This is a genomic window from Curtobacterium sp. APC 4022 (genome assembly GCF_030407555.1).
GTDB lineage: Bacteria > Actinomycetota > Actinomycetes > Actinomycetales > Microbacteriaceae > Curtobacterium.
Map to the genome: position 1 here is coordinate 1 of NZ_JASDDD010000005.1, position 57,671 is coordinate 57,671.

The 57,671-nt window shown below is 71.8% G+C and carries 44 protein-coding genes and 1 pseudogene (1 of these 45 running past the window's edge); 33 read left to right on the top strand and 12 right to left on the bottom strand.

Going from position 1 to position 57,671, the window contains the following annotated elements; all coding sequences use genetic code 11:
* Positions 1-37 precede the first annotated feature (37 nt).
* The 8 genes from QL987_RS02485 (at position 38) to guaA (ending at position 8,457) form a co-directional block, all read left to right on the top strand.
* Positions 38-268, top strand: coding sequence for a hypothetical protein (locus tag QL987_RS02485; RefSeq protein ID WP_221850149.1), 231 nt, complete (start codon positions 38-40; stop codon positions 266-268).
* 68 nt (positions 269-336) lie between these two features.
* Positions 337-1,455 carry a GuaB3 family IMP dehydrogenase-related protein gene (locus tag QL987_RS02490; RefSeq protein WP_111073891.1) on the top strand — a complete coding sequence of 373 codons (1,119 nt, stop codon included), beginning with the start codon at positions 337-339 and terminating at the stop codon, positions 1,453-1,455.
* A gap of 64 nt (positions 1,456-1,519) precedes the next feature.
* Positions 1,520-3,391, top strand: coding sequence for a glycerol-3-phosphate dehydrogenase/oxidase (locus tag QL987_RS02495; RefSeq protein ID WP_290156120.1), 1,872 nt, complete (start codon positions 1,520-1,522; stop codon positions 3,389-3,391).
* 222 nt (positions 3,392-3,613) lie between these two features.
* Positions 3,614-4,144, top strand: a complete 531-nt coding sequence (locus tag QL987_RS02500) for a TrkA C-terminal domain-containing protein (protein ID WP_110903510.1) — start codon at positions 3,614-3,616, stop codon at positions 4,142-4,144.
* Positions 4,145-4,147: 3 nt separating this feature from the next.
* Entirely contained in the window at positions 4,148-5,575 is a 1,428-nt protein-coding gene (locus tag QL987_RS02505) for a cation:proton antiporter (protein WP_253465111.1), read from the top strand.
* A 5-nt stretch (positions 5,576-5,580) separates the two neighbouring features.
* Positions 5,581-6,423, top strand: a complete 843-nt coding sequence (locus QL987_RS02510; RefSeq protein ID WP_111073887.1) for an SURF1 family cytochrome oxidase biogenesis protein — start codon at positions 5,581-5,583, stop codon at positions 6,421-6,423.
* A gap of 10 nt (positions 6,424-6,433) precedes the next feature.
* Positions 6,434-6,880 carry a DUF3817 domain-containing protein gene (locus QL987_RS02515; protein ID WP_111073886.1) on the top strand — a complete coding sequence of 149 codons (447 nt, stop codon included), beginning with the start codon at positions 6,434-6,436 and terminating at the stop codon, positions 6,878-6,880.
* A complete protein-coding gene (guaA, locus tag QL987_RS02520) occupies positions 6,877-8,457 on the top strand; it encodes a glutamine-hydrolyzing GMP synthase (RefSeq protein WP_290156121.1) in 1,581 nt (526 codons plus the stop codon). Before QL987_RS02515 ends, guaA begins: the two co-directional genes overlap by 4 nt.
* 774 nt (positions 8,458-9,231) lie before the next feature.
* On the opposite strand, the gene QL987_RS02525 is transcribed toward guaA, so the two are convergent.
* Positions 9,232-10,146: a Bax inhibitor-1/YccA family protein gene (locus QL987_RS02525; RefSeq protein WP_290156122.1), complete on the bottom strand. Its 915-nt coding sequence runs from the start codon at positions 10,144-10,146 to the stop codon at positions 9,232-9,234.
* A gap of 299 nt (positions 10,147-10,445) precedes the next feature.
* On the opposite strand from QL987_RS02525, the gene QL987_RS02530 reads away from it, so the two are divergent.
* From QL987_RS02530 to QL987_RS02540, 3 genes are all read left to right on the top strand, one after another.
* Complete coding sequence (locus QL987_RS02530) at positions 10,446-11,468, top strand: glycerophosphodiester phosphodiesterase family protein (RefSeq protein ID WP_290156123.1); 1,023 nt, start codon at positions 10,446-10,448, stop codon at positions 11,466-11,468.
* Positions 11,469-11,504: 36 nt separating this feature from the next.
* Complete coding sequence (locus tag QL987_RS02535) at positions 11,505-13,982, top strand: UvrD-helicase domain-containing protein (RefSeq protein ID WP_290156124.1); 2,478 nt, start codon at positions 11,505-11,507, stop codon at positions 13,980-13,982.
* A 99-nt stretch (positions 13,983-14,081) separates the two neighbouring features.
* On the top strand, positions 14,082-16,028 hold the full coding sequence (locus tag QL987_RS02540) for a LamG-like jellyroll fold domain-containing protein (RefSeq protein WP_290156125.1): 1,947 nt from the start codon (positions 14,082-14,084) through the stop codon (positions 16,026-16,028).
* Between the two features lie 89 nt (positions 16,029-16,117).
* Here the strand turns inward: QL987_RS02540 and QL987_RS02545 are convergent, their stop codons facing one another.
* Positions 16,118-16,612: a GNAT family N-acetyltransferase gene (locus QL987_RS02545; RefSeq protein WP_290156126.1), complete on the bottom strand. Its 495-nt coding sequence runs from the start codon at positions 16,610-16,612 to the stop codon at positions 16,118-16,120.
* Positions 16,613-16,764: 152 nt separating this feature from the next.
* On the opposite strand from QL987_RS02545, the gene QL987_RS02550 reads away from it, so the two are divergent.
* The 3 genes from QL987_RS02550 to QL987_RS02560 are packed head-to-tail and all read left to right on the top strand — an operon-like array spanning position 16,765 to position 21,877.
* Positions 16,765-18,225: a pyridoxal-dependent decarboxylase gene (locus QL987_RS02550; RefSeq protein ID WP_290156218.1), complete on the top strand. Its 1,461-nt coding sequence runs from the start codon at positions 16,765-16,767 to the stop codon at positions 18,223-18,225.
* Positions 18,222-19,556 carry a SidA/IucD/PvdA family monooxygenase gene (locus QL987_RS02555; RefSeq protein ID WP_290156127.1) on the top strand — a complete coding sequence of 445 codons (1,335 nt, stop codon included), beginning with the start codon at positions 18,222-18,224 and terminating at the stop codon, positions 19,554-19,556. The genes QL987_RS02550 and QL987_RS02555 overlap by 4 nt, the downstream gene beginning before the upstream one ends.
* Positions 19,553-21,877 carry a GNAT family N-acetyltransferase gene (locus QL987_RS02560; RefSeq protein WP_290156128.1) on the top strand — a complete coding sequence of 775 codons (2,325 nt, stop codon included), beginning with the start codon at positions 19,553-19,555 and terminating at the stop codon, positions 21,875-21,877. Before QL987_RS02555 ends, QL987_RS02560 begins: the two co-directional genes overlap by 4 nt.
* Positions 21,878-21,937: 60 nt before the next feature.
* Here the strand turns inward: QL987_RS02560 and QL987_RS02565 are convergent, their stop codons facing one another.
* The 7 genes from QL987_RS02565 to QL987_RS02595 form a co-directional block, all read right to left on the bottom strand.
* Entirely contained in the window at positions 21,938-22,573 is a 636-nt protein-coding gene (locus QL987_RS02565; protein WP_290156129.1) for a pyridoxal 5'-phosphate synthase, read from the bottom strand.
* Positions 22,574-22,591: 18 nt separating this feature from the next.
* Positions 22,592-23,296, bottom strand: coding sequence for an NUDIX domain-containing protein (locus tag QL987_RS02570; protein WP_290156130.1), 705 nt, complete (start codon positions 23,294-23,296; stop codon positions 22,592-22,594).
* A complete protein-coding gene (locus QL987_RS02575; RefSeq protein ID WP_290156131.1) occupies positions 23,293-24,894 on the bottom strand; it encodes a nicotinate phosphoribosyltransferase in 1,602 nt (533 codons plus the stop codon). Before QL987_RS02575 ends, QL987_RS02570 begins: the two co-directional genes overlap by 4 nt.
* The gene (locus QL987_RS02580; RefSeq protein WP_290156132.1) at positions 24,891-25,766 is read right to left on the bottom strand and encodes a ribose-phosphate pyrophosphokinase; all 876 of its coding nucleotides are present in this window, start codon (positions 25,764-25,766) and stop codon (positions 24,891-24,893) included. Before QL987_RS02580 ends, QL987_RS02575 begins: the two co-directional genes overlap by 4 nt.
* Positions 25,767-25,821: 55 nt before the next feature.
* The gene (locus QL987_RS02585; protein WP_181439147.1) at positions 25,822-26,667 is read right to left on the bottom strand and encodes an oxygenase MpaB family protein; all 846 of its coding nucleotides are present in this window, start codon (positions 26,665-26,667) and stop codon (positions 25,822-25,824) included.
* A gap of 56 nt (positions 26,668-26,723) precedes the next feature.
* Positions 26,724-27,029, bottom strand: a complete 306-nt coding sequence (locus tag QL987_RS02590) for a hypothetical protein (RefSeq protein ID WP_221850165.1) — start codon at positions 27,027-27,029, stop codon at positions 26,724-26,726.
* 392 nt (positions 27,030-27,421) lie between these two features.
* Entirely contained in the window at positions 27,422-29,053 is a 1,632-nt protein-coding gene (locus QL987_RS02595) for a RecQ family ATP-dependent DNA helicase (RefSeq protein ID WP_290156133.1), read from the bottom strand.
* Positions 29,054-29,308: 255 nt separating this feature from the next.
* Between QL987_RS02595 and sucC the strand changes: the two genes are divergently transcribed.
* From sucC to QL987_RS02640, 9 genes are all read left to right on the top strand, one after another.
* Complete coding sequence (sucC, locus tag QL987_RS02600) at positions 29,309-30,478, top strand: ADP-forming succinate--CoA ligase subunit beta (RefSeq protein WP_111073871.1); 1,170 nt, start codon at positions 29,309-29,311, stop codon at positions 30,476-30,478.
* Positions 30,479-30,489: 11 nt separating this feature from the next.
* Positions 30,490-31,377 (top strand): succinate--CoA ligase subunit alpha, encoded by an 888-nt coding sequence (sucD, locus tag QL987_RS02605; RefSeq protein WP_111073870.1) that lies wholly within the window; start codon positions 30,490-30,492, stop codon positions 31,375-31,377.
* 211 nt (positions 31,378-31,588) lie between these two features.
* Positions 31,589-33,742, top strand: a complete 2,154-nt coding sequence (locus QL987_RS02610) for a DUF6350 family protein (protein WP_290156134.1) — start codon at positions 31,589-31,591, stop codon at positions 33,740-33,742.
* A 100-nt stretch (positions 33,743-33,842) separates the two neighbouring features.
* The gene (locus QL987_RS02615) at positions 33,843-34,526 is read left to right on the top strand and encodes a hypothetical protein (RefSeq protein WP_290156135.1); all 684 of its coding nucleotides are present in this window, start codon (positions 33,843-33,845) and stop codon (positions 34,524-34,526) included.
* A gap of 94 nt (positions 34,527-34,620) precedes the next feature.
* Positions 34,621-35,214 carry a phosphoribosylglycinamide formyltransferase gene (gene purN / locus QL987_RS02620; RefSeq protein WP_166780317.1) on the top strand — a complete coding sequence of 198 codons (594 nt, stop codon included), beginning with the start codon at positions 34,621-34,623 and terminating at the stop codon, positions 35,212-35,214.
* Positions 35,211-36,869, top strand: a complete 1,659-nt coding sequence (gene purH / locus QL987_RS02625; protein WP_290156136.1) for a bifunctional phosphoribosylaminoimidazolecarboxamide formyltransferase/IMP cyclohydrolase — start codon at positions 35,211-35,213, stop codon at positions 36,867-36,869. The genes purN and purH overlap by 4 nt, the downstream gene beginning before the upstream one ends.
* A gap of 466 nt (positions 36,870-37,335) precedes the next feature.
* Positions 37,336-39,162, top strand: a complete 1,827-nt coding sequence (locus QL987_RS02630; protein ID WP_290156137.1) for an ABC transporter ATP-binding protein — start codon at positions 37,336-37,338, stop codon at positions 39,160-39,162.
* A gap of 122 nt (positions 39,163-39,284) precedes the next feature.
* Positions 39,285-41,093 (top strand): ABC transporter ATP-binding protein, encoded by a 1,809-nt coding sequence (locus QL987_RS02635; RefSeq protein WP_111074187.1) that lies wholly within the window; start codon positions 39,285-39,287, stop codon positions 41,091-41,093.
* Positions 41,094-41,173: 80 nt separating this feature from the next.
* Complete coding sequence (locus tag QL987_RS02640) at positions 41,174-41,650, top strand: DUF805 domain-containing protein (RefSeq protein ID WP_290156138.1); 477 nt, start codon at positions 41,174-41,176, stop codon at positions 41,648-41,650.
* On the opposite strand, the gene QL987_RS02645 is transcribed toward QL987_RS02640, so the two are convergent.
* Positions 41,647-41,970, bottom strand: a complete 324-nt coding sequence (locus QL987_RS02645; RefSeq protein ID WP_221850173.1) for an MGMT family protein — start codon at positions 41,968-41,970, stop codon at positions 41,647-41,649. The genes QL987_RS02640 and QL987_RS02645 overlap by 4 nt on opposite strands.
* Positions 41,970-42,422 carry a GNAT family N-acetyltransferase gene (locus QL987_RS02650; protein ID WP_110903587.1) on the bottom strand — a complete coding sequence of 151 codons (453 nt, stop codon included), beginning with the start codon at positions 42,420-42,422 and terminating at the stop codon, positions 41,970-41,972. Before QL987_RS02650 ends, QL987_RS02645 begins: the two co-directional genes overlap by 1 nt.
* A gap of 107 nt (positions 42,423-42,529) precedes the next feature.
* Between QL987_RS02650 and QL987_RS02655 the strand changes: the two genes are divergently transcribed.
* The 9 genes from QL987_RS02655 to QL987_RS02695 all read left to right on the top strand — a co-directional run bounded on the left by QL987_RS02655 (position 42,530) and on the right by QL987_RS02695 (position 56,821).
* Positions 42,530-43,846, top strand: a complete 1,317-nt coding sequence (locus QL987_RS02655) for an ROK family transcriptional regulator (protein WP_290156139.1) — start codon at positions 42,530-42,532, stop codon at positions 43,844-43,846.
* A 200-nt stretch (positions 43,847-44,046) separates the two neighbouring features.
* Positions 44,047-46,440 (top strand): lamin tail domain-containing protein, encoded by a 2,394-nt coding sequence (locus tag QL987_RS02660; RefSeq protein WP_290156140.1) that lies wholly within the window; start codon positions 44,047-44,049, stop codon positions 46,438-46,440.
* A gap of 609 nt (positions 46,441-47,049) precedes the next feature.
* On the top strand, positions 47,050-48,408 hold the full coding sequence (locus tag QL987_RS02665; RefSeq protein ID WP_290156141.1) for an extracellular solute-binding protein: 1,359 nt from the start codon (positions 47,050-47,052) through the stop codon (positions 48,406-48,408).
* Positions 48,409-48,523: 115 nt separating this feature from the next.
* Positions 48,524-49,474 (top strand): sugar ABC transporter permease, encoded by a 951-nt coding sequence (locus QL987_RS02670; RefSeq protein WP_290156142.1) that lies wholly within the window; start codon positions 48,524-48,526, stop codon positions 49,472-49,474.
* A 68-nt stretch (positions 49,475-49,542) separates the two neighbouring features.
* Positions 49,543-50,373, top strand: coding sequence for a carbohydrate ABC transporter permease (locus tag QL987_RS02675; protein WP_166780812.1), 831 nt, complete (start codon positions 49,543-49,545; stop codon positions 50,371-50,373).
* Positions 50,374-50,444: 71 nt separating this feature from the next.
* Positions 50,445-53,498 carry a glycoside hydrolase family 38 C-terminal domain-containing protein gene (locus tag QL987_RS02680; protein ID WP_290156143.1) on the top strand — a complete coding sequence of 1,018 codons (3,054 nt, stop codon included), beginning with the start codon at positions 50,445-50,447 and terminating at the stop codon, positions 53,496-53,498.
* A 292-nt stretch (positions 53,499-53,790) separates the two neighbouring features.
* Positions 53,791-55,059 carry an ice-binding family protein gene (locus tag QL987_RS02685; RefSeq protein WP_290156144.1) on the top strand — a complete coding sequence of 423 codons (1,269 nt, stop codon included), beginning with the start codon at positions 53,791-53,793 and terminating at the stop codon, positions 55,057-55,059.
* A gap of 159 nt (positions 55,060-55,218) precedes the next feature.
* Positions 55,219-55,965, top strand: coding sequence for a histidine phosphatase family protein (locus QL987_RS02690; protein ID WP_290156145.1), 747 nt, complete (start codon positions 55,219-55,221; stop codon positions 55,963-55,965).
* Positions 55,952-56,821, top strand: coding sequence for an NAD(P)H-hydrate dehydratase (locus QL987_RS02695; protein ID WP_290156146.1), 870 nt, complete (start codon positions 55,952-55,954; stop codon positions 56,819-56,821). The genes QL987_RS02690 and QL987_RS02695 overlap by 14 nt, the downstream gene beginning before the upstream one ends.
* Positions 56,822-56,836: 15 nt before the next feature.
* On the opposite strand, the pseudogene QL987_RS02700 reads toward QL987_RS02695, so the two are convergent.
* Positions 56,837-56,920: pseudogene (locus QL987_RS02700) on the bottom strand (YdeI/OmpD-associated family protein); the annotation flags it as partial.
* Positions 56,921-57,176: 256 nt separating this feature from the next.
* Here QL987_RS02700 and QL987_RS02705 point away from each other — a divergent pair.
* A protein-coding gene (locus QL987_RS02705; protein WP_290156147.1) for an ABC transporter substrate-binding protein crosses the window boundary here: on the top strand, positions 57,177-57,671 show its 5' portion. Its footprint extends 648 nt past the window's final position; the window shows 495 of its 1,143 coding nt (coding positions 1-495); it begins with the start codon at positions 57,177-57,179; the stop codon falls past the right edge of the window.

The window sequence follows — 57,671 nt, forward strand, 5'->3', positions numbered from 1 at the left end:
GCCCGCCCCACCCCCGCCGGTCGGGTACCGTTCCAGCGTGCAACGCTTCGCGGACCGCGCGATGGACGCCCTGGTGTGGGTGGTGTTCGTCGTCCTCTTCATCGGTGCGGCCCTGCTCGTGAAGGTCGCGGCCGCGCTGCTCGTCGTGCTCGTGGTGCTGGCACTGCTGCTGGGGCTGACGCTCCGGGTGCTGCGCCGGACCCGGACGACCCGTGGTCCGCGGACGACCCGTGGCCCGCGGACGCCCCGGGGTCGCGGCCCGCGCTGAGCCGCTCCGCCGCACGCACGGACCGTCCGGCCGTGCCACCCGCACAGCCCGCCCGGTAGGGTTGCCGGGTGAGCGAAGTCGAGATCGGTGCAGGCAAGCGCGGACGTCGGGCGTACGCGTTCGACGACATCGCGGTGGTCCCCTCCAGGCGGACGCGTGACCCGCGTGACGTCAGCGTCCAGTGGTCGATCGACGCGTTCACCTTCGAGTCGCCGATCCTGTCGGCGCCGATGGACTCCGTCGCCTCGCCCGCGACCGTCATCGAGATGGGCCGTCTCGGCGTCCTCGGGGTCCTGGACCTCGAAGGCCTCTGGACCCGCTACGAGGACCCGGAGCCCTACCTGGCCGAGATCCGCACGCTGACCGACGGCAACGTCACGAAGCGCATGCAGGAGATCTACGCCGAGCCGGTCAAGGCCGAGCTGATCACCCGCCGCCTGGCCGAGATCCGCGCCGCCGGTGTGCCGGTCGCCGGCTCGCTCAGCCCGCAGCGCACCGCCGAGTTCTCGCAGACCGTCGTCGACGCCGGGGTCGACCTGTTCGTCATCCGCGGCACCACGGTCAGCGCCGAGCACGTGTCGCAGAACCAGGCGCCCCTCAACCTCAAGAAGTTCATCTACGAGCTCGACGTCCCCGTGATCGTCGGCGGTGCCTCCACCTACACGGCGGCGCTGCACCTCATGCGCACCGGTGCCGCGGGCGTGCTCGTCGGCTTCGGCGGCGGCGCGGCCTCGACGACCCGTGCGGCGCTCGGCATCCACGCCCCGATGGCGACCGCCGTCGCGGACGTCGCCGGTGCCCGCCGCGACTACATGGACGAGTCCGGCGGCCGGTACGTGCACGTCATCGCGGACGGCGGCCTGGACACCGCCGGCGACGTCGTCAAGGCGATCGCGATGGGTGCCGACGCGGTCATGCTCGGCACCGCCCTGGCCCGTGCGCAGGAAGCGCCCGGCGGCGGCTTCCACTGGGGTGCCGAGGCGCACCACCCCGAGCTGCCCCGCGGCCGTCGGGTCGAGGTCGGCACCATCGGATCGCTCGAGAGCATCCTGTTCGGTCCGACCCCGTCGTGGGACGGCCGCGCCAACCTCGTCGGTGCCCTGCGTCGATCGATGGCGACCACCGGATACTCCGACGTCAAGGAGTTCCAGCGAGTAGAAGTGGTCGTGGCGCCGTACCACCGCTGACGGCGGTGCGCCCGCGGAGGTCCTGCGGGTGTCGCTCCGGTGCCGATCGGCGACGGAGGCGAGCATGACAACCACGGTCACAGGCCAGAAGGCACCCCGCGGAGCATCGACCACGGCGGGGTTCGACCCCGCCACGAAGCTCGGTCCCGATGAACGCGCCGCGGCGATCGAGACCCTGAAGTCCACCGAGCTCGACGTCCTGGTGGTCGGTGGCGGCATCGTCGGTGGTGGTGCCGCACTCGACGCCGTCACGCGCGGCCTGTCGGTCGGCATCGTGGAGGCCCGCGACTGGGGATCGGGCACGTCCAGCCGGTCGTCGAAGCTCGTCCACGGCGGCATCCGCTACCTCGAGCAGCTCAACTTCACCCTCGTCCGCGAGGCCCTCATCGAACGCGGTCTGCTGCTCCAGCGCATCGCCCCGCACCTGGTGAAGCCCGTGCGCTTCCTCTACCCGCTCAACCACCGGGTCTGGGAGCGGTTCTACATCGGCATCGGCATGGCGATGTACGACGTGTTCAGCTGGTCCGGCGGTCGACCGCCCGGTGTGCCGCACCACCGCCACCTCACCCGCACCCAGGTGCTCCGCTCGATGCCGTCGCTGAAGAAGGACGCGTTCGTCGGCGGGATGACCTACTACGACGCCCAGGTCGACGACGCGCGCTACGTCGCCTCGCTCGTCCGCACCGCCGCCTCGTACGGCGCGCACGCGGCCTCCCGGATCCGGATCGAGGGCTTCATCAAGGTCGGGGAGCGGGTCGTCGGGGCGCACGCGCACGACATCCAGACCGGCGAGCACTTCGACATCCGCGCGAAGCAGGTCGTCAACGCGACGGGGGTCTGGACGGACGACACCCAGGCGATGGTCGGCACGCGTGGGCAGTTCAAGGTCCGCGCGTCGAAGGGCGTGCACCTCGTCGTCCCGCGCGACCGCTTCCAGTCGAACTCGGGCATGATCCTCCGCACCGAGAAGAGCGTCCTGTTCGTGATCCCGTGGGGTCGGCACTGGCTGATCGGCACGACCGACACCGACTGGTACCTCGACAAGGCGCACCCGGCGGCGACCGCGGCGGACATCGACTACATCCTCGAGCACGTCAACAAGGTGCTCGCCGTGCCGCTGACCCGCGAGGACGTCGAGGGTGTCTACGCCGGACTCCGGCCGCTGCTGGCGGGGGAGTCCGAGGCGACCTCGAAGCTCAGCCGCGAGCACGTCGTCGCGCACACCGCACCCGGACTCGTCGTCGTCGCCGGCGGCAAGTGGACCACCTACCGCGTGATGGGCAAGGACGCCATCGACGAGGCGGTCGCGGCGATGGACGGCAAGATCCCGGAGTCGACGACGCAGGACATCCCGCTGCTCGGCGCCGAGGGCTACCCCGCCGCGTGGAACAAGCGCGGCCGGACGGCGAAGTCGTCGGGCGTGCACAAGGTCCGCATCGAGCACCTGCTCAACCGCTACGGCACCCTCGCCACCGAGGTCCTGCAGCTCGTCGAGGACGACCCCTCGCTGGCCGACGCACTGCCCGGGGCCGACGACTACATCGGCGCCGAGGTCGTGTACGCGGCCTCGCACGAGGGCGCCCTGCACCTGGAGGACGTCCTGGCCCGCCGCACCCGCATCTCGATCGAGGCGTGGGACCGCGGGGAGTCGGCAGCGCCCGTCGCCGCCCGGCTGATGGCGGGCGTGCTCGGCTGGGACCAGGAGACGACCGAGAACGAGGTCGCGAACTACCTGAAGCGCGTCGCGGCCGAGCGGGAGTCGCAGATGCAGCCCGACGACGAGTCGGCTGACCGGGTCCGGCTCGAAGCGCCCGACATCGCGTTCGGGTTCGAGGAGGACGACGTCGTCGTCGGCGGTGGCCGCTCGAGCGGCGCCGAGGGCGCCACGGCGGACGACGAGCAGGTCGTCGGCGAGAAGACGACCGAGCCCAGCTGACCCCGCTGCGGACGGGAGGCCCGTCGCACCCCCGCCACGCGCCTCCCGTCCGTCCCCCTCCCGCAGAACGCAACCCGGACGGCGGAACGCAATTCGATCGTGTGGCGTCATGCCGCCGGAGTTGCGTTTCGCGAGCCGTCCACCGGCCGGATGACCTGTGGAGAACGGAATGGCGCGGCCCTCCCGGTGGTTAGCATGGGAGTCCTGGGAAAGGGAGCCATCATGGTCGACGTCCATCGCGTCAAACTCCCCGGCGTCGGCGTGCTGCACAGCTTCTACACCGACGACGGTGGCAAGTGTGGTGTCATCACGCACCGGTCGGGTCACTCCGACCTCATCTCGTTCGCGGACGTCGCCGACGGCGCGGACAAGTCCGAGAAGGTCTCGCTCCGCCTCAGTGAAGACGAAGCGCACACCCTCGCCGAACTCCTCGGCGGCACCCGGATCACCGAGGGCCTCGACAAGCTCGACGAGATCCCCGGGCTCTCCATCGACTGGTTCAGCGTCGACTACGACGACGCCATCGCGGGCAAGCCCCTCGGCGACCTGCACGACTCCGGCTTCATCGGCCTGACCGTCGTCGCAGTGGTCCGTGGCGACAGCGCCAACCCGGCTCCCTCCTCGGACTTCGTCGTGTTCCCCGGGGACACGATCGTCGTCGCGGGTGCGCCGGAGAAGGTCGCGAAGGCGTTCTCCTTCTACCGCAGCGGTCAGTTGGCAGCGGCCGCTGCCGAGGCGCCGCCCCGGAGCTAGGGCATGCACCTGGGTGGTGAGCTGCTGACCATCGGCGGCCTGTTCCTCATCGCCTACGTCCTCGGTCGGCTCGGCAAGACCATCGGTCTGCCGGCGATCCCGGTCTACATGGTGGTCGGGCTCATCGCGAGCCCGCACACCCCGTGGATCGGCCTGAGCGTCGAGTCGCACACGATCGAGCTGATCGCGACGTTCGGCCTCATCCTGCTGCTGTTCAACCTCGGGTTGGAGTTCGACCAGGAGGAGTTCTACGGCAACGCCGGCAAGCTCCTGGTCTCCGGGGGCACCTACGTCGCGATCAACATGGGCGTCGGGTTCGCCTTCGGGTTCTCGCTCGGCTGGGGAACGCGCGAAGCCCTGATCATCGCGGGCATGACGGCGACGTCGTCGAGCGCGATCGTGACGAAGCTGCTCATCGAGCTCCGGCGCCTGGCCAACGACGAGACCCCGATGATCCTCGGCGTCACCGTGATCGAGGACGTCTTCATCGCCGTGTACCTGGCGATCGTCTCCGTCGTGCTCTCCGGCGACACGAACCTGTGGGCCGTGATCGGCAAACTCGGGCTGGCGTTCGGGTTCCTCATCGTCATGTTCAGCCTGGCGCGCTGGGGCGGCAAGCAGGTCTCGAAGATCTTCGCGACCCGCGACGACGAGCTCTTCACGATCCTGTTCTTCGGCCTCGCGGTGATGTTCGGCGGCATCGGCGACCTGCTCGGCGTGACCGACGCGATCGGCGCGTTCGTCATCGGTCTGCTCTGCGGTGCCACCCGCTACCGGGACCGCATCGAGCAGCTGGCCCTGCCGATGCGAGACGTCTTCGCGGCGTTCTTCTTCGTCAACTTCGGGCTCGGCCTCGACGTCTCGACCTTCGGCGAGGTCCTCTGGCCGGTCGCCGGCGCGATCGGCATGACCGTCGTGCTCAACGCCGTCGCCGGACAGCTCGTGGCCCGGATGAACGGGTTCAGCGTCCAGCAGGGCATCAACACCGCCGTGATCCTGGTGAACCGGGGCGAGTTCGCGCTGATCCTCGCGACCCTGTCGGCGGCCGCCGGACTGGAGGCACGGATCACCGCGTTCGCGGGCCTCTACGTCCTGGTGATGGCCGTGTTGGGTCCCCTGCTCGCCGTGAACTCCGACCGCATCGGCAAGCTCGTGCTCCGTCCGGGCCGGGTGCGCAAGCTCCGCGGCCGGGAACTCGCCGCCGCACAGGCCGCCGCGGCGCGCAAGGCCGAGCGGGACGCGAAGTTCGCCGAGGAGATCGCCCTCGTGGAGGCTGCGGGCAGGGAAGAGCGCGACAATGGTGCACCGGAGACGACGCCGTCGCGCGAGGACCCGGCCATCCCGGAACCCGTGAGCGCGAGCACGTCGTCGATCGAGGTCCCCGCCGAGCGTCCCGAGCGCCCGGCCCGCGTACGTGATCCGGAGTACTGATTCAGATGTGGGCCGTTGCCCGACGACCGAAGTGGATCGCCCTGCTGCTGCTGGCGATCCTGCTGGCAGGCGTGTTCGCCGCACTCGGCAAGTGGCAGCTCGAGCGCAGCATCGAGAACGGCAAGCCGCTGCCGGCCTCGACCGAGACGCGGAAGACCCTCGACGACGTCACCACGCCGGAGAAGCCGGTCGGGTCCACCCTGGCCGGGCAGAAGATCACGGTCTCCGGACGCTTCGTCGCCGGTGACACGACGGTCCTCACCGGCCGCAGCGGGGGTGGGAAGTACCAGACCGTCGGGCACCTGGTCGACGACGCGACGGGGGCGAGCCTCCCGGTCGTGATCGGCTGGTCCGACCAGCGTTCCGCCGCGGTCGCCGGTGGTGACCGCCTGGTCGACGACGCGTCGATGACCATCCGCGGCCGGTACTACCCGGCGGAGTCGCCCGACCAGGACACGTTCGAGCAGCACGAGTACTCGGCCGTCGCCCCGGCCCGGTTCGTGAACACGTGGAAGGCGTTCGACGACCGGATGTACGGCGGGTACGTCGTCGCCGACCGGACGACCGCGGACGCCGCCGACCTCGGCACCATCGCCGACCGGGCCCCCACGCGGGAGGTCCAGTTCGACTGGCTGAACCTGTTCTACGCCGTCGAGTGGGTCGTGTTCGCCGGGTTCGCCGTCTTCCTCTGGTACCGCTTCGTCAAGGACGCATGGGAGCGCGAACAGGACGAGGCGCGCGAGGCCGCCGAGGCAGCTGGCGCCGATCCTGTGGACGACGACGCCGAGCCTGTGGACGAGCCCGTGGTCCCGACGGACGACGCCCGGGCCGAGCCGGGTCGCCGGTAGGATCGACCACATGGCTCTGACCGTCCGGACCCGCGACATCCCCAAGATCCCGGGGGCCGTGCGGTTCTACCGCATCTCCGCGTACGTCACCGGCGTGCTCCTGCTCGCCCTGGTCGTCGAGGTCGTCATCAAGTACACCCCGATCCAGCGCGAGATGCAGCTCGGCGGTGGCGCGTTCTTCGTCCCGAACGGAACCGCGGGCGAAGCACCCGGCACGTTCAACCTGTCGATCGCGATCCTCATCGCGCACGGGTGGCTGTACGTCGTCTACCTGTTCGCGGACTTCCGCCTCTGGAGCATCATGCGCTGGCGGCCGTCGCGCTTCCTGCTCATCGCCCTCGGCGGAGTGATCCCGTTCATGTCCTTCGTGGTCGAGCACCGCATGCAGCAGACCGCACTGACCACCTACCACGAGCTGACCGCGCAGCAGTCGCGGGAGAAGGAGAGCGCTCGGTGAGCGAGACCGAACAGCGTCCCGTCCTCGTCGTCGACTTCGGCGCGCAGTACGCGCAGTTGATCGCACGACGTGTCCGCGAGGCAAACGTCTACAGCGAGATCGTCCCCCACTCGGTCACCGCGGCGGAGATCCGAGAGAAGAACCCGGCGGCGATCGTCCTGTCGGGAGGCCCGTCCTCCGTCTACGAGGACGGCGCACCGTCCCTGGACGGCGAGATCCTGGACCTCGGCGTCCCGGTGCTCGGCATCTGCTACGGCTTCCAGGCCATGGCGAAGTCGCTCGGTGGTGAGGTCGCGAACACCGGCCTCCGCGAGTACGGCGCCACCGCGGTCACCGTCAGCGGCACCGACAGCGTCCTGCTCGGCGGCCAGCCGGCAGCGCAGACCACGTGGATGTCGCACGGCGACGCCGTGTCGAAGGCTCCCGAGGGCTTCGAGGTCCTGGCGTCGAGCGAGTCGACCCCGGTCGCGGCCTTCGCCTCCGACGAGCGCAAGCTGTACGGCGTGCAGTGGCACCCCGAGGTCAAGCACTCGGCGTTCGGCCAGGCCGTGCTCGAGAACTTCCTGCACCGTGCCGCCGGGCTGCCGGGTGACTGGAACTCCGCGAACGTGATCGAGGAGCAGGTCGAGCGCATCCGCGCACAGATCGGTTCCTCCCGCGTCATCGCCGGGCTCTCCGGTGGTGTCGACTCCGCCGTCGCCGCAGCCCTCGTGCACAAGGCAGTCGGTGACCAGCTCACCTGCGTCTTCGTCGACCACGGGCTCCTCCGCGCCGACGAGCGCAAGCAGGTCGAAGAGGACTACGTCGCCTCGACCGGTGTGCGCCTGGTCACGGTCGACGCCCGCGAGCAGTTCCTCGACGCCCTCGCCGGTGTCAGCGACCCCGAGCAGAAGCGCAAGATCATCGGGCGCGAGTTCATCCGCACGTTCGAGTCGGCGGCGGAAGCGCTCGTCCTCGAAGCCCGCGCCTCGGACGGTGACGCCGAGGTGAAGTTCCTCGTGCAGGGCACCCTGTACCCGGACGTCGTCGAGTCCGGCGGCGGGTCGGGCACCGCGAACATCAAGTCGCACCACAACGTCGGCGGACTGCCCGACGACATGACGTTCGAACTCGTCGAGCCGCTGCGCACCCTGTTCAAGGACGAGGTCCGTGCGGTCGGTCGCGAGCTCGGGCTGCCCGAGGTCATCGTCGGACGCCAGCCGTTCCCCGGCCCGGGCCTCGGCATCCGCATCGTCGGTGAGGTCACCGCCGAGCGCCTCGAGATCCTGCGTGCCGCCGACGCCATCGCCCGCGCCGAGCTCACCGCAGCCGGCCTCGACGACGAGATCTGGCAGTGCCCGGTCGTCCTGCTCGCCGACGTCCGTTCGGTCGGGGTCCAGGGCGACGGTCGCACCTACGGCCACCCGATCGTGCTCCGACCGGTGTCCTCCGAGGACGCCATGACCGCGGACTGGACGCGCCTGCCGTACGACGTGCTCGCGAAGATCTCGAACCGCATCACGAACGAGGTGCGCGACGTCAACCGGGTCGTGCTCGACGTCACGTCGAAGCCGCCGGGGACGATCGAGTGGGAGTGATCCTCCTCTGACGCCCGAGGGCCCGGTACGCGACTGCGTGCCGGGCCCTCGCTCGTCCTGCGGGGCCGGCCCCGGGCCTCCCGCCCGTCGCCCGTCTGAGCCCGCGCCCGCCCGCCGAGGTCGCACTTTCTGCCGCCGCCCGCCCAGCCCGTCTGCCGAGGTCGCACTTTCTGCCGCCGGGCCGGCTCGCTGACGGCAGTTCGTGCGACCCCGGCGAAACGGCTGCGGCACGTCGTGCGACCTCGGAGGGTGGGCGTGCCGGGGATGCTGCTGGTGCGCTCGAGGTCGCACGTTCTGCCGCTCGGGCGTCCGGCCGGCGGCCGGTTGCGCGACCTCGGCGAAGCGGCTGCGGCAGGTCGTGTGACCTCGGCGGGTGGGCGTGCCGGACCGGAGGCGCGGGTCGAGCCCGTCTGTCGCGCCCGGCCCCGTTCCGCCGACTGGTCACACGTCGTCGTTCTGGCCGGTGTTGAGCGACAGTTCGTGACCGCTCGGGGGAGGCGAGCGGGGTGTCGTGACCGGTCGGGGCCCGCGGGAGGGCCGCGTCGAGCTGGCGCGAGGCCGGCCGCCGCGCCCGGCCCCGTTCCGCCGACTGGTCACATGTCGTCGTTCTGGCCGGTGTTGAGCGACAGCTCGTGACCGTTCGGCGGAGGTGAGCGGGGTGTCGTGACCGTTCGGGCCGCACCGGCCGGGCCGCACCGCTCGGGGCGCGCAGCACCCGGCGGGCACGCACGACGAAGGGCCCCGGCGGAAGCCGGGGCCCTTCGGGTGGGAACGCTAGTTGCGGGAGCTGCTCGCGAGGATCGCCAGGATGCGCAGGATCTCGAGGTAGAGCCAGACCAGCGTGACGATGAGCCCGAAGGCCGCCGTCCACGCGTAGACGCGGGGGGCGCCACGCTCGACGCCGGTCTTGATCTGGTCGAAGTCGAGGATCAGCGAGTACGCCGCCATCAGCACCACGAAGATGCCGATCAGGACGCCCAGCGGGATGCCGAACAGCGTGACGCCGAGCAGACCGAACGCGCTCTGGGTCACACCGGTGAGCATCAGCACGATGTTGACGAGCGAGAACGCCATGTAGCCGACCATCGCGACCAGGAAGAACCGGGTCAGCTTCGGCGTCGCACGGACCTTGCCGGACGAGAAGAGCAGCAGCGTGACGGCGAAGACACCGAGGGTGCCGAACACCGCCTGCGTGACGATGCCGTCCCACATCGTGTTGTACATGTTCGAGATGCCACCGACGAACAGGCCCTCGAAGAAGGCGTACGCCAGCACGAGTGCCGGCGACGGCTTCTTCTTGAAGGTGTTCACCAGGGCGAGGACGAACCCGACGATCGCGCCGACGATCCAGACGACCGGCGGCAGGTTCCAACCGGCGACCGAACCGACGATGAGCACGCCGAACGCCAGGAGCGTCTTGACGATCGTGTCCTCGTACGACATACGGCCGGTGTCGACCTTGTCGGCCGAGGGGCGGTCGTACATGTCACGGAGCTGGTCCGGCGACATGCCGGGCTGCTGCGGCGCCTGACCCCAGCCGGTCTGGCCGGACGGGGCCTGCGGGTACCCCTGCTGCGGGTAGCCCTGCTGCGGGTAGGCGCCCTGCGGTGCGTTCGAGCCGGCGCCCCATGCGTTCCGGCCCGCGTCGTTGAAGGCGGGGGACTGGTCGAAACCGGGCTTGAAGGCCATGGTGTCCTCTGATTTCCTCTGGTGTGGAGTCGTGGATCCGGTACCCGGGTGGCATCGGATCGTGGGCTCGTGACGGAGTGCGGCGGTGCCGTTCCTTCGTGTCCTCACAGCCTACGGGCCGTCAGGGTCCGATGGCTGGGGATCCGCGGGAAGCGGAACCGATGTCCGTGCTCCTGCGCGCGAGCCTATTGACGGTCGCTGTCGGTCCACCGTGGGAACTCCGCACGCTCGCTGAACGTCCGCGACGACGCCGGGGTGCGCGGACACCGTGTTCACCCGCGCTCCGTATCGTCGCCGACATGCAGCCGCTCGTCATCGCCCACCGCGGAGCCTCCGGGTACCGCCCCGAGCACTCCCGCAGCGCCTACGAGCTCGCGATCGAGCTCGGCGCGGACGCCATCGAGCCGGATCTGGTGCCGACGAAGGACGGGGTCCTGGTCCTCCGGCACGAGAACGAGGTCTCCGGCACGACCGACGTCGCCGACCGACCGGAGTTCCGTGACCGCCGCACCACGAAGACGATCGACGGGCACCGGCTCACCGGCTGGTTCACCGAGGACTTCACGTGGGACGAGGTGCGCACGCTGCGGACCCGTGAGCGCCTGCCGGAGCTGCGCCGCGCCTCCCGGCAGCACGACGGCGAGGACACGGTCCTGCGCCTGGAGGACCTGCTCGCGATCCTGGACGCCGCCCCGCGACCGGTGGGCCTGGTCGCCGAGGTGAAGCACGCCAGTGCGTTCGCGGCGGCGGGGTTCCCGATGGCATCGCTGCTCGACGACGTGCTCGGCACGGCCGGGTGGCGCGGCGACGACCGGTTGACGGTCGAGTCGTTCGAGAAGGGCGTCCTCCGCCAGGTCGCCGAACACGGGACCGGTGGTCGCCTGGTGTACCTCCAGGAGGCCCGTGGTGCGGCCGCGGACGAGGTCGCCGCCGACGGTTCCGCCGCCACGACCTACGCCGCCGAGCGGACGGACGCCGCGCTCGCGCGGCTCGCGACCGAGTTCCACGGCATCAGCGTCGACCTGCCGACCCTGATGGCCGGCGTCGACACCCGCGCCGTCGACGACCCCGGTCCGGTGCGGAGTGACGTGGTCGACCGGGCGCACGCGGTCGGCCTGGCGGTCTACACGTGGACGCTGCGGCCGGAGAACCGGTTCCTGCCCGCGGCGCTCCGTCGTGGCGGCGAGCTGGCGGCGCTCGGTGACTGGGAACGGTGGTTCACCTCGGTCCTCCGCACGGGCGTCGACGGGGTGTTTTCGGACCACGCCGACCTCGCGGTGCGGGCCCGATCGCTCGCCGCGGAACGGTCCGACCGGGCCTGATCGGACGTCGGGGGTCGCGCCTAGACTGTCTCGGACATGACGATCGTGCTCGACCCCTCCGACCCCACGCCCGGCCGCACCGACGGCACGGGTGCCGGTGACCGCGCCTACCAGGACCCATTCACCGCGGGCCTGAACCCCCAGCAGAAGGAAGCCGTCGAGTACCGCGGCGAGTCCCTGCTCATCGTCGCCGGTGCCGGCTCGGGCAAGACGAGCGTGCTCACCCGCCGCATCGCGCTGCTCCTGGCGAACCGCGAAGCCTGGCCGTCGCAGATCCTGGCGATCACGTTCACGAACAAGGCCGCGGCCGAGATGCGTGAGCGGGTCCAGGCACTCGTCGGGCAGGCGGCCGAGGGCATGTGGATCTCGACGTTCCACTCGGCGTGCGTGCGGATCCTCCGGCGCGAAGCCGAACGGTTCGGGTTCCCGCAGTCGTTCACCATCTACGACTCGGCGGACTCGCGGGCGCTGCTGAAGCGGATCATCAAGGACCTCGAGGCGGACACCCTCGGGCTGACCGTCGGGGCGGCGGCGTCGAAGATCTCGAAGCTCAAGAACGAGCTGCAGGACATCGACACCTACGCACGCAACATCAACGCGAGCGACCCGCAAGAGGTCATGTTCACCGAGGTGTTCCGTCGGTACACGAACGACCTGCGCCGGGCGAACGCGTTCGACTTCGACGACCTCATCGGTCAGACGGTCTTCCTGTTCCGCGCCTTCCCGGACGTCGCGGCGCTCTACCAGCGGCGATTCCGGTACATCCTGGTCGACGAGTACCAGGACACGAACCACGCGCAGTACTCCCTGATCCGCGAGCTCACGCGCCCGGTGCCGGTCGAGCAGGTCGACAAGCTCGAGGACTCCGGCCAGCACGTCGCCCGGATGCGCGAGACCGACGGCACGATCGCCCCGGCGTCCCTGACCGTCGTCGGCGACTCCGACCAGTCGATCTACGCCTTCCGTGGCGCGGACATCCGCAACATCGTCGAGTTCGAGCGGGACTTCCCGAACTCGAAGGTCATCCTGCTCGAGCAGAACTACCGCTCGACGCAGAACATCCTCGACGCCGCGAACGCCGTCATCGCGAACAACTTCGACCGGCAGGCGAAGAGCCTGTTCACGGACGTCGGTGCCGGCGAGAAGATCGTCGGCTTCACCGGGTACACCGGCCACGACGAAGCCCAGTTCGTCGCGGACGAGATCCAGCGTCTGCACGAGGACGGCATGGACTACCGCGACATGGCGGTGTTCTACCGGACGAACTCCCAGACCCGTGCGCTGGAGGAGATCTTCATCCGCGCCGCGATCCCGTACCGGGTGCTCGGCGGCACGAAGTTCTACGAGCGTGCCGAGATCAAGGACGCCATGGCGTACCTGATCACCGTCGCGAACCCGGCCGACCCGCTGTCGCTCCGGCGCATCCTGAACGTGCCGAAGCGCGGCATCGGCGCCGTGACCGAGACCAGCCTGCAGCGCTACGCCGACGACCACGAGGTCTCGCTGCGGGAAGCCCTGCGGCACGCGGACGAGCTCGGCTTCGGGCCCAAGGTCCGGACGGCGATCACCTCGTTCGCCGCGCTGCTCGACGACGTCTCCGCCAAGGCCGCCGACCAGCCCGTGGTCGACACGCTGACCCAGTTGCTCGACGGGTCCGGGCTGCTCGAACAGCTCCGGAAGTCGCCGGACGCGCAGGACGCCGCCCGTGCGGACAACATCGACGAACTCGTGGCCGTGACGCGGGAGTTCCAGAAGAACAACCCCGAGGGCACGCTGTCCGACTTCCTGACCGAGGTCTCGCTGGTGGCCGCGGCCGACGAGCTCGACGACTCGTCCGGCACGGTGTCCCTGATGACCCTGCACACCGCGAAGGGCCTGGAGTACGACGCCGTGTTCCTGACCGGTGTCGAAGAGGACCTGCTGCCGCACCGGATGTCGGCGAACGAGCCGGGCGGCCCCTCGGAAGAGCGCCGCCTGTTCTACGTCGGGATCACCCGCGCCAAGAAGGTCCTGTTCCTGTCGCTCGCGATGACCCGGGCGCAGTTCGGTGACGTCAACGTGGCGATGCCGTCGCGCTTCCTGCAGGAGATCCCCGAGGGCCTCATCGAGTGGAAGCAGTCGCCCGGCATGGCGAACAGCCGCGGTGGCACGCAGCCCCGGGCGATCAACGCCCGACGTGACGGCGGCAGCGCCGGCGGGTTCGGCGGCGCTGGCGGCAGCAGTGGCGGTGGCTACCGCGGCGGTGGCGGCTGGGGCGGCGGGTCCTACGACCGTGCTGCTGCGGCGGCGAAGACCCGTCCGAAGACCGAGTGGGCGAACCGTGTCTCGGGGCAGGTCCGCGACAACGGGGACATGGAACTCGTCGCGGGCGACCGGATCTCGCACGTCGACTTCGGGCAGGGGACCGTCTCGGCGGTGACCGGCCAGGGCGCGAAGCGGATCGCCGAGATCGCGTTCGACACCGCCGGGCGGAAGAAGCTCCTCATCAAGATCGCCCCGATCGAGAAGCTGTAGGGGTCCTCACCGGTCTCCACCGGACTGGCGGGTCCGGCTCGCCTGGCGTTCACCGGACGGCCCCGAGGTGTTCCCCGCCGGTGGCTACCGTCCGGGACTGTGCAGAACACTCCTCGTGACCCCGATCGCACCCCTGTTTCGCGCCGCGGCTTCCTCGTCGGCTCGGGCCTGGCCGGTGCCGCCGGCCTCGCCGCCGTCAACGGACTCGGCAGCGCGCCGGCCGTCGCGGAGCCCCTGACCGGTACCTCGCTGGCGGCACCCGGTGCGGCAGCGCACGCGGCGCAGTCGGTCGCATCCGTGGCGCACACCGGGCACACCGGGCGCTGGAAGCCGGACACCACGTCGCCCCGCTTCACCGTCGCGGTGATGCCGGACACGCAGTACATGTTCGACGGCGCCGCGGTGGACGAGGCGCCGATGCGCGCGTCGCTCGAGTACGTGGTCCGCGAGCAGTCCCGGCACAACACGGTGTTCCTCGTGCACCTCGGCGACCTGACGCAGAACGGTGCGGCGTCCGAGATGCAGGCGGCCGGCTCGGTCTTCGACGTGCTCGACCGGGCGGGGGCGCCGTACAGCGTGCTCGCCGGCAACCACGACATCGACTCGTCGACGGACGACCAGCGTGGTCGGACGCCGTACCTGGACGTGTTCGGCCCGCAGCGGTTCCGACGCTCGTCCAGCTGGATCGGGTCGAGCCCGGACGGGTACAACAGCGCGCACCGGTTCACGGCGGGCGGCCGCGAGTGGGTCGTGCTGGCGCTCGACTGGCACACCAGCGCCGGCGGCCTCGCCTGGGCCAGCTCGGTGCTCGCTGCCCGACCGCACGCGCCGGTGATCCTCACCACCCACACGCTCGTCGACTCGGACCCGACCGGAGGTGCCGCGTTCGACGCCTACGGGCAGCAGCTCTGGGACGCCTTCATCGCGCAGCACGACCAGGTGTTCCTCACCCTCAACGGGCACTACTGGGGCCCGGGGCGCACCACGAAGCAGAACGCCGCCGGGCACGACGTCGCACTGCACCTGACGAACTACCAGAACCGCTACTACGGCGGCGCGGCGATGATCCGGCTGTACCACGTCGACCTGGAGCGGAACGTCATCGACGTCGAGACGCTCTCGCCGTTCCTCCTCGGCGGCGGACTCGACGACACGAACGAGCTGGCCGCGCAGGAGCTCCGACTCAGCGGCGACGTCGACCGGTTCACCATGGCCGTGGACTTCGACGCACGGTTCGCGGGGTTCGCGCCGGTCGCACCACGGGCCTCCCGTCCGGCGGCACGCATGCTCGTGCCGGGGACGCTCGCGTACTGGCGGTTCGACGGCAACGCCGACGGGACGACGCTGGCGTCGTCCAGCCGGGTGCGCGACCAGAGCGGCCACGGGAACGACCTGGTGGTCGCCGCGCGGCCCGGCGCGGTCGCCGGCGCGCTGCGCTGGTCGACGGCACACCACCCCGACCAGCCGGGCGCCGGCAGCCTGGTGCTGCAGGGTGGCAAGCCCGGCGGTCAGCACCTGCAGACCGTCGACGCCGCACCGCTCAACGCCGAACACTTCGCCCACGGGTACACGGTGGAGGCGTTCTTCTCACTGCCGACCACGTTCGACCCGAGCGCGAACGGGTTCAGCGCGCTGCTGTCCCAGTACTCGAGCGCGGGGCAGGTCGGCAAGGCCCGGTCCGGCGACGGCGACCCGGACGAACCCGCGGTGACGCTCAGCCTGTCCGGCGACCGCGAGCTGCAGTGGTGCGTCTACCCGGCGAGCCAGGACGGGGCGCTCACGAACTGGGGACACGAGCTGCCCCTCGGACAGTGGTGGCACGTCGCCGTGGTGAACGACCGGACCCACACCGTGCTGTACGTCGACGGGTGCCCCGTGGTGCGGAACCCGTCGACGCGGAACCGGGGGCTGAGCACCATCGGCAAGCCCTGGCTGCTCGGCGGGTACCGCTACGGCGGCGTGCTCGACCAGGTGTTCGTCGGCTCGATCGGGGACGTGCGGATCGTCGGTCGGGCGCTGGAGCCGCGGGAGTTCATGATCGCCTGAGACGGCACCCGAGCGGGGTCGTCCCGGGCGGCCCGGACGGCCCGGACGGCCCGGACGGCCCGGGCGGCTGAGCCTGTCTGGCGCCTGCGTCAGCGGACCATGCGCGCCGCGACGAGCGGGGTGTCGCCGAGGTGCTCGGTCTTGGTCGCTCCGTCGCGCCGGAAGCCGTTGCGCGCGTAGAACGCCTGTGCACGGGGGTTGTCGTCCGCGACCCAGAGGTACGCCGGCACGTCGCCGAGCACCGCGTCGAGGAGCATCTGACCGGCTCCGGACCCGTAGGCGGCGGCCAGGACGTAGATGCCCTCGAGCTCACGGCTGCGGACGGGGTGCTCGTCGCGACCGGGACCCGCGGTCGCCCACCCCACGACGGTGCCGTCCTGCTCCGCGACCGCGACCGTGACGTCGGGGTCGGCCAGGACGCGCCGCCACCGGGTGGTCCGTGCGACGGGGTCGAGCGAGGCGAGGAACGCGGCGGGCAGCAGGTGGGCGTAGGCCTCACGCCACGCCTGCACATGCACGTCGGCGATCCCCGGGGCGTCCTGGTCGACGGCGGTGAGGACGGTGGTGCGTGGTGCGGCCGGCATGATCCGACGCTACCGCCGCGCACCACCACCGTCGCACGCTGCTGTGGAGCGCTGCTGTCGAGCGCTCCTCGCGTCCGCCACGCCCGACCCCCTCGGACGGGTGACAAGGAGCAGAGGTAAGGTTAGCCTCACCTAACGTGACACCTCTCGACATGATCAGTACCGACTCTGCCCAGCACTACCGGGAGGCCGTCGGCGCGACGGTCGACCGGCTGGCTGCCCGGATCGCCACCGCCGACCTGCCGACCACGAGCACCCCGGCCGCCGAGCTGCACCGCCGCGTGCGGGCCATCGACCTCGACGCCCCGGCCATCGGCACCGACCGGGCACTCGCCGAACTCGACGAGCTCTTCGTGCAGGAAGCGGTGTGGTTCCACACCCCCGGCTACCTCGCGCACCTGAACTGCCCGGTCGCCCTGCCCGCGGTCGCCGCCGAGGCCGTCCTGGCCGCCGTCAACCCGTCGGTCGACACCTGGGACCAGTCCCGCATCGGCACCGACATCGAGCGGCACGTGGTCGACTGGCTCGCCGGGCGGATCGGCTTCGCGGCCGGGGACGGCGTCTTCACCTCGGGCGGGTCCCAGTCGAACCTGCAGGCACTGCTGCTGGCCCGCGAAGCAGCGACGGACCCGACGGGCACCGCGGCGACCGGCACCTCGGCCACCCTCGACACCCTCGCCCTCTTCGCCACCGCCGAGACCCACTTCAGCGTCAAGAAGTCCGCCCGGCTGCTCGGCCTGCCCGACGCCGCCGTGGTCGACGTCCGCACCGACCCCGCCGGTCGGATGCTCCCCGCAGCACTGGCGCAGGCGATCGCCGACGCCCGTGCCGCCGGCCGCACCCCGATGGCCGTCGTCGCGACCGCCGGCACGACCGACCGCGGCGTCATCGACCCGCTCGCCCCGATCGCCGACGTCTGCGACCTCGAGGGCGTCTGGCTGCACGTCGACGCCGCCTACGGGTGCGGCCTGCTCGTCTCGCCGACTCGGCGGCACCTGCTCGACGGCATCGAGCGTGCCCGGAGCGTCACGGCGGACCTGCACAAGTCCTTCTTCCAGCCGGTGTCGTCGAGCGTGCTCGTCGTGCGGGACCCGGCGGACCTGCGCCGCGCCTCCTGGCATGCCGACTACCTGAACCCGGAGGACGCGGCCGAACCGAACCAGGTCGACAAGTCGCTGCAGACCACCCGGCGGTTCGACGCCCTGAAACTCTGGGCGACGCTGCGGGCCTCCGGCGCCGACGCGATCGGCACCGCGTTCGACGCGGTCATCGACCTGGCCGAGGCGACCCACGCGCTGGTACAGGCGCACCCGGACCTGGAGCTCGTCGCCCCGACGCAGCTGAGCACCGTGCTGTTCCGGTGGCAGCCAGCCGGCGTGACCGACGACGAGGCCGACGCGATGGTGGCGCCGCTCCGGGCCGCGTTGCTGGCGGAGGGACGGGTGCTCATCGCCAAGACCGTGATCGCGGGACGGCCGTGCAACAAGCTCACGCTGCTCAACCCGGCGACCACCCTCGAGCAGGTGCAGGCGTCGCTCGACCACGTCGTCGCGACCGCCGAGGGCCTCCGCCGAGCCACGACACCCACCACGACGACCGGAGCGAACCGATGAGCACCCCGACGACCCCCGACCACGTGCACGACGTCATCGGGATCGGCATCGGCCCGTTCAACCTGGGTCTCGCGTGCCTCACCGACCCGCTCGACGACGTCGACGCGGTGTTCCTCGACGCCGCCGACGGCTTCGCCTGGCACCACGGCATGATGCTCGACGGCGCGACGATCCAGGTGCCGTTCCTCGCCGACCTCGTGACGATGGCGGACCCGACCTCGCCGTTCTCGTTCCTGGCGTGGCTCAAGGAGACCGGGCGCCTCTACCCCTTCTACATCCGCGAGGACTTCCACCCCCTGCGCTCCGAGTACGACGCGTACTGCCGCTGGGCCGCGGACCGGCTCGACACCCTCCGCTGGGGTCGCCGGGTGACCGCGGTGGAGCACGACCCCGCCACGGACCTGTTCACGGTGTCCGCCGAGACCGCCACCGGCACCGAGGTCCGTCGGGCGCGCCACGTCGTCGTCGGCGTCGGCACCGAGCCGTCGGTGCCCCCGGCCCTCCGCGACCTGGCCGGTCCGGTGGTGCACTCCGCCGACTACCTGCCGAACCGCGACGCGCTCCGGCGTGCCGGGTCGATCGCCGTGATCGGCAGCGGGCAGTCGGCGGCCGAGGTGTACCTGGACCTGCTCGAGGGGCTCCGCGAGGGCGGGTACCGGCTCGACTGGGTCACCCGGTCGCCGCGGTTCTTCACGATGGAGGACACCAAGCTCACGCTCGAGATGACGAGCCCCGAGTACACGGACCACTTCCACGCCCTGCCCGAGTCCGTCCGTGACCGCCTGGGTCGCGAGCAGCGGAGCCTGTACAAGGGGATCAGCACGGACCTGGTCAGCGAGGTCTACGACACCCTGTACCGGATCAGCGCCCGCGGCCCGGTTCCGACGACCCTCCGCACCGAGACGAGCGTCACCGACGCGGTCTGGGACGCCGACCGTGGTACGTACCGCCTGACGCTCCGGCACGAGCAGCTCGGCGAGACGTACGAGCACGAGGTCGACCGGGTCGTCCTGGCCACCGGGTACACCCCGCGTCCGCCGCGCTTCCTCGACCCGGTCGAGCACCTGGTGCAGCGCGACTCCCGAGGCCGGCTCGCCGTCGCCCGCGACCACCACGTCGACACCCTCGGCGGCCGCATCTGGGTGCAGAACGCCGAGGAGCACACGCACGGCCTGACCGCGCCGGACCTCGGCATGGGCGCGTGGCGGAACGCCTCGATCATCCGGTCCGTCACGGGGCGCGAGGTCTACGGCCTGGAGGCCCGGATCGCCTTCCAGGAGTTCGGTCTGCCCGCCTCGGTGCGGGCCGGGCACGAGGCGGCGTCCGCATGAGCGCGGACGCGACCCCGGGCCTCCTGTCCGTCGAACCGGTGGACCCGGATCGGGACGCCGCCCTGGTGCAGTCCTGGCTGGCGCACCCGGCGTCGTCGTGGTGGGGCATGCAGCGGGCCGACGTGGCGGCGGTGCGCCGGTACCTCCGGGCGGTGCGTGCGGACCCGGCGCAGGACGGTTGGCTGGTCGTCCGCGACGGACACGCCTGCGCGTACGCCGAGACGTACGACCCGGCGCTCGTGCTGCTCACCGACGTCTGGCCGGCACGGTCCGGCGACGTCGGCATGCACCTGCTCGTCGCACCGCCGCCCGCGGACGGCCGGGTGCACGGCCTCACCAGCGCGGTGATGCGGACCGTCGTCGAGCACTGCCGGGACGCCCTCGGTGCCCGTCGGGTCGTCGTCGAACCCGACGTCCGGAACACGGCCGTGCAGGCGAAGAACGCCGAGGTGGGGTTCCGTGTGCTGCGGGAGGTCGACGTCGACGGCAAGCGGGCGCTGCTCTCGGTCCTGGACACCGAGCGGATCGGGCAGCCGGACGACGACGGTCCCGCCGCACACCTGCGACCCGAGCACCTGGCGGTCGCCGAACGGCACCTCGTCGCCAAGGCCATCGCTGAGTTCACCCACGAACGGCTCGTCACGCCCCGGCCGGACGGGGACGGCTGGCTGCTCGACACCGGTGCCTCGCGGTACCGGTTCCGCGCCCGACGGCACGCGCTCGAGCACTGGTCGATCGACGAGGCATCGCTCACCCGCACGGCCGGACCGGACGGGCCGCCGGTCCCGCTCGACGCGCAGGACCTGGTCCTGGAGCTCCGGGACGTCCTCGGGATCCCGGACGCCCTGGTCGGCACCTACCTGGAGGAGGTCGCGTCCACCCTCGCCAGCGCCGCCGCGAAGCACCGCCGCGGGGGTCCGTCCGCCGGGCAGCTCGCCCGCGGACGGACCGACGGGGACGTCGTCGCGGGCTTCCAGGACGTCGAGGCCGCGATGACCGAGGGACACCCCGCGTTCGTCGCCGCGAACGGCCGCATCGGGTTCGGCCTGGACGAGTACCGCGCCTACGCCCCGGAGTCCGGCGGACGCCTGCGCTACCGGTGGCTCGCCGCCCGTCGCGAGCACACGCACCTGGCGCTCGCCGTGGACCGCACCGAGGCCGAGCACTGGGCGGCCGAGCTCGACCCGGAGACCGTCGAGCGCTTCCGGCAGACGCTCCGCCGGCGCGGCCTCGACCCGGACCAGTACGTCTGGTTGCCCGTGCACCCGTGGCAGTGGCAGCACCGGATCGCGGTGACGTTCGCGCCGGACCTCGGGAGGCAGGACCTGGTCGACCTCGGCGAGGGGCCGGACACGTACCAGCCGCAGCAGTCGATCCGGACGGCGTTCAACCGGTCCCGGCCCGAGCGCTCGTACGTGAAGACGGCGTTGGCGGTGCAGAACATGGGGTTCCTCCGCGGGATGTCGCCGGCGTACATGCGCTCGACCCCGGCCGTGAACGACTGGGTCGCCGAGCTCGTCGCCGACGACCCCACCCTGCGCGCGGCCGACTTCCGGGTGCTCCGGGAGCACGCGGCCATCGGGTACACCGGTGACGCGTACCACCGGGTCGACGTCGGCTCACCGCAGCGGAAGATGCTCGCCGCGCTCTGGCGGGAGAGCCCGGTACCGCAGACCGAGCCGGGGGAACGCCTGCTCACGATGGCGGCGCTGCTGCACCGGGACGCCGACGGGCACGCGGTGGCGTCGGAGCTCGTCCGTGCCTCCGGCCTCGACCCAGCCGAGTGGGTCCGCCGCTACCTCGACGCGTACCTCCGGCCGGTGGTGCACTGCCTGACCGTGCACGACCTGGCGTTCATGCCGCACGGCGAGAACCTGGTGCTCGTCGTCCGCGACGCGGTGGTGACGGGCGCGTTCATGAAGGACATCGGGGAGGAGGTCGCGGTCCTCGGCGTGCACGACGACCGCCCGGTGCCCGAGTCGATCGGGCGGATCGTGCACCCGGTGGACGACGACGAGGCGGCGCTCGCCGTCCACACCGACGTGTTCGACGGGGTGCTGCGGTTCCTCGCCGCGGTGCTCGACGACGACGGGGTGCTGCCGGAGTCGGCGTTCTGGGAGCTCGTCAGTGCGTGCATCGACCGGCACGCGGCGGAGCACCCGGACCGACGGCGACCGCTGGACCTCCGCGCGCCGTCGTTCGCGCACTCGTGCCTGAACCGGCTGCAGCTACGGAACACCCTGACGATGGTCGACCTGGCGGACCAGTCGTCGTCGTTGATCCGGGCGGGGGAGATGCCGAACCCGATCGGGCGCGGCTGACGCGGCCAGGCTGGGCCCGGTGACCCCGCCCGGCCGGGCGGGGTCACCGGGCTCGGGTCGTCACGGCTGGAGCCGCGTCGACGTCCAGGTGCCGTCGGCGTGCACGTACTGCAGGCGGCGGTGCATCCGGTCGCGGCTGCCGTGCCAGAACTCGACCGTGTCGGGCTCCAGGCGCCAGGCGTCCCACAGCGGCGGCCGGGGCACGTCGTCGTCGGACTCCGCGAGCAGCTCGTTGGCGTCGTCGATGAGGTCCTGCAGCGTCCGCGGTTCGAGCACGGCGGACTGGTCGGCGATCGCGGTGGCGGCGCGGGACTTCGGCGAGCGGTCGGCGAACAGGGCGTCGGACTCCTCGTCGGAGAGCTGCACGACCCGACCCTCGAACCGCAGCTGCTGCATCGTCTCGCGCCAGTAGACCTGCAGTGCGGCGTGCGGGTTCTCGGCGAGCTGGCGACCCTTGGGGCTCTCGGCCGAGGTGCCGAACACCAGCCCGCGGTCCTCGATCCGCTTGACGTCGACGGTCCGGGCGCTGACCCGGCCGTCGGCGCCGGCGGTCGCGAGGGTCATCGACATCGGCTCGGACACCTCGTGGTCACCGGCCTGGTCGAGCCAGAGCCGCGCGAGGTCGAGCGGCGAGGCCGGAGGCGCGTCGAACTCGGGCAGGTGCAGGGACTCGTCCCCGGACAGCGAAGCAGACATGTCCCCACTCAACCGCGCTCAGTCCGTCCACGTCCAGGCTGCCGGGGGACGACCCGCCCGCGCGGTGCCGGTCCGCGTCACCGGCACGGCCGCGGGGTCGAGCCGGGTCAGTGCCGGGTTCGTGCGGAGCGCCCGGTTGAGGTTGCCCGCGTCCGGCGTCACACCGGTCAGGGCGACGACGAGCCGTGCGGCGTCCGGTGTGGTGAACCGCTCGCCGAGCAGCGCCCGGGTCAGCAGTGTGTCCGACCAGAGCCGGGTCCGGGCGTGGTCGAGCGCCGCGGCGATGATCCGGTCGTGGTCGAACGGCAGCCCGAGCGGCAGGTCCGTCGCGTCGTGCCAGCGCACGGCGTCGTCCACCCGGGTCGCCCCGGCGGTCACGGCCAGGAACGCGATGCTGATCGCGGCGCTCCGCGGGTCGCGCTCGGGGCCGTCGAACGCCCCGACCTGGGCGAGGTGCCGGACCGCCGCCGCGTCCACCCCGGTCTTGGTCCGCAGGGCGCGTCGCGCACCGTCGGCGAGGAGTTCCGGACCGTCCAGCAGGACGCCGGGCAGTGCCTCCCGTCCGACGAACGGTTCGTACAGCCGGCGGGCGGTGGCGACCCGGAGACCGCCCGGCCCCGCCGTGTCGCCCGCACCAGTACCGGCGCCGTCGAACGCGACGAGGACGACGTCCACGGCGATCAGCGGCTGGTCGCGGACCGCCGCGGGGGCGGCCCCGGTCACGCGGTCGCCGCCACCGGGTCGGTGTCGGTGCCGGCGGCAGCCGCGCGGCGGGCGGCGCGGTCGGCCCGTTCGCGACGGAGGGTCTCGCGGACGTCGGCGAAGGACTGGAGGACCGTGAACCGCCCGTCGACCCACACCGGCTGGAGCAGGCTGGTCGCCTCGTCCTCCGGCGTGGCCTGGTCGGTCTGCCGGATCTCGCCGGTCGCGTCGCGGTGCAGGGCGATGCGGCCCTTCGCGCTCTTCTTGCCGCTGCCGGTCTTCGGGTCCTTCTGGATGTCGACCGGCTCACCGTTCACCAGTGCCCACGTGGCCTTGACCGCGCTGCCGAGGTTGTCGCGGGTCATGAACTGGTACGTGTACGACCCGATGCCGAGCACCACGTTGTCGCTGGCGTAGCCCTTCGCGGCCAGGCGCTCGTAGATGCGGCGGGCCCGGTCGAGGGTGATGCTGTCGCCGTAGATGACGCCGATGTGCTGGTCGAGGACCTTGTAGCCGCGCTCGTTGACGGTGTGGCCGAACAGCTCGTCGAGCAGTTCCACGACGCCCTTCTGCTCGTCACTGCGGTCGGCGGCGGAGAGCTCGGCCTCGTCGACGCCGTGCACGGTGCCGGTGACGATGTCGACCGGGTCGCCGGAGTCGGGGCGGATCACGAGCTTGCCGTCGCGGGCCATGATGCGGTCCTTGAGCTGCGGCAGCACCTCGGTGAGCACCTTGAACAGGTCGAAGCCGTCGCTGACCGCCGACACGACGCCGGTCGGGTACACGTCGAGGATCTGCCGGAAGGTCTCGAGCTCGCCGTCGGCACCGCGGACGCACATCACGCTGTGCTCGGTGGCCGGGACGCTCGCCGCCACCCAGCCGTTGTCGCCGGGGTAGTAGCGGGCGATGTGGTCGAGCGACGGCATCGAGTCGGTGCCGAGGAACGAGAGCAGGTGTCCGGCGCCGGACGCGGCAGCGGACTCGATGCTGGTCTGCCCGCGGAACGAGAAGTCGTGGGCGGCGAAGTCGATGCTCGCCGGGTCCGCCCCGGTGCGCTCGGCCCACTCCTCCATCAGGTCGCGGTACTCGAGCGCCTTCGTGGCTACGGTGGACGGGTGCCAGATCGACGCCGACAGGGCGGTCTCGATGTAGTTCGGCAGCCACGAGAACGCGTCGACGGTGTTCTCGACGGTCAGGGTCGCGACACCGATCGGGGCGAGGGTGCCCTCGGGCAGGGCGCGGATCTCGAGGGGAAGGTAGCCGAGGCGGTGCAGGGCGCGGACGTGGTCGCTGCCGATGGTGTTCGGGCCGAAGTAGCCCTCGAGCGCCTGCTCGAAGAGGTCGCAGACCAGGTCCTCGTCGGCGGCGAAGAACGGCGCCCACGCCTCGACCAGGTACCGCTGCACGAAGGCCTGCAGCCCGAAGACGACCGCGTGCGTCGACTCCGGCATGTGTGCGTTCGACCGGTTCGTCCAGTTGATGAGGATCCGCGTGGTGCCCTCGGGGTAGAGCTGCCGGTGCGAGTGCTTGTAGCCGTCGACGGCCAGGAGCGGGGCGATCGGGCTGGCGGTGGTGATCCGCGGCTCGAGGCCGGTGGTGGTCGGGGTCGTGTTCGTCATCGGATCTCCTCGGAGAGGTACGGGGTCAGGGGGACGGTGCGCAGGCCCTCGATGGCGTTCTGCGCGGGGTACGAGTCGGTGGTGACGATCTCGCCGAAGTGGTCGGCGAGCTGGGCGGCCCGGCCGGAGAAGACGCCGTGCGAGACCCAGAGGCCCAGGCGCTCCTTCGGCAGTCCGGTGCTGCCCGCGAGCCCCATGAACGTGCCGCCGCCGTCGCAGATGTCGTCGACGACGAGGAACCGACCGGTGTCGGGCAGCGGCTCGCAGGTGAAGCCGTCGAGCTTGCCGGTGTCCGGGTTGCGGTGCTTCTCGGCGCGGTACACGGGCAGCCCGCAGGCGTCGGCGGCCGCGGTGGCCCGGGCGACCGCGCCGGCGTCCGGGGCGATGATGCCCTGGTACGCCTGCTCGGTGCCGGGGGCGCCGACCACCTCGTCGCGGACGATGCGGGCACTCGCCACCACGGTCAGGTCCGCGATCAGTCCGACGATGACCGGCGAGTGCGGGTCGAACGCGATCACCTGGTCGATGTGGAAGCCGTTGAGGATGTCCGCGTAGACCTTCGCGCCGAACGGCAGGCCGCGGTCCTGGCGGGCGCCGGGCAGGTACGGGACGAGGGCGACGGAGCGGGAGCCGCGCTGTCGGACCGCGTCCGCCCACATGCCGAGCATGACGAGGTCGTCGCCGCTCGTGCCGCGGAGCGTCGCGACCTCGACGAGGTCCGCCGCCGGGATCTGGGTGGCGGCGGCGTCCGCCGACTCGTCGGGACCGGCCGCGACCTTGACGTGTGCCTCACCCGCGGGGAACCGCATGGTGGTGAACGTCGGGGTGGTCGGCTGGCCGGAGCGGGTCCGGGTGCTGAGTTCGACTGCCATGACCCGACCGTAGCACTGTTCTTGTCGCTGTGACAAGAAACTGGTCGGATCGGGTTCAGGCCGCGGCGTACCGCCGGGCGGTCCGGTGCATGGCACGGAGGAGCAGCGGCCCCGGCAGACGGAGCAACGCCCCGGGCAGGACGGCACGGAGCAGCCGGAGCCCCGTCACGGTCCGGCGGAAGCGACGGACCTCCCGCGGGCCCCACGGGAAGCCGTACTGCGTCCGGACCGGCGCCGGCAGCATCCCCACCGTGACGACCCGGACGACCGGCATCACGGCGCGGACCCAGACCGGTGCGTGCCGCGGGTGCAGCAGGTCGCGCACCACGCCGCGGGCGTCGTCGGTGACCCGGAGCTGCGCCAGCGTCGACACCCAGTACCGCTCGAAGGCCGCCATCGAGTCCGGCCACCGCTCCGCCGGCACCCGCAGCGCGGTCGCGATCGGCGCGTACGCCCGGAGGACGTCCTCGGCCCGCTCGTCGTCGACCGGGCTGCCGAGCAGGCGGTGCGTCCGGAGCGCGGAGTCGACGAGCGTGGCCGCGACCCAGAGCTGCCGGTCCGGGTCGTCGGCGCCGGTCACCGGTCGGTGCGCGTGCGTCACGAACGACGCCGCGACGGCAGCGTCCTCGGGCGTCCCGACCACGACGGCGTAGACGTACATCAGGGTGTGCGCCAGGCGCTGCTGCGGTCGGCGCGCGAAGTCCGAGTGGCGCCGCACCCCGGCGGCCACCACCGGGTCCGCGATCTGCAGCAGGATCGCCCGGCCACCGGCCGCGACGGGCGTGCTGTCGGCGAGGAACCGGCGGAGCGCCGGGTCGCGGTCGCCATGGGGGTGACCCGGGGACGGACGGGAGGCCCGGCGCACGTCCCGCGCCGAGCCTCCCGTCCGTCGGTCGGTCACGGTCGGTGCTCCGATCGGCCGGTGTCGTCGGATCGGCTCTGCTTCGTCCGATCCGCTCAGAGCGGCTTCGTGCCCAGGTCGCCACCGAGGTCGGGACGGTCGTCGCCGTGCTCCCACATGTCCGGCGACCCCTCGTTCGGTGCGCCACCGGTGGGGCCGTCGTCGGTGCCGTCGCCGAGCTGCGGCTCGACGGTCTCGCCGGCGACGGCGTCGTTCGTCACGGTCTCGAGTGCCTCTTCGGCGTCGTCGGCCTCGAAGCCGCCGACGTACTCGCGGTCGACGTCGTCGGCGCGGCCCTGGTCGTCGGAGTCGCTGACGCCGTCGCTGAACGCGTCGCCTGGGGTGGTTCCGGGGTCGGACATGGTCGCTCCTGTCGGTCGTCGTGGTGGTGCGTGGTGGGCGGTCCCGCGGTGTGCGGCGTGGACCTTCCCACCGGTCCTTGGTACCCGGGTGCCGGTGGGAGTGCGCGCGGAGCCCGGGGGACGTGCCGGGTGGTGGCGGGCCGTGGAGCGCACTGCCGAAGGCCGGCGCTGCCGATCGTGGCCGGTTCGCGCGCCGTTCACCCGGTGGTCACCGACGGGTCACCCTCCCGGTGTCTACTGCACGTGCTCGGGGGAGTGGAGCGCGGTCGCCGACGGGTGGTCGAGCGACCGCGCCTTCCCCCTCCACACCCGCCACACCCGCCAGACCCGCCAGACCCGCCGGACCCGCCAGACCCGCCGGAGTCGCGCACGGACGCGCTCGCGGAGTCGGTTCAGACCCGCTCGAGCAGGTGCCGTTCGGTGACGTCCTGCAGGTCGAGCGTGCGGTAGCCGGCGGACTCGAAGAACACCGTCAGCCGGTCGTCCTCGGTGCTCATCACGGTGCCGCGACCCCACTCGGCGTGCTCGACCGGCGCGTCCGGCGGCCACTCGGTGTCGTGCGACCCGTCGGCACCGTGGGCGTCCGCGTCGGTGGCGGTGCCGGCGGAGCAGGTGTCGCAGTTGCCGCACGGCTCGGGCAGTTCGTCGCCGAAGTAGCCGAGCAGGAACTGCCGACGGCAGCCGGTCGTCTCGGCGAAGCGCCGCATCATCTCGATGCGGGACTCCTCGACGCGCTCCCGTTCCTTCGCGTGCCGCTTGGCGAGTTCGGCCGCGGCGACGGCGTCGGCGGGGCCGTCCGGGGCGCGACGCAGGCCGTCACGATCGTCGATCAACGCGCCGGCGTCCACCAGCGTGTTCACCACGCGGCCGGCGGTGCGGGCGGCGAGCCCGGCCCGCTCGGCGACCTCGGAGCGGGCGAGCGTGCCGTCGGCGGGGACCGCGTCGAACACCGCGCGGAGCGACGCCGGACGGGGCGACCCGGACGCGAAGAACCGGCGGAGCCCGAGGTCCTCGGACCGGTAGTGCAGGGTGGCGAGTCCGACGTCGCCGTCCCGACCGGCCCGGCCGACCTCCTGGTAGTAGGCGTCGACGGACTCGGGCACGTCGGCGTGCACGACGAAGCGGACGTCGGGCTTGTCGATGCCCATGCCGAACGCGCTCGTGGCGACGACGACGTCCAGTTCGCCGTCCAGGAACTCGTGGTGCACGTGCTCCCGGTCCCGCACCCGGAGACCCGCGTGGTACGCCTTCGCACGACGGCCGCTCTCGACGAGTTCGTCGGCGTAGACGAGGGTCTCGGCCCGGGTGGCGACGTAGACGATGCCCGCGCCCTCGAGCCCCACGACCTGCTCGACGACCGCCTCGCGCTTCGCCACCTCGTCGGTGTGGCGCTGCACCTCGAAGCGCAGGTTCGGCCGGTCGAACCCGGTGGCCACGACGAGCGGGTCGCGCATGCCGAGCCGCTCGACGATCTCGGTGCGGACCGGGGTCGAACCGGTGGCGGTCATCGCCAGGACCGGCGGACGGCCGAGTCGCTCGATGACCTCCCCGAGGACCAGGTAGTCCGGGCGGAAGTCGTGGCCCCAGCTGGAGACGCAGTGCGCCTCGTCGACCGTGACCAGGGCGACGCCGGCTTCGCGCAGCCGGTCCTCGACCTCGTCCTTGGCGAGCTGCTCCGGTGCGAGGAAGACGTAGCGGGCCTCACCGGACGCGACGGCCTGCCACGCGTCGTCGAGCTCCCGGTGCGCCCGGGTGGCGTTGATGGTCACGGCACGCGGTGCGTCCGGGTGGTCCTCGATGCCGACGACCTGGTCCTCCTGCAGGGCCACGAGCGGTGAGACCACGACGACGGGGCCGTCGAGGGCGAGGGCGGCGACCTGGTAGATCGCGGACTTGCCCGAGCCGGTCGGCATCAGGGCGATGGCGTCGCGTCCGGCGAGGACCGCGTCGACCACGGTCTGCTGAGCGTCGCGGAGTTCCCAACCGAAGACGTCGGCGGCACGGGTACGGAGTTCTTTCTGCACCTGATCGACCGTGCCCGCGCTGCGCTGGCGGGCCGTTCGGGGACTGCGCACCGCGGACGAGCGACCTGTACCCCGGTCGTCCCGGCGGTCGTCCCGGCGGTTCTCCACAGGTTGCCGGCGGCGGAACCGTCCGTCCACCTGCCGGCGCTAGGCTCGGACGCGGCCGTTGTCTCGACATCGAGCGACCCTCGATGGAGAGTGCTGCGACCCGATGACCGATGCCGATCGCACGAACCGTGCGGGAAGAAGAACAGCGTGGATCTTTTCGAGTACCAGGCCAGGGACCTCTTCGAGTCCTACGGCGTCCCTGTGCTGCAGGGCATCATCGCCGACACCCCAGAGCAGGCGAAGGCCGCAGCCGAGCAGATCGGCGGCGTGGTCGTCGTCAAGGCGCAGGTGAAGGTCGGCGGCCGCGGCAAGGCGGGCGGCGTCAAGGTCGCGAAGACCCCGGACGAGGCGTTCGCGCATGCGCAGGCGATCCTCGGCCTCGACATCAAGGGCCACACCGTCCAGCGTGTGATGGTCGCCCAGGGTGCCGACATCGCCGAGGAGTTCTACTTCTCGGTGCTGCTCGACCGGGCCAACCGCTCGTACCTGTCGCTCGTCAGTGTCGAGGGCGGCATGGAGATCGAGCAGCTCGCGGTCGAGAAGCCCGAGGCGCTCGCCCGGGTCGAGGTCAACCCGCTGACCGGCATCAACCAGGAGGCGGGCGAGGCGATCGCGCGCCAGGCCGGGTTCCCGGACGAACTCGTCGAGCAGGTCGCCGGCGTCTTCGTGAAGCTGTACGACGTCTTCGCGGGCGAGGACGCCACCCTGGTCGAGGTGAACCCCCTCGTCCGCACGGGCGACGGCCAGATCCTCGCGCTCGACGGCAAGGTCACGCTCGACGAGAACGCCGACTTCCGCCACGAGGGGCACGGGGCACTCGAGGACACCGCGAGCGAGGACCCGCTCGAGGCCAAGGCGAAGGCCCACGGCCTGAACTACGTCAAGCTCGACGGCCAGGTCGGCGTCATCGGCAACGGTGCCGGGCTCGTCATGTCGACGCTCGACGTCGTCGCCTACGCCGGTGAGCGCCACGGCGGCGTGAAGCCCGCCAACTTCCTCGACATCGGCGGCGGCGCCTCGGCAGAGGTCATGGCCAACGGCCTCGACGTCATCCTCGGCGACCCGCAGGTGAAGAGCGTCTTCGTGAACGTCTTCGGCGGCATCACCGCCTGCGACGCCGTCGCGAACGGCATCGTCGCCGCACTGGGCATCCTCGGCGACGCGGCCACCAAGCCGCTCGTCGTCCGCCTGGACGGCAACAACGTGGAAGAGGGCCGACGGATCCTGGCGGAGGCAGCACACCCGCTGGTCACCGTCGCCGCGACCATGGACGACGCGGCCGAGAAGGCCGCCGAACTCGCCGCCGCAGCGGCCTGAAGGGACTGACCATGTCGATCTTCCTCAACAAGGACTCCAAGGTCATCGTCCAGGGCATCACGGGCGGTGAGGGCACGAAGCACACCGCCCTCATGCTCAAGGCCGGCACGCAGGTCGTCGGCGGTGTCAACGCCCGCAAGGCCGGCACCACCGTCACACACGGCGACGTCGAGCTGCCCGTCTTCGGCTCGGTGCGTGAAGCCATCGACACCACCGGTGCCGACGTCTCGATCGTCTTCGTCCCGCCGGCGTTCGCGAAGGACGCCGTGATGGAGGCCATCGACGCCGAGATCCCCCTCGTCGTCGTCATCACCGAGGGCATCCCGGTGCAGGACTCCGCCGAGTTCTGGGCACACGCCAAGGCCCTCGGCGCGAAGACCCGGATCATCGGCCCGAACTGCCCGGGCATCATCACCCCGGGGGAGTCGCTCGTCGGCATCACCCCGGCGACGATCACCGGCAAGGGCCCGATCGGTCTCGTGTCGAAGTCCGGCACGCTGACCTACCAGATGATGTACGAGCTGCGTGACCTGGGCTTCTCGACCGCCATCGGCATCGGCGGCGACCCGGTCATCGGGACGACGCACATCGACGCGCTCGCCGCGTTCGAAGCGGACCCCGAGACCGAGGCCATCGTCATGATCGGTGAGATCGGTGGCGACGCCGAAGAGCGTGCCGCCGACTACATCAAGGCGCACGTCACGAAGCCGGTCGTCGGCTACGTCGCGGGATTCACCGCGCCGGAGGGCAAGACGATGGGCCACGCCGGCGCGATCGTCTCCGGTTCCGCCGGCACGGCCGAGGCGAAGAAGCAGGCGCTCGAGGCCGCGGGCGTCAAGGTCGGCAAGACCCCGTCCGAGACCGCGGCGCTGCTGCGCGAGGTCGTCGCGGCGAAGTAGTCGCAATTCCCCACGGACAGGAGGCGCGGTGCCGGCTGGCACCGCGCCTCCCGTCGTTCCTTCGGCGGGTCTCCGTCGGCCGCGCCGTGCACAACACCGGTGTTCGTCGATCGCGCCGCGTCCGGACGCGATGTGACCGACGAACACCGGTGTTCCGCCGGAGCCGCGCGGCACCGGCCGGCGCGGAGGTGGCGGCCGTATCCTCGCTGCGATGAACCGCCTGGGAACCGCTCTGCTCGCCGTGATCGAAGCGATCGTGACGGTCGGCGTCGGCGTGGGCATCGCACTCGTCCCGCTCACCCTGCTGTGGGCGTTCGAGTACGGGCTGCAGGTGGACTGGAACGTGTTCTGGACCGCTGCCGGCAACGTCTGGCTGATCGGGCACGGCGTCGACGTGTCGTTCAGCCTCGGCGCCGCCGCCGCGAAGGCGACCGGGTTGTCCGGAGCCTCCGCGCCGATCGGGGTGAGCCTCGCCGCCCTCGGGTTCGCCGTCGTCACCGCCTGGCTCGGGGCCCGTGCCGGACGCCGGTTCGCCGAGACCGAGCACCGGGTGACCGGGATCCTGGTCGGCACCGCCGCCGTCGCCGTCCTCGGGCTCCTGGTCGCACTGAGCTCCACCACCGCGGCCAGCCATCCCACCACCTGGCAGGCCGTCGTCTCCCCAGCGCTCTGGTTCGGGATCCCAGCCGTCGTCTCCGCCGAGGTCTGTCGCCGCCGCCGGGGCCTGGCCGCGGACCCGGTCACCGCGCGGGTCGTCGCCCTGGTGGACCGGATCCCCGGCGTGTGGCGGGTCGTCGTCGGGTTCGGCCTGCGTGCCGGAACGGTCGCGACCGCGTGCGTCGTGGCGGTCGCCGCGGTGCTCGTCGGCCTGGTGCTGCTGGTGTCCTTCGCCGAGGTCATCACCCTCTACGAGCGCTCGCACGCCGGGCTGGTCGGCGGCTTCACCCTGACCGTCGGGCAGCTCGCGTTCATCCCCGACTTCGTCGCCTGGGCCACCGCCTGGCTGGTCGGGCCGGGCTTCGCCATCGGCGCCGGTTCGGCTGTGTCGCCGATCGGGACGGCCCTCGGTCCGGTGCCGGCGATCCCGGTCCTCGGGGCATTGCCGACCTCCGGGCACACGTTCGGTCTGGTCTGGATCCTGGTCCCCGTCGTCGCGGGCTTCGCGGTGGGCGGGCTGATGCGGCCGCGTCTGGTGCGGTTGCTCGGCACGGCGGACTCTGCGCTGTACCGGGCCCTCGGCGGTGTTGCGACCGGACTCGTCGCCGGCATCGTCATCGGCGGGATCGCCTGGCTGTCCTCGGGGTCCGTCGGGCCCGGGCGTCTCGCCGAGGTCGGGCCACACGCCTGGTCGGTCGGGGCCTTCGCGGCGCTCGAGATCGGCCTGCCCGCCGTCGTCGCACTCGCGATCGGCAGCGACCTGGTGCGTCTGCCCGAGCGGTCGTGGATCGGGGAGCGGTGGCACGAGACCGAGGACGACCTCGCCGCCGCCGACGCGAGCACGGAGGGCGGCTCGTTGATCGCTGCGCTCGAGTCCGCCGGAGCCGGGCGGACCACCGAGGTGCACCGCTTCTCGGTCGACGAGCAGCACGACGCCGTGACGACGGCGCAGGCGGGGACGGACCACGATCGGCGTGTGTCGGGGGCCCCGGAGCGCGCCGAGACCTCCCGTGCTGCCGAGACTGACGGATCCGCCGTGACCGCCCGGGCCGCCGAGACTGCCGCATCCGCCGAGACCGGCCGGGCCGCCGAGACTGCCCGCGCCGGCGAGCCGACGGCGACCCCGCCAGCGTCCGACCCCGTCCAGCCCGCCGTGACCGACGTCGACCTGCCCGACTGGGCCCGGACCGACGCCGTCGCGGCCGAGCGCCTGCCGGACCGGTCGGCAGCTCAGGCGGACCAGGACACCCACGCGCCGGGTGCCCACGGTCTGGGCGCGAGGGCTGGCGACGCCGTCGGCAGCGTCCGGGCACGGCTCCGCGCAGCGGCGTCCGGTGCCCGGGTCCGCGCGGGTGACCTCCGCGACCGTGCTGGCGGGCTCCGCGACCGGGCGGATGACCTGCGTCACCGTGCCGGTGGGGCCGGTGGCACCGACGGTGCCGGCACCGCCGGCCGCTCGGCGGACCGCTCGTCCGTCGCGGCCGCAGCGGGTCCTGCGGAGCTGCGGGAGACGCCTCCCGTCCCACGGACCGACGAGCAGCCGGCGTTCCCCTGGAGCACCGAGGAGTTCGTCGCCGGGCGCGACGACGTCGACCCGGAGCCGCCGGCACGATCCGCGCCACGGGCGACCCCCTGGGACACGACGGACCAGATCCCGGAGGACGAGCTGCCCTGGTGGCGGAAGCCGAAGGGTGACGACCCCGCCTGAGGTCGGCGGCAAACATCACATACCGGATGTTGTCAGCGCTGTTCTGGAAGATCGCCTCGGCTCGATCCGAGTCGTTCCCCTCGTAGAACAGGACATCCCCATGAACCGATCCCGACTCCTGGTCGCCGGCGCTACCGCGCTCGTCGGCGCCGGCCTGGTGCTCGCACCCGTCGCCGCGCAGGCCGCTCCCGTCACCACTGCCTCGTCCTCCACGCCCGGTCAGCCCGGCCAGCCCGGGGCGGAGACGACCTCGCCGGTCACCAACGTGACGGTCCGCCACTTCCCGGAGTACGTCATCCTCGACGTCGACGTCGACCGGGTCACCGACCTGGAGGTGCTCCGCAACGGCGAGGCCTTCGACGCGCCCAGCACCTCGGACTGGCAGTCGCCGAGCCGACCCGGGCACTTCGTGGTGAAGGGCGTCGGCCTCGACGAGGAGGACCTCGGCATCTCGACGGCTGGCGGCGCTCCGGTCTACCCGGTGCACGTCGACTTCGGTCAGGCAGCCGTGCCGCAGGCCATCGACAAGACGAGTGAACGACAGCTCGAGCGGATCGCCGCTCAGGTGGAGGCCGGACGCTTCGACCACGTGCTCCCGTTCCAGGCACTGCCCGGTGCGACGGTCTCCGTCACGACCAACGGCGTGACGACGACCGCCGTCGCCGATCGGTACGGCAAGGCGGAGGTCCCGGTGCGCTACCACGCCGGATCGAACCCGCAGTCGTCGTTCCAGACGTTCAACGGCAAGACCTCGTTCCCGGACACCATCACCTGGGAGTTCTGAGCAGACGCCCGGGCAGCGCCGGACCGCTCCAGGTCCGGCGCTGCCCGTCCTCGAGGAACGCAGCGCAGCACCCCGCCCCGCTAGGCTTGTCCCCGTGCTCGAACTGGTCGTCCTGATCTCCGGTACCGGGTCGAACCTCCGAGCCCTGCTCGAGGCGACCCGCGATGCCGAGTACCCCGCCCGCGTCGTCGCGATCGGGGCGGACCGCGACGCCGAGGGGCTGCAGCTCGGCGAGGAGTACTCGATCCCGACCTTCACGGTCCCCTTCACCCGGTACGCCACCCGCGCCGAGTGGGGTGCGGCGCTCGCCGAGCAGATCCGCCCGTGGACACCGGACCTCCTGGTCCTGTCCGGGCTGATGCGCCTGCTGCCGCCCGCCGTCGTCGCCGAGTTCGGCCCGTCGGTCATCAACACCCACCCCGCGTACCTGCCCGAGTTCCCCGGAGCGCACGGCGTCCGGGACGCCCTGGCCGCCGGCGTCACCGAGACCGGCGCGAGCGTCATCGCGGTCGACGACGGCGTCGACAGCGGTCCGATCCTGGCGCAGGAGCGGATCCCGGTCCTGCCCGGCGACACCGAGTCGACCCTGCACGACCGCATCAAGCCCGTCGAACGCCGGCTGCTCATCCAGACCGTCCTCGACATCGCCAACGGACACATCGACCTGAAGGGCACCACCCCCGCATGAGCGTGCACGCCGCCGACCCCAGCCTGTACCGCGACCGGGACGTCGTGCCCGTGCGTCGAGCCCTCATCTCGGTGAGTGACAAGTCGGGGCTGCTCGAGCTCGCCGGCGCACTCGCCGACAGTGGTGTCGAACTCGTCTCCACCGGTTCGACCGCGCAGACCATCCGCGACGCCGGGTACGCGGTCACGGACGTCGCGAGCGTCACGGGCTTCCCGGAGTCGCTCGACGGACGCGTGAAGACCCTGCACCCGGCCGTGCACGCGGGTCTCCTCGCCGACCTGCGGCTCGAGTCGCACGAGCAGCAGCTCGCCGACCTCGGCATCGCCCCGTTCGAGCTGGTCGTGGTGAACCTGTACCCGTTCGTCGAGACGGTCGCCTCCGGAGCGGACACCGCCACCGTGGTCGAGAACGTCGACATCGGCGGCCCGGCGATGGTCCGTGCGTCGGCGAAGAACCACCCGAACGTCGCGATCGTGGTGTCGCCGTCGTCCTACGCCGAGGTCGTCGAGGCGGTCCGCGCGGGCGGCACGACGCTCGAGCTCCGCAAGCGTCTCGCCGCGCAGGCCTTCGGCCACACCGCGGCGTACGACACCGCGGTGGCCAGCTACTTCGCGTCCGAGGTCGTCGCTCCGACCGACACCGCGACCCCGTCCACCGCGTCCGGTCCGTCCACGGACGCCGGCCAGGAGGCCCCCAGCGCGTTCCCGACGCACCTCACGTTCTCCGCTGACCACGCCACGACGCTCCGCTACGGCGAGAACGCCCACCAGTCGGCCGCGCTCTACACGAGCACGAACGGCACCGGGATCGCCCAGGCGACGCAGCTGCACGGCAAGGAGATGTCGTACAACAACTACGTCGACGCCGACGCCGCCGTCCGTGCCGCCTACGACTTCACCGAGCCGGCCGTCGCGATCATCAAGCACGCCAACCCCTGCGGCATCGCGGTCGCCGCCCCCGACGCCGGTGACCCGATCGCCTCGGCGCACGCCGCCGCCCACGCGTGCGACCCGCTCTCCGCGTTCGGCGGGGTCATCGCGGCGAACCGCACGGTCACCCGCGGCATGGCCGAGACGGTCGCCGACATCTTCACCGAGGTCGTCGTCGCCCCCGCCTTCGACCCCGAGGCGCTCGAGGTCCTGTCCCGCAAGAAGAACATCCGCCTGCTGACGCTGCCGAGCGACTTCGCGCTGGCCGAGCAGGAGGTCAAGCAGATCTCCGGCGGGTTCCTGGTGCAGGACGCCGACCGCTTCACCACGTTCGACCAGTCGAGCTGGACGCTGGTCTCCGGCGAGCCCGCCGACGAGCAGACCCTGGCGGACCTGGCGTTCGCGTGGAAGGCCAGCCGTGCGGTGAAGTCGAACGCGATCCTGCTGGCGAACCAGGGCGCGAGCGTCGGGGTCGGCATGGGGCAGGTCAACCGGGTCGACTCGTGCCACCTCGCGGTGAACCGGGCCGGGGACCGCGCTGCCGGGTCGGTCGCGGCCTCGGACGCGTTCTTCCCGTTCGCCGACGGCCTGCAGGTGCTCCTCGACGCGGGTGTCCGTGCGGTCGCCCAGCCCGGTGGCAGTGTCCGTGACGACGAGGTCATCCAGGCGGCGACGGCGGCCGGCGTGACGATGTACTTCACGGGCGAGCGCCACTTCTTCCACTGAGTCGGGTCCGACCCGGGAGCGACCAGGGTGCAACCTGCACGTGTTCCTGGTTGCGCCCTGGAAGTCCGTGCCGATAGTCTGCAAGGCTCCGCGACCTCATCGCTGACGACTTCTCAGGTCGGCAGCACCGCGGGCACGACGGTGACGACGACGAGACTGGAGTGACGATGGACACGACGACCGGCACCACCGCAACGGCTGCCCGGACACGATCGACGTCCACCGGCACGGCCGCTCCCGGCGTCCCGACACCGCCGTCCGCCTAGGCGCACGACCGGCCCCACCCGCCCCACGGGCGACGTCGTACCAGCGGCGTCGACGCAACCCGAGGGTCTCCGCGTCCCCCGCGGCGGACCCCGAGCGGGCACCGGGCCGACCAGACCACGCAACGCACCCCGGGCCTCCCGTCCGGTCAGCCGCAACCTGACCGCACCGGTGCCCGTACGAAGCACGAGGACGCACACGCATGTCCCAGGTACCCCACCGGGAACCGGCGCCGACACCGGCGCGCCCATCCACGGCCCGCGCCATCGCGCGCATCTGGCCCTACGTCAAGCCGTACCGATGGCGGCTGTTCGGCGGGATGCTGGCGGCGCTCGGCGCCTCCGTCGTCGCGCTCGTCATCCCCTACGTGCTGCAGGCACTCGTCGACGGACCGCTCGCGTCCGGTGACGGCAGCCGCATCTGGCCCGCCGGTCTCGGCGTGCTGGCGCTCGGCATCCTCGAGGCGTTCTTCATCGCCTCCCGCCGGAAGATGGTCATGCGACCGTCGACCCGGATCGAAGCGAGCATGCGCAACGCGCTGTACGCCAAGCTGCAGGACCTGCCCGTCGCGTTCCACGACCGGTGGGAGTCCGGGCAGCTGCTGTCCCGCTCGGTGTCCGACCTGTCGCTGATCCGCCGCTGGTTGGCCTTCGGCATCGTGCTGCTGGTCGTCAACGTCGTCACGATCGTCATCGGCTTCGGCGTGCTGTTCACCTTCGGCTGGCAGCTCGGGCTGATCTTCCTGGTCGCCTCGATCCCGGTCTGGGTGAACAGCGTCCTGTTCGAGCGGAAGTACTCCATCGTCGCGCGCCGCAGCCAGGACCAGGTCGGCGACCTCGCCACCAGCGTCGAGCAGTCGGTGCACGGCATCCGCGTGCTCAAGGCGTTCGGCCGTGGTCGGTACAAGCTCGACGAGTTCGCCGAGCAGGCCGAGCAGCTGCGCGGCACCGAGATCGAGAAGGCGAAGGCGATCGCGGCGATCTGGTTCTGGCTGCTGCTCGTGCCGGACGTGGCGTTCGCACTCTGTCTGCTCGCCGGCATCTGGCTCGCCAGCCAGGGGGAGCTGAGCGTCGGCCAGCTGTTCGCGTTCTTCGCGACGGCGACGGTCCTGCGCTTCCCGATCGAGTCGATCGGGTTCTTCCTGTCGATGACCTTCGACACCCGCACCGCCGTCGACCGGTTCTTCGAGGTGATGGACTCCGAGAACACGATCACCGACCCGGCATCGCCGAAGACGATCACCGAACCGCGTGGTGCGCTGTCGTTCAACGCGACGCACTTCCGCTACCAGGACTCCCCGCCGCAGTTCCCCGACCTGGTGAACGGCGTCGAGCTGCAGCTGCGACCGGGCGAGACGATGGCGCTGGTCGGGCTCACCGGTTCCGGCAAGACGACGCTGCTCTCGCTCGTCCCGCGGCTGTACGACGTGACCGGGGGATCGGTGACGATCGACGGCGTCGACGTCCGCGACCTCACCCGCGCCGAACTCCGTCGGCACGTCGGCGTCGCGTTCGAGGACGCCACGCTGTTCTCGTCCAGCGTCCGCGACAACGTCCTGCTCGGCCGGCCGGACCTGTCCGGTGCCGAGGCCGACCGCGTGATGCGTGAGGCGCTCGACATCGCCCAGGCGGCCTTCGTCGACGACCTGCCCGACGGCGTGGACACCCGCGTCGGCGAAGAGGGGCTGTCCCTCTCCGGCGGCCAGCGGCAGCGTCTGGCACTCGCCCGGGCGATCGCCGCGCGGCCGAGCGTGCTCGTCCTCGACGACCCGCTGTCCGCGCTCGACGTCGACACCGAGGCACGCGTCGAGGCCGGGCTCCGCCGGGTCCTCGCCGAGACGACCTCGCTCATCGTCGCCCACCGTCCGTCCACCGTGACCCTCGCCGACCGCGTGGCTCTCATGGAGAACGGGCGCGTCACCGCCGTCGGCACCCACTCGGAGCTGATGGCCACCAACGAGCACTACCGCTTCGTCATCTCGTCGCTCGACGACGACGACGCCGAGGACCGAGAGGAGGCGATGGCATGAGCAACGAGACCGACCACGACGTGCCCCTGACCGTCGACCAGGAGCCGGGAGGAGCGGTGCCGATCGCGCAGGTCGGCACCGGCACGCAGGCGGCCGAGGCAGCAGCCCCGGTCACCGCGTCCATCACCGTGCACGGCACCCGCGGCGAGGAGCGCGAGGACTTCACGAAGGCCGAGAGTCGTCGCCTCCGCGGCCGGTCGCTGTCGCTGCTCAGCTCGCTCGCGGCGCCGCTCAAGGCACGGCTGTGGGGCATCGCCGTCGTCGTGGTGCTCTCGACGGGTGGACAGGTCGCCGGCCCGACGCTCATCGCGTGGGGCATCGACAACGCCCTGCCCGCCGTGCTCGACCGCGACGACTGGATGCCGGCGTTCCTCGTCGTCGGGCTGTACATCACGATCGCCATCGTCGGCGCGGTCCTCACCGCCTGGTACACGGTGCTGGCGGCGCGGATCAGCCAGGCGATCCTGTTCGACCTCCGCAAGCGGGTGTTCCTGCACACCCAGCGGCTGTCCCTGGAGTTCCACGAGACGTACACGTCCGGCCGGATCATCTCGCGCCAGACCAGCGACCTGGACTCCATCCGCGAGCTGCTCGACTCCGGCCTGAACCAGCTCATCCAGGGTGTGCTGTACATGGTGTTCACCGCGGTGGCACTGGTGTTCCTCGACCCGACCTCGGGCCTGGTGCTCGCGATCGCCCTGGTGCCGCTGTGGTTCCTGACCCGGTGGTTCCAGCAGCGCTCGCAGCAGCTGTTCCGCTCCACCCGCACCACCAGTGCCCGCGTGATCGTGCACTTCGTCGAGACGATGACCGGCATCCGCGCGGTGCAGGCCTTCCGCAAGGAGTCCCGCAACGAGACCGAGTACGGCGAGCAGGTCGAGCTGAACCGGCAGGCCAACGCCCGGGTGTTCAACCTGTTCGGGATCTTCGACCCGGGCCTGGTGCTCATCGGCAACGCCACCCTGGCGGCCGTCGTCATCGTCGGCGGCTTCCGGGTCGTCGGCGGCTCGCTGGAGATCGGTGCGCTGCTCGCGGTCGCGCTGTACGCCAAGCGGTTCTTCGACCCGGCGCAGGAACTCGCGATGTTCTACAACAGCTACCAGTCGGCCTCGGCGGCGATGGAGAAGATCTCCGGCGTCCTCGAGGAGCGGCCGAGCGTGCCGGACCCCGCGAAGCCGACGAAGCTGCCGGACGCCCGCGGTCGGATCGACTTCGACCACGTGGAGTTCGCGTACACGGCCGACCGGGTGGTGTTGCCGGAGTTCGACCTGCACATCCCGTCCGGTCAGACGATCGCGCTCGTCGGGTCGACCGGTGCCGGCAAGTCGACGCTCGCGAAGCTGATGGCCCGGTTCTACGACCCGACCGCCGGCACCGTGACGCTGGACGGCGTCGACCTGCGGGACCTCGACCCGAAGGACATGCGCCGCGCCATCGTCATGGTGACGCAGGAGGCGTACCTGTTCTCCGGCTCGGTCGCGGACAACATCGAGCTCGGCCGGCCGGGTGCCTCGCGCGCGGACATCGAGTCGGCGGCGAAGGCCGTCGGCGCGCACGAGTTCATCATGGCGCTGCCGGACGGGTACGACACCGACGTGAACAAGCGGGGCGGCCGCGTGTCGGCCGGGCAGCGCCAGCTGCTGTCGTTCGCCCGGGCGTTCCTGGCCGACCCGAAGGTGCTCATCCTCGACGAGGCCACGGCGTCGCTCGACATCCCGTCGGAGCGTCTGGTGCAGGAGGGTCTCGAGACCCTGCTCGCCGACCGCACCGCCGTGATCATCGCGCACCGGCTGTCCACCGTCGCGATCGCCCACCGGGTGCTCGTGATGGAGTACGGCCGGATCGTGGAGGACGGCACCCCCGCCGACCTCATCGCCGGCACCGGACGGTTCGCCCAGCTGCACGCCGCCTGGCGGGACTCGCTGGTCTAGTCGTCCTGCTCGTCCCGTCCGCACATCGCGCCCCGTCCCGACGGGGCGCGATGTGCGTTCCGGGGTGCGATGCTTGGGGGATGAGCCACAGCGACGGACAGCCCGACGACGTGCAGCCGGGCGGTGTCGCCCTGCGCGACCCCTTCGTCGGGGCACCCTTCACGGAGGCCGTCCGACGGTTCTGGCGGAAGTACACCGTGTTCACCGGCCGGGCCTCGCGCTCCGAGTTCTGGTGGTGGTGGCTGACGTCGTTCGCGATCGGCCTGGTGCTGCAGCTCGTGCCGCAGGCGTTCACCCCGGACGCCCCGCTGCTCGAGAACCCGGTCGGCTCGTACCTGTTCGTGCTCTGGGCCGTCGTCACCCTGATCGGCGGGCTCGCGCTCGGCGCGCGCCGACTGCACGACGCGAACCGGTCCGGCTTCTGGCAGTTCCTGCACGTGCTGCCGGGCATCGGCTCGCTCGTGCTGTTCGTCATGTTCCTGCTGCCGTCGAACCCGAAGGGCACGCGGTTCGACCTGCAGCCCGGCGCCGCGGCGGCGACGACGCGGAAGCGCTAGCCGTCCACGGTCGGCGACCAGCGCGCCCGGGGCATGTCGAGCCTCCAGGACGCACCGTCCCGCGACCACCGCAGCGGCGTGCCCTCGACGCGGTACTGCTCGAGCGCGCGCGCCTCGTGGTGCACGGGTGGCAGCCCGCCGGCTCGGACGACGCGCCACCACGGCAGGTCGGCGCCCTCGTGCGCCATCACCTTGCCGACCGCGCGGGACGCACGCGACCCGAGCACCGCGGCCACGTCGCCGTACGTCATGACGTGCGCCGGCGGGATCGCCCGGACGACGGCGGCGACCTCGGCCCCGAAGTCGACCGGTTCCGGCACTACAGCGTCAGGGCTGCGAAGTGGTCCCCGTACTGCGTCTCGCCGACGACCGTGAAGCCGATCGCCTCGAAGAAGGCCTCGGGGCTGCCGGTGCCCGGTTCGTAGACCACGGTGAGGCGTTCGAAGCCGCGCTTCCGGGCTTCTTCCGCCAGGCCGTGCACGGCGAAGCGACCGACGCCGCGACCCTGCGCGTTCGCGGCCACGTTGACGCGCCAGATGCAGCTGCGGAGTTCTTCCTGCGCGTTCTCGGCGTCGAAGCTGCCGATGATGAGGCCCACGACCTCGTCCCCGTCGAGGACGACGCGGGGCCAGGAGGCGCTCGGCTTGACGTCCGACTCGGCCTGCGCGTACGAGGTGGGCTGGACGAACTGCTCCTGCCCCGGCTTCAGCGTCAGCGAGTTGGCCGCGGCGGCGGTCGCTGCGGAGAGTTCTTCGAGGCGGAGGTCCGTCATGTCGGTCAGGCTAACGGTGCAGGCCGGGGAGAAGCCAGCGGCGGGCTGAGTCGGTGCACACACCGTGACCGTCGCACGGCGCATGTCACCGGCGGTATGGTCGCCAGATGGCGGAGCATCGGCGCGGGGCGAACCTGCCGTCGCTGGGTGGGTTCAACCGCACGGTCGTGCTCGACGCCGTCCGCCGGTCCCGCGACGGGCTCAGCCGCGTCGAGCTCGCCGGCCGGACCGGCCTCAGCCCACAGACCGTGTCGAACGTCACCCGGTTCCTCATCGACGCCGGCATGATCGTCGAGTCCGGCACGGTCGTGTCCGGTCGCGGCAAGCCGCGCACGATCCTCCGACTGGAGGCGCGCAGCCGGTTCGCGATCGGGGTGCACGTCGACCCCGCGGTCGTCACCTACGTGCTGCTCGACCTGGCGGGCGCGGTCGTCGCCGAGGCCACCACCTCCACCCCGAACGCCGAGGACCCGGACCAGGTCGTCCGGACGATGGCCGCCGCGGTCGACGGGCTGGTCCGCCGCTCCGGTGTCGCCCCGGACAGCGTGCTCGGCGTGGGCATCGCCTCGCCGGGGCCGATCGACGCGGCCGCCGGCGTCGTGCTCGACCCGCCGTTCCTGCCACGGTGGCGGGACGTGCCGCTCCGCGACGCCCTGGGCGACGCGACCGGCTACCCGGTGCTCCTCGAGAAGGACGTCACCGCGGCGGCCGTCGGCGAGGTGTTCCTCGAGCGGGGTGCGGCGGCCCGGGACTTCGCGTTCGTGTACTTCGGCACCGGGTTCGGCGTCGGGCTCGTCATCGACCACGAACCCGTCCGCGGCTCGGGCGCCAACGCCGGTGACGCGGGGCACATCATGGTCGACCAGGGGGCGCTCGCCGGGACGGCCGACGGGGACGGGACACGCGGCGAGGTCGGTGCGACGGTGATGCCCGACCGGTTGGTGCGGATCGCGCTCGAGCGGGGGATCGCGCTCGGCGACGCGCTGCCCGGCGACGGCTCGCCCGGGGACGGCCTGGCCGGGGGGAGGCCGGCTGCTCCGGACGGCGGCGGCATCGCGGTGGACCTGGCGGCGGTCGACCGGGCGTGGGACGCCCTCGGAGCAGCGATCACGGCCGGGGACCCGGCGGCGCAGGCCCTCGCGGCCGAGATCGGGACGGTGATGGGGCGGGCCGTCGTCGTCATCGTGAACCTGCTCGACCTGGACCGGGTGGTGTTCGGCGGACCGTTCTGGTCCCGGATCAGTGCCACGGGCCTCCCGGCTGCGACGGCGGCGATCTCCGGTTCGCCGATCCTCGTGCCGAAGCACCCGGTCACCGTCGTCGAGAGCCGGCGGGGGACCGACGTGGCCGCGGTCGGGGCGGCCTGCCTGGTGCTCGACGCGGCCCTGTCGCCGCGGGCGAGCACGATGCTCATCGCGCACTGAGCGCTGCGCGGGGCCGTCGCGCGGAGCCGCGTTCGCGCGCAGCGACACGGCTCGCGTGCCGCCGCCCGCGGACTGTCGCCCAGCGCGAAACGGGCGGGTGCCGGCTCCCGTCGCCGACCCCGTCCGTTCACCCGGGCGTCACCGGGCGGTTCCGTGGATGCTGAACAGTCGTGCAGGTTCCCCGACACCGAAGGACCTCCATGCGCTCTCCCGCCCTGCGTCTCGGCGCCTCGATCGCGACCGGCCTGGTCGTCGCGGCCGGCGTCCTCGCGGTCACCCCGGCCTCCGCAGCCCCGACGCCGCCCGCCACCCCGGTCGCACCCGTCGCCGCCAACGGCATCGTCATCAACGAGGTCGAGTCGAACGGCGACGACACCGACTGGGTGGAGCTCCACAACACCGCGTCCGTCGCCGCCGACGTCAGCGGGTGGTCGATGCTCGACGACAGCGACGAGCACACCCGGTACGTCCTGCCGGCCGGCAGCATCGTCGCATCGAACGGGTACCTCGTGGTCGACCAGGAGTCCGCCACCGCGGACGGCTTCGACTTCGGCCTGGGCAACCCCGACGAGGTCCGCTTCTTCGACACCACCGGCGCCCCGGTCCTGTCGTACGCGTACACGACCCACGCCGATGTGACGTACGGGCGCTGCCCGGACGGAACCGGCCCGCTCGTCGACACGACCAGTTCGACGAAGGGTGCGGCGAACGACTGCTCCTCGCCGATCCGCATCAACGAGGTCGAGTCGAAGGACGGCACCCCGGGTGACTGGGTCGAGCTGACCAACACCGGCACGACGGCGGTCGACCTCGGCGGGTACGTGTTCCAGGACGACGACGACACCCACGCGTACGCGATCCCGGCCGGCACGACCATCGCCCCGGGTGGCTTCACGGTCCTCGACGAGGCCGACTTCGGCTTCGGGCTCGGCGGCGCGGACTCCGCACGCCTCTCGACCCCGGCCGGTGTCCTGGTCGACTCGACGAGCTGGACGGAGCACGCCGACGTGACGTACGGCCGCAACCCGGACGGCACCGGCGACTTCGCCCAGACGTCCGCGGCGACGAAGGGCACGGCGAACGCCTTCGCCGGTGTCGTCACCGCCGAGCCCTGGCCCGGCGGCCCCGACGAGCGGGTGCTCGACGACGCGGACACCTTCTCGGGTGACCTCAGCGGCCTCGACTGGCAGTCGTCCCGCACGGCCGTCGGCGGTGGCGTGCTGTGGGGTGTGCAGAACGGCGACGGACTGCTCTACCGCATGGTCTCCGACGGCTCGGCTGGTTGGACGCCGTCGAACGCGGCCGGCACCACGCTGCACTACGCCGACGGTTCCGGCACCCCGGACGCCGAGGGTGTCACCGTCACCGCGGACGACCCCGGCGCGGTCTACGTGTCGACCGAGCGGGACAACGACCGGTCCTCGACCAGCCGTCCCGCGGTCCTGCGCTTCGCCACCGACGACGGCTCCGAGCGCACCCTGAACGCCACCGACGAGTGGGACCTGACCGGCGACTTCCCGGGGCTCGGTGCGAACGCCGGACTCGAGGGCGTCACCTGGGTGCCGGACTCCTGGCTCACCGCGCAGGGCTTCGTCGACGAGAGCACCGGCGCGGCCTACGCGCCGACGCGGTACACCGGGCACGGCGACGGGCTCTTCTTCGTCGGGGTTGAGGGCACCGCGAGCGTGTACGCCTACGCGCTGATGGACGACGGCTCGTCGAAGCAGATCGCCACGATCGCCACCCCGTTCGCCGTCGTCGCCGAGGTCCAGTTCGACCCGACGCTCGACGCGCTCTGGGGGGTCTGCGACGACGCCTGCGCCGGCCGCAGTGCGCTGTTCGACGTCCAGGACGGTGCGTTCACCGCGGCGACCGTGTACGACGCACCGTCCGGCGCGGCGCGCGACCTGGCCAACGAGGGCTTCGCGATCTCGGACGTCTGCACCGACGGCGAGCGGGCGACGTACTACGCCGACGACAACGACACCGACGGCTTCTCGCTCCGCACCGGGACGTTCCCGTGCACCGAGGAGACCGTCCCCGCGCCCGGTGGCGACGGTGGCGCGACACCGGTACCGGTCCCCGGCGGCGGTGAGTCCACCCCGACGCCGACCGCCCCGGTCCCGGCCCCGACCACGCCGGCTCCGGTGCCGACCACGCCTGGTTCGACCACACCCGGCGCTCCGGACCAGTCGTCCCTGACGTCGGCGAACCGCGGTGGCATCAGTGCACCGGCCTCGGCACGAGCGGGCGAGACGATCACGGTCACGATGGGCCGCGAGCACGCCGGTGAACGCGTCGCCGTGTTCCTGTACTCGGCGCCGGTCCTGCTCGGCACCCCGGTCGTCGCCGCCGACGGTTCGGTCCGGGTCACGATCCCCGCCGACACCACAGCTGGCGCGCACCGGATCGCGGTCGTCGGAGCGGACGGCGCCCTGGTCGGGTGGTCGCCGATCACCATCACCGCCGCGGGCGCCGGGCAGCTGGCGTTCACCGGCGCCGAACTCGCGTCGTGCAGCGCCGCGGCGCTCCTGCTCCTCGCGCTCGGCGCCGGCCTGCTGGTCGCCCGCCGTCGCGGGCGGACCGCCGAGTAGTCGCACCGCCCACGGACGGGAGGCACTCCACCGGCTGGTGGGGCGCCTCCCGTCCGTCGTTCGCGCGCGCCAGCGCGCCGAGCCTCGCCCTGGCGGACAGATCGCGGCCTCCTGGCCCCGAGTCCTGTCCGCAGCGGCGAGCCTCGGCGCGGCCCGTTCGCCGCCGCCGCCCGCGGCCGCGTTCGCGCCCAGCGACACGGCTCGCGTGCCGCCACCCGTGGACTGTCGCCCAGCGCGAGGACGGCCGCGGGCCCGCCCGGCCGAGCGGCCCGCCGAGGCTCGCTCTGGCGGACAGATCGCGGCGTCCGGACCACGAGTTCTGTCCGCAGCGCCGAGCCTCGGCGCGGCCCGGCTGCCGCCGCCCGGCCGCCGCCGCCGCCGCGGCCGCGTTCGCGCCCAGCGACACGGCTCGCCGGTCGCCGCCCGCGGACTGTCGCCCACCGCGAAAGCGGGCGGCAGGCGGGCGCCGCGGCGCGAGCCCGCACCGGGCAGATCACGAACCGGACGCACTTTGCGCGCATGTCTTGACACCGTTTAATCCATACGGTGGACTAACTGCGCAACGCGGGCAACGGAGTCCGCGACCTTCACCCGTGCAAAGGAGCACCGATGAAACGCACCCGCATCATCGCCGGACTCGCAGCCGTGGCAGTCGCCGCCGTGGGTCTCGCAGGCTGCTCGAGCTCGGGGTCCGCCTCGAGTGACACCATCAAGATCGCGTACCAGAAGTACGGTGCCTTCCAGCAGCTCGACGCCCAGATGAAGGTCGTCAAGAAGGAGTACGAGAAGGACAACCCGGGCAAGACGGTCACGCTCGTCCCGATCCAGGCCCAGGGCAACGACTACTACACGAAGCTCGCGCTGATGAACAAGGCGCCCGCCACCGCGCCGGACGTCATGTACGAGGACACGTTCCTCGTCAAGGCCGATGCCCAGGCCGGGTACCTCCTGCCGCTCGACGAGTACACGGCGAAGTGGAAGGACTGGAGCCAGTTCTACGACAACGCCAAGCAGGCCGGTGAAGGCGTGGACGGCAAGACCTACGGCGTCCCGATGGGCACCGACACCCGGGCCCTCTGGTACAACAAGGACATCTTCAAGAAGGTCGGCCTGCCCGTTCCGTGGCAGCCCAAGACCTGGGACGACGTGCTCGCCGCCGCGAAGACCATCAAGCAGAAGTCGCCGGACACCATCCCCTTCAACATCTACTCGGGCAAGGCGCAGGGCGAAGCGTCCACCATGCAGGGCTTCGAGATGCTGCTGTACGGCGCGGACGGCTCCGGCAACACGCTCTACAAGGACAAGAAGTGGGTCACGGGCTCGAAGCAGTTCCAGGACTCGCTGCAGTTCGTGAAGGACGTCTACCAGGGCGGCCTCGGCCCGACACCGCAGCAGGCGCTCGACCCGAACGTCGGCACCACCATCGCGCAGACGTGGCTGCCGAAGGGCAAGCTCGCGATCGACCTCGACGGTTCGTGGCAGTCCGGCACGTGGCTGAAGTCCGGCACCGCGCCGTGGTCCGAGTGGAACGACGTGATGGGCCAGGCCGCGATGCCGACCCAGAACGGTCAGGAGCCCGGCTACAACAGCATGTCCGGTGGCTGGACCCTGGCGGTCGGCGCCAAGACGAAGAACCCGCAGGCGGCGTTCGACTTCATCACGACCTTCCTCAACAAGGACGGTTCGCTGAAGTACGACTCCGAGAACAGCCAGATCGCGGTCCGCAAGGACGTCGCCGAGGACCCGGACTACACCGGCGCCAACCCGACGTTCAAGTTCTTCTCGGGCCTGGTGGAGCACACGAACTTCCGCCCCGCCACGAGTGACTACTCGCAGATCTCGAACGCGATCCAGGTCGCCATGGAGTCGGTGATGACCGGACAGCAGTCACCGAAGGAAGCCGCTGCCGCCTACGACGACGCCGTGGTCGGTGTGGTCGGCAAGGAGCACACGGTCTCCGCGCGCTGACGCGACCGTGTCCTGACCCGACCGACCGTCGGACGGGAGGCGCGGTGCCAGCCCGCACCGCGCCTCCCGTTCCGTCCCCACTCATCACCGTGAGCTGTTCTGGAAGGCACCCAGCATGACCAGCACTCCCCTCGCGCCGGTGGTCCCGGCGCCCGGTGCGCCGAGACGCACCGACCCTCCCGTCCCGCGGAAGCGCAAGCCGCTCCGGAACGTCGGCCGAGCGGTCCCGCTCCTGCCGGCACTCGTCCTGCTCGTGATCTTCCTGCTCGGCCCCGTCATCTCGTCGTTCTACGGGTCGTTCACGAACTCGGCCCTGACCGGCGCCGGCGCTGCCGACCAGCAGTTCGTCGGCATGAAGAACTACATCGAGCTCTTCCAGGACAAGGACTTCCCGAAGTCCGTCATCCTGACCGTGGTGTTCCTGCTCGCCTCGGCGGTCGTCGGGCAGAACGTGCTCGGACTCGGCCTGGCGCTGCTGATGCGAGCGGCGAACAAGGTCGTCCGCTCGATCGTCGGCACCTTCGTCGTCGCGGCCTGGGTCCTGCCCGAGATCGTGGCGTCGTTCGCGGCGTACGCGTTCTTCAACGACGAGGGGACGCTGAACTCGTTCCTGTCGGTGTTCGGCATCACCGGTGCGAACTGGCTCTACACGTTCCCGATGATCGCGATCATCCTGGCGAACATCTGGCGCGGCACCGCGTTCTCGATGCTCGTGTACTCCGCCGCCGTGCAGGAGGTCCCCGAGGAGATCACCGAGTCGGCCGAGGTCGACGGCGCCACCGGATGGCAGCGACTCGTCTTCATCACGCTGCCGGTGATCCGCCGGAGCATCTCCACCAACCTCATGCTGACGACCCTGCAGACGCTGTCCGTCTTCACCCTCATCTTCGTGATGACCGGTGGCGGGCCGGGCACCAACTCGTCGACCCTGCCGATCCTGGCGTACCAGGAGGCGTTCAAGTTCTCGCAGCTCGGCTTCGGGACGGCGATCGCGACCATCCTGCTCGTGGTGGGGGCGGTCTTCTCGATCATCTACATCCGGGCGCTCAAGCCGGAGGTGGACTGATGGCCATCACAGCCCCGTCCCTCGACCAGACCACGACCCGCTCGGTGACCGCGCCGGGGTCGCTGCACATGACCTCGCCGCGTGGCCGGACCATGCGGTGGGTGGCGAACACCGTGCTGCTCGTCATCGCGGTCTGCTTCGCGGTGCCGCTGCTCTGGCTCGTCTTCGCCTCGTTCGACGCCCAGGCGTCGCTGTCGGTGAAGCTGCCGTCGCAGTTCACGCTCGACAACTTCACCAAGGTGCTCACCCCGGAGCTGTCGTTCATCCCGCTCGCGAACAGCCTGCTGCTCTCCGGCGGGACGGCGGTCGTCACGGTCGTCGTCGCGATCCTGGCCGCGTACCCGCTGTCCCGGTACAAGATGCGCGTCAACAAGCCGTTCCTGTACAGCATCCTGTTCGGCACCGGCCTGCCGATCACCGCGATGATGGTGCCGGTCTACGCACTGTTCGTCTCGCTGAACCTCATCGACAACATCTACGGCTGCATCTTCTTCCTCGCCGCGACCAGCCTGCCGATGGCGATCTGGATGGCGAAGAACTTCATGGACGCGGTCCCGATCTCCCTCGAGGAAGCGGCCTGGACCGACGGGGCGTCGATGTTCACGACGCTGTGGCGGATCGTCATCCCGCTGATGCGACCGGGCATCGCCGTGGTGTTCATCTTCGTGTTCATCCAGGCGTGGGGGAACTTCTTCGTCCCCTTCGTCCTGCTGCTCTCGCCCGACAAGGTGCCCGCCGCGGTGAGCATCTTCAACTTCTTCGGACAGAACGGGGCGGTGGCCTACGGGCAGCTCGCCGCGTTCTCGATCGTCTACTCGGTGCCCGTCATCGCGCTCTACGTGCTGGTGTCCCGCGGCCTCGGCGGCGGCAACGCCCTCGCCGGCGGCATCAAGGGCTGACGGTCCGCACCCCCATCCACGCCACGCGCGCGGGCGCAGCGCCGCGCACGCGCACTGAAAGGAACCGCTCCATGCACCAGGACGAACCCCTCGTCGAGGCCCGGATCGCACGACTCGTCCGCGACCGCGTCGACCCGAACGTCCACCGTCGGGCCTCGCCGGTCACGGTCGAGGCCTGGCAGGTCCCCGACGAACCCGTGCCCTTCGCCGACGCCGTCACCCAGCAGTACGAACCGTTCACCGTCGGCTCCCCGTGGGGTGGGCGGCCGTGGGGCACCACGTGGTTCAAGGTCACCGGCACCGTCCCCGCCGACTTCGGCACCGCCCCGGGCACCACCGCCGAGCTGCACGTCGACCTCGGCTTCACCAAGCGGCAGGCCGGCTTCCAGGCCGAGGGGCTCGCCTGGCGTCCGGACGGTTCCACGATCAAGGCCATCGAGCCGCTCAACGACAGCGTCCCGCTGCAGGTCGGTCCGGGGGAGTCGTTCACGCTCTACATCGAGGCCGGCGCGAACCCCGACATCGGCGGCGACTCGTTCCAGGGCGCCACCCCGCTCGGCTCGAAGCACACCGCCGGCGACGCCCCGATCTACCGGCTCCGCGCCCTGGAGGTCGTCGAGCGTGACGACACCGTCTGGGAGCTGCAGCAGGACCTCTGGGTGCTCCGCGGCCTGATGGCGGAACTGCCGACCGACGGCACCCGCGGCGCCGACGTCCTCCGCGTGCTCGAACGGGCCGCCGACGCGCTCGACCCCGACGACGTGGCCGGTACCGCCGCCGACGCCCGGGCCGTCCTGGCCGATGCGCTGGCCGTGCCCGCCAGCGGGTCGGCGCACCGGGCGATCGCGGTCGGGCACGCGCACATCGACTCCGCCTGGCTGTGGCCGGTGCGCGAGACGAAGCGCAAGTGCGCCCGCACCTTCTCGAACGTGCTCGACCTGATGGACCGCGACCCCGACTTCACCTTCGCCTGCTCGTCCGCGCAGCAGTACGCCTGGATCCGCGACGAGTACCCCGAGGTGTTCGGCCGCATCAAGCAGCGCGTCGCCGAGGGCCGGTGGATCCCCGTCGGCGGCATGTGGGTCGAGTCCGACACGAACCTGCCCGGTGGTGAGGCCCTGGCCCGCCAGTTCGTCGCCGGCAAGCGGTTCTTCCTGGAGGAGTTCGGCGTCGACACCCCCGAGGCCTGGCTGCCTGACTCGTTCGGCTACACCGGCGCCCTGCCGCAGATCGTCCGGGCCGCGGGCTCGAAGTGGTTCGTCACGCAGAAGCCGTCGTGGAACGAGACGAACGTCATCCCGCACACCTCGTTCCTGTGGGAGGGCATCGACGGCTCGCGGGTCCTCACCCACCTGCCCCCGGCGGACACCTACAACTCGGACGTCTCGCCCGCCGACCTGCACCGTGGCGAGCGGAACAACAAGGAGCGCGGCGTCGCGAACACCTCGATGCTGCTCTACGGCTTCGGCGACGGCGGTGGTGGTCCCACCCGCGAGATGGTCGCGGCCGCCCGCCGGCAGCACGACCTGGACGGCTCCCCCCGGGTCGAGCTCGGCACCCCGGCCGCGGTGTTCGAGGAGCTCGAACGTGCCCTGCCCACCCCCGGCGTGTGGTCCGGCGAGATGTACCTCGAGTTCCACCGCGGCACCTACACGTCGCAGATCCGCACGAAGCAGGGCAACCGCCGCTCCGAGCACCTGCTCCGCGAGGCCGAGCTCTGGGCCGCCACCGCAGCCGTCCGGCTCGACCAGGAGTACCCGTACGACGCACTCGAGTCCGCCTGGCACACCGTGCTGCTGCAGCAGTTCCACGACATCCTGCCCGGCTCGTCGATCGCCTGGGTCTACGAGAACGCCGAGGCCGAGTACGCCCGGGTCGCCGGGGTCCTCGAGGAGCTGATCGGCACCGCCACGACCGCGCTCGCCACCGGTGGTCCGGACTCCGACACCGCCGACCGGCCGGGAGGCACGCCCTCCGCCGCCACGCACGTCCGGTTCAACGCGTCCCCGGTCCCCGCCGACGGCGTCCGCGCCCTGGGTGCCGAGCCGGTCGACGCGGCGCGAGCCGTGCCTCCCGTCCGGGACGGCGACCGCTTCGTCTTCGACACCGGCGTCGTCACGGCGACCGTCGACGCTGGCGGGCACGTCGTCTCGCTCGTCGACCACGCGACCGGCCGCGACGCCGTCGCGCCGGGGGAGGCCGCCGCCGAGTACACCGTGTTCCGGGACACCCCGAACCAGTGGGAGGCGTGGGACATCGACCGCGCCTACCAGCGGCACGGGTCGGTGCTGCAGGCGACGAGCGTCACCGTCGAGGGGGACACGCTCGTCGTGGTCCGCCCGTTCGGCCGCTCCACCGTCACCACCCGGTACACCGCGACCCAGGGGCAGCCGGAACTGGTCGTCGAGACCGAGGCCGACTGGCACGAGCAGCAGAAGCTCCTGAAGCTGTCGTTCCCGCTCGACCTCAAGGCCGACCAGGCCTCGAGCGAGATCCAGTTCGGGCACATCGACCGGCCGACGCACCAGAACACCTCGTGGGACTTCGCCCGCTTCGAGACGAGCGCCCACCGCTGGGTGCACGTCGCCGAACCCGGGTTCGGTGTCGCCGTCGCGAACGACTCCACCTACGGCCACGACGTCACCCGGCGGACCCGTGCCGACGGCGGGACCACGACGCAGGTGCGCGAGTCCCTGGTGCGCGGGCCGAAGTTCCCCGACCCCGAGGCCGACCAGGGCCACCACGTGTTCCGGACCGTCCTGCGGGTCGGCGCCTCGGTGCTCGACGCGGCGGACTCCGGGTACCGGCTCAACCTGCCGGTCCGTGCCGTGCCGGGGGACCGTGTCGTGGAGCCGCTCGTGACGGTGTCGTCGCCGCAGGTGTTCGTCGAGGCCGTGAAGCTCGCCGAGGACCGCTCCGGCGACGTCGTCGTGCGGCTCTACGAGGCGCTCGGCGGTCGGGCCACCGACGTCGGTGTCGACTTCGGGTTCGCCGTCGCCGGGGTGACCCGGGTCGACCTGCTCGAGCGCCCGCTGGACGGTGCCGGTCCCTGGGCGGACGACGCACCCGTGGTCCTGACCCTGCGGCCCTTCGAGCTCGTCACCCTGCGCATCCGGCGGGCCTAGGGCGGACGCGAGACCGCGGCGTCGGACGGGGCTCTGGGTGCACCCGTCCGACGCCGCTCGTGCGCTCCGGCCCGTCGGGGCCGGGGTCTGATCGTGTCCCCGAGAAGGGGGACATCATGCCACTCCTTCTGTGCGCCGGAGTCCTGCAGCCTGGGAATGTGTCCGAACGGCACCGCGCTTTCCGGCTTCTTCCCCGATCAGGGCCGATCACGCGCATACTGCGAACACGGAGATCATGCGCGCGTCGTCGACGGTCGCACTGTGTTTCTCCCTCAACCAGTCAGGTACCGCAATGGCCACCTCCCCGCTCGTCCGCAGAGTCATGACGGGCGGTGCCGCGCTCGGCCTCGCAGCGTCGCTCGTCCTCATGGCGTCGTCCGGCGCCTCCGCCGCCACCGAGATCGACGGGCCCGTGAAGCTCGGGACCGCGGCGACCTACGCCGTGCTGGGCGCCAGCGCCATCTCGAACACCGGGACGTCAGTCCTCAACGGTGACGTCGGCGGCCCTCCGAGTGCGTCCATCACGGGGCTCGACCAAGCGGTCGTCACCGGCACCGTGCGGACCGAGAAGGAGGCCGCCCCCGCTCTGCAGGCCGGCCTCACGGCGTACAACAAGGCCGCGTCCTTGACGCCGACCGGCGGCGACGTGACGAACCTCGACAACCGCGCACCGCTCGTGCCGGGGGTCTACTCCGGTGGCGCGCTGAACCTCTCGAACAACAGCACCCTGACGCTGAGCGGCAACGCCCAGTCGACATGGGTGTTCCAGGCGTCGTCGACGTTGAAGGTCGGGACGAACAGCAGGATCGTGATCACCGGTGGCGCGAGCTCGTGCAACGTCTTCTGGAAGGTCGGCAGCTCCGCGACCATCCAGAGCGGTTCGCAGTTCCAGGGCACGGTCCTCGCCAACACCTCCGTGACGGCTGTCACCGGAGCGACCGTCCAGGGACGGCTGATCGCGCTGAACGGCGCCGTGACGCTCGACACGAACACGATCACCCCGGCGCAGACCTGCCCGCCGCCCACCACCCCCGTGCCGAACGTCGCCCCGCAGATCACCTCCGGGACGCCGACGGCCGGCACCACCGGTCAGCCCTACAGCTACACCGTGACCGCCACCGGCACGCCGACCCCGACCTTCACCGCCACCGGTCTGCCGGCCGGTCTGACGATCGACAGCACCACGGGCGTCATCTCCGGCACCCCGACCGCCCCGGGCTCCTCGACCGTGACGATCACCGCCTCGAACGGCACCGCTCCGGTCGACACCCAGGTGGTCACCGTCCGGGTCGTGACGCCCACGCCGACCCCCACCCCGACGCCGACCACTCCGGCACCGACGCCCACCACACCGACACCGACGGCCACCACGCCGGCCGGGACGACCCCGACCGGCAGCCCGACCGGCGGCGCCGGCACCGGCAACGGGCGGACCCCGACCGGGACGCTGGCCTTCACCGGGAGTGACCCGACCGTCCCGCTGAGCATCGCCGGCGTGCTGCTGGCCGCGGGCATCGGCCTGACCGTCGTCGCCCGACGTCGTCGCGTAGCGCGGGTCTGATCCCGAGCCGCACCACTCGCACACCACACGGCACCGCTCGTCTCCGGACGGGCGGTGCCGTGCTGTGTGCCCGGGCCTGTGATGGCGGTGGTCGCGGGTGGCGGCGGGCCGACGCCCGCCCGTGAACCGGTCCAGCGCCTCCCGGCTAGCGTCGCGGCCATGGCCGTCACCGAGATCTGGCTCGTCCGTCACGGCGAGTCCACCGCGAACGTCGCAGCAGCCCGTGCGCACGCCGCCGGCGCCGACGTCATCGAGGTCGACCACCGCGACGCCGACGTCCCGCTGAGCCCCCTCGGCGAGGAGCAGTCGCGGGCACTGGGCGCCGAACTCGCCGAGCGCGGAGTCGACGACGTCCCCGTCGTGCTGTGGGTCTCGCCCTACCGCCGCGCGCAGCAGACGATCGGCATCGCGCTCGAGGCCGGCGGGCTGACCGAACCCCCGCGTCGGGTCGACGAGCGCCTGCGCGACCGGGAACTCGGCGTCCTCGACCGGCTCACCCGCACCGGGTCGGCCAACCTGCACCCCGACGAGGAACAGCGTCGGCAGTGGCTCGGCAAGTACTACCACCGGCCCGCCGGCGGCGAGTCCTGGGTCGACGTGATGCTCCGGCTGCGCACCCTGTTCGCCGACGTCGACCGCATCCAGGACGCCGACCGTCTGGTGATCGCCGCCCACGACGCGGTCGTGATGCTGGCCATGGCCGTGTGCCTGGACCTCGACGAGCCCGAGCTGATGGCCTTCGCCGAGGACCACACCGTCGCCAACGCGTCCCTGACCCGACTCCGACGTGACGCCCTCGGCGGTCCGTGGACGCTCGAGGAGTTCTCCGGCACCGGACACCTCGACGAGGACCCGGACGCCGCCGTCACCGAACACGAAGGCCGGAAGGACGATGCCCGTGTCTGAGCCGGTCCCCGTCACCCCGAACCTGCTCCGCGAGTGGGCGTTGCCCGAGGTCGGCGGCAGCAAGTACGGCCGCGGTCAGGTGCTCGTCGTCGGCGGCGTCGCGAAGACCCCGGGGGCCGCGATGCTCTCGGCGACCGCAGCCCTCCGTGTCGGCGGTGGTCGTCTGACCCTCGCCGTCGCCGAGAGCGTCGCCCTGCACGTCGCGGTCGCCCTGCCCGAGTCCGGGGTGCAGCCGCTCCCCGAGGACGACGGCGGACACGTGGCCGTCGGCGCGATCCAGGGCCTGGCGGACGACCTCGGATCGGCGGACGCGGTGCTCGTCGGGCCCGGGCTCGACGAACCCGACGGCAGCCGCGACCTCGTCGCCGGACTCGCCGCGGCGGTGGGCGACGAGACGGTCGTCGTGCTCGACGCCTTCGCGCTCGGCGTCGCCGCCGACCTGGTCGACGAACTCGCCCCGTTGCGCGGCCGACTCGTGATGACGCCGAACTCCGGCGAGGCCGAACGCCTGCTCGGGCGCGACAGTTCCGACGACCACACCGACGCGGCCGAGATCGCCGAGCGCTACGGCGCCGTCGTGTCCCTCGGCGGGGTCGTCGCCGCGCCGGACGGCCGCTCGTGGGCGAAGGGCACCGGTGCCGGCGGCCTCGGCACCAGCGGTAGCGGGGACGTCCTCTCCGGCGCGATCACCGGGCTGCTCGCCCGCGGGGCCGACGTCGCGCAGGCGACCGTGTGGGCGACTCAGGTGCATGCCGCCGCGGGGGACCGGCTGGCGGTGCAGGTCGGGCCGATGGGGTACCTGGCGAGCGAGCTGCTCGGCGAGATCCCGCGCGTCCTGGTCGAGTTCGGCGCCTGACCTGCGCGAGACCACTCACCCGCGGAGCGACTCGACCGCCTTCTCGACCCGCCGCGCACGGGTCTCGGGTGTCGTCGCCTGCGCCACCGGGTCGACGAGCGCCCGCTGCGGCGACCCGCGCCTGCAGGACGGTCGTCGTGAACTCCATGCGGGCCTCCCGGCTGCTCGACCATGCGACGGGCCCCGATGACCCGGCTGTGTGTGACCTGGCGGAACCGTACAGGCGCACGCGCTGTTCTGCCACCGTTCACCGTTCCAGCACGGACCGGAAACCGGCCGCGTCCACGATCGTCCCGACCGGCGCTCTCAGCCGGACCGGCCCGACGGGTCGGACCCGAACTCGGAAGGCACCCCCGTGCAGTACAAGCGCACCCTCACCGGACTGGCCCTCGCCGCAGCGGCCGTCGTCACCCTCGCCGGCTGCTCGGCCACGAGCTCCGCCTCGACGAGCAGCAGCGACGCGAACTGGAAGACCGCCACCAGCGCCCAGGGCGCCGGCGGCATGGACGCCCTGGTGAAGGCAGCCAAGGCGGAGGGGCAGCTCAACGTCATCGCGCTGCCGCCGACCTGGGCGAACTACGGCAAGATCATCGACGGCTTCACGAAGAAGTACGGCATCAAGATCAACTCCGCGAACCCGAACGGGTCGAGCGCCGACGAGGTCGCCGCCGTGAAGTCGCAGAAGGGCCAGTCGACGGCGCCGGACGTGCTCGACCTCGGCAACGCGGTGCTGCAGCAGAACCTCGGCCTGCTGACGGACTACAAGGTCGCGAACTGGAGCGACATCCCCACGAACCTCAAGGACGAGGACGGCGCCTGGACCCGTGACTACACGGGCCTGATGTCGATC

What these genes read in the sequence shown, in the direction of transcription:
- QL987_RS02495 (WP_290156120.1), top strand. Translation starts at nt 1,520, where the DNA reads ATGACAACCACGGTCACAGGCCAGAAGGCACCCCGCGGAGCATCGACC.
- QL987_RS02500 (WP_110903510.1), top strand. Translation starts at nt 3,614, where the DNA reads ATGGTCGACGTCCATCGCGTCAAACTCCCCGGCGTCGGCGTGCTGCAC.
- QL987_RS02505 (WP_253465111.1), top strand. Translation starts at nt 4,148, where the DNA reads ATGCACCTGGGTGGTGAGCTGCTGACCATCGGCGGCCTGTTCCTCATC.
- QL987_RS02510 (WP_111073887.1), top strand. Translation starts at nt 5,581, where the DNA reads ATGTGGGCCGTTGCCCGACGACCGAAGTGGATCGCCCTGCTGCTGCTG.
- QL987_RS02515 (WP_111073886.1), top strand. Translation starts at nt 6,434, where the DNA reads ATGGCTCTGACCGTCCGGACCCGCGACATCCCCAAGATCCCGGGGGCC.
- QL987_RS02525 (WP_290156122.1), bottom strand. Translation starts at nt 10,146, where the DNA reads ATGGCCTTCAAGCCCGGTTTCGACCAGTCCCCCGCCTTCAACGACGCG.
- QL987_RS02530 (WP_290156123.1), top strand. Translation starts at nt 10,446, where the DNA reads ATGCAGCCGCTCGTCATCGCCCACCGCGGAGCCTCCGGGTACCGCCCC.
- QL987_RS02535 (WP_290156124.1), top strand. Translation starts at nt 11,505, where the DNA reads ATGACGATCGTGCTCGACCCCTCCGACCCCACGCCCGGCCGCACCGAC.
- QL987_RS02545 (WP_290156126.1), bottom strand. Translation starts at nt 16,612, where the DNA reads ATGCCGGCCGCACCACGCACCACCGTCCTCACCGCCGTCGACCAGGAC.
- QL987_RS02550 (WP_290156218.1), top strand. Translation starts at nt 16,765, where the DNA reads ATGATCAGTACCGACTCTGCCCAGCACTACCGGGAGGCCGTCGGCGCG.
- QL987_RS02555 (WP_290156127.1), top strand. Translation starts at nt 18,222, where the DNA reads ATGAGCACCCCGACGACCCCCGACCACGTGCACGACGTCATCGGGATC.
- QL987_RS02560 (WP_290156128.1), top strand. Translation starts at nt 19,553, where the DNA reads ATGAGCGCGGACGCGACCCCGGGCCTCCTGTCCGTCGAACCGGTGGAC.
- QL987_RS02565 (WP_290156129.1), bottom strand. Translation starts at nt 22,573, where the DNA reads ATGTCTGCTTCGCTGTCCGGGGACGAGTCCCTGCACCTGCCCGAGTTC.
- QL987_RS02575 (WP_290156131.1), bottom strand. Translation starts at nt 24,894, where the DNA reads ATGACGAACACGACCCCGACCACCACCGGCCTCGAGCCGCGGATCACC.
- QL987_RS02580 (WP_290156132.1), bottom strand. Translation starts at nt 25,766, where the DNA reads ATGGCAGTCGAACTCAGCACCCGGACCCGCTCCGGCCAGCCGACCACC.
- QL987_RS02590 (WP_221850165.1), bottom strand. Translation starts at nt 27,029, where the DNA reads ATGTCCGACCCCGGAACCACCCCAGGCGACGCGTTCAGCGACGGCGTC.
- sucD (WP_111073870.1), top strand. Translation starts at nt 30,490, where the DNA reads ATGTCGATCTTCCTCAACAAGGACTCCAAGGTCATCGTCCAGGGCATC.
- QL987_RS02610 (WP_290156134.1), top strand. Translation starts at nt 31,589, where the DNA reads ATGAACCGCCTGGGAACCGCTCTGCTCGCCGTGATCGAAGCGATCGTG.
- QL987_RS02615 (WP_290156135.1), top strand. Translation starts at nt 33,843, where the DNA reads ATGAACCGATCCCGACTCCTGGTCGCCGGCGCTACCGCGCTCGTCGGC.
- purH (WP_290156136.1), top strand. Translation starts at nt 35,211, where the DNA reads ATGAGCGTGCACGCCGCCGACCCCAGCCTGTACCGCGACCGGGACGTC.
- QL987_RS02630 (WP_290156137.1), top strand. Translation starts at nt 37,336, where the DNA reads ATGTCCCAGGTACCCCACCGGGAACCGGCGCCGACACCGGCGCGCCCA.
- QL987_RS02640 (WP_290156138.1), top strand. Translation starts at nt 41,174, where the DNA reads ATGAGCCACAGCGACGGACAGCCCGACGACGTGCAGCCGGGCGGTGTC.
- QL987_RS02650 (WP_110903587.1), bottom strand. Translation starts at nt 42,422, where the DNA reads ATGACGGACCTCCGCCTCGAAGAACTCTCCGCAGCGACCGCCGCCGCG.
- QL987_RS02655 (WP_290156139.1), top strand. Translation starts at nt 42,530, where the DNA reads ATGGCGGAGCATCGGCGCGGGGCGAACCTGCCGTCGCTGGGTGGGTTC.
- QL987_RS02660 (WP_290156140.1), top strand. Translation starts at nt 44,047, where the DNA reads ATGCGCTCTCCCGCCCTGCGTCTCGGCGCCTCGATCGCGACCGGCCTG.
- QL987_RS02665 (WP_290156141.1), top strand. Translation starts at nt 47,050, where the DNA reads ATGAAACGCACCCGCATCATCGCCGGACTCGCAGCCGTGGCAGTCGCC.
- QL987_RS02670 (WP_290156142.1), top strand. Translation starts at nt 48,524, where the DNA reads ATGACCAGCACTCCCCTCGCGCCGGTGGTCCCGGCGCCCGGTGCGCCG.
- QL987_RS02675 (WP_166780812.1), top strand. Translation starts at nt 49,543, where the DNA reads ATGACCTCGCCGCGTGGCCGGACCATGCGGTGGGTGGCGAACACCGTG.
- QL987_RS02680 (WP_290156143.1), top strand. Translation starts at nt 50,445, where the DNA reads ATGCACCAGGACGAACCCCTCGTCGAGGCCCGGATCGCACGACTCGTC.
- QL987_RS02685 (WP_290156144.1), top strand. Translation starts at nt 53,791, where the DNA reads ATGGCCACCTCCCCGCTCGTCCGCAGAGTCATGACGGGCGGTGCCGCG.
- QL987_RS02690 (WP_290156145.1), top strand. Translation starts at nt 55,219, where the DNA reads ATGGCCGTCACCGAGATCTGGCTCGTCCGTCACGGCGAGTCCACCGCG.
- QL987_RS02695 (WP_290156146.1), top strand. Translation starts at nt 55,952, where the DNA reads ATGCCCGTGTCTGAGCCGGTCCCCGTCACCCCGAACCTGCTCCGCGAG.